Here is a 48936-nt window from a genome sequence, read left to right on the forward strand (position 1 = left end):
AAAACACAGCAGCAACTTGAATGATGAAAGATATAATCAGCTTTGTACTCAAGCCTTGAGATAGGTAAACTACCTCCCTTTTTTGTTCCATTGCCAATAAGCGAACCTAAACTGTGAGTAACATAAAATTAATCGTTGGCCTGGCAAACCCTGGGGCTGAATATGCACAGACCAGACATAATGCCGGAGCATGGTTTGTCGATTTGTTAGCACAACGCTATAACCAGTCCCTAAAAGAAGAAAGTAAATTTTTTGGTTATACCACCCGCATCAACATTAATGGGCAGGATATTCGCCTGCTGGTGCCAACCACTTTCATGAACCTCAGTGGCAAATCTGTCCTTGCCCTTGTCGGATTCTACCGCATCCAACCGGACGAAATTCTGGTAGCGCATGATGAGTTGGATCTACCGCCTGGTGTGGCAAAAATGAAATTGGGTGGCAGTAATGGCGGTCATAACGGCCTGAAAGACATTCAAAATAAGTTCGGCAATAACCCTAACTTTCATCGTTTGCGTATCGGTATCGGCCATCCGGGCGATAAAAACAAAGTCGTGGGTTTCGTACTTGGCAAGCCCCCTGCCAGTGAGCAAAAGCTGATTGATGATGCCATTGATGAAGCATTGCGCTGCACTGACATTCTTATTAAAGATGGTATGTCCAAAGCGATTAACCGCCTGCATGCATTTAAAACCAGCACCTAGCTGGGAGTGCGTGGCGCAGCGGGTTATTGCATGTATAATAGCGCCAATTTTGTATAACTCACCGACAAGCGTATTGCTCGTTGGTTTATAAGTGATTTAAGGTGATAAATATATGGGATTCAAATGCGGTATCGTTGGCCTGCCTAACGTTGGGAAATCTACATTATTCAATGCGCTGACCAAAGCAGGTATCGAAGCAGCAAACTTCCCGTTCTGCACTATCGAGCCAAACACAGGTGTAGTGCCGATGCCAGACCCACGTCTCGACCAATTGGCTGAGATTGTCAAACCACAGCGCATACTGCCAACTACTATGGAATTCGTGGATATTGCTGGTCTCGTAAAAGGTGCTTCAAAAGGTGAAGGTCTGGGCAACCAATTCCTGACCAACATCCGTGAAACAGAAGCGATCGGCCATGTTGTACGCTGCTTTGAAAACGACAACATCATCCACGTTTCCGGTCAGGTTGATCCCGCCGCCGATATTGACATTATCAATACTGAGCTGGCCCTGTCGGATCTGGACACCTGCGAACGCGCCATCCATCGTGTACAGAAGAAAGCCAAAGGCGGAGATAAAGATGCTAAGACCGAACTGGAAGCCTTGGAAAAGTGCCTTCCTAACCTTGAACAAGCAGGTATGCTACGCGCTTTAGACCTGAGCGAGGAAGAAAAAGCAGCGATTCGCTATCTGAGCTTCCTGACCTTGAAACCAACCATGTACATTGCCAACGTCAATGAAGATGGTTTCGAAAATAATCCACATCTTGATACCGTTCGCGCCATTGCAGAAAAAGAAGGCTCTGTCGTCGTTCCAGTTTGTGCGGCTATTGAAGCGGATATCGCAGAACTGGAAGATGCCGACCGCGAAGAATTTATGGCTGAATTGGGTCTGGAAGAACCGGGCCTGAACCGTGTTATTCGTGCGGGCTATGAACTGCTGAACCTGCAAACCTACTTCACCGCGGGCGTGAAAGAAGTGCGTGCTTGGACTATTCCAGTAGGCGCTACAGCTCCACAAGCAGCGGGCAAAATTCACACTGATTTTGAAAAAGGCTTTATCCGTGCCCAAACCATCGCGTTTGAAGATTTCATTGCTTACAAAGGTGAGCAAGGCGCGAAAGAAGTCGGCAAGATGCGTGCGGAAGGGAAAGATTATATCGTTAAAGATGGCGATGTGATGAACTTCTTATTTAACGTCTAAAATAATATTTTTTATCTTACGACATTTCAGAATGTCTTATTAAGACTGATAAAGCCTATAAAATCCACGCTGTTGCGTGGATTTTTGAGCTGACTTATCCCGTTTTCCTCACACTCCCCCACACCATTTCCCCGTTATGGAACGTCGCAGTTCGTGGCGAAATACGCGCCACCGCCTCGGCGGAACAGGAGGCATCCACCAGCACAAAGCTGGCATCATCCTGCACTTTAGGCCATACGCGCTCACCTTTATCGTTGAGCGGCAGCACGTCGCCGGTAGCAATCGCCAGCGCACGAGATAACGTTTGCTCGTTAGGACGAATGTATAGCTGTGCGTACAGGTTGGCTTTCTCCAGCATGTCACCCAAACCATACGGCGACCAGTGATCAATCACGCTATCGGTGCCAGTCATCACAAACACACCTTTATCGCGTAACTGTCTGAGCGGCATATGCAGCGTACCAATAGGCACAGTCGAAGCAATAGCCACCTGCTGTGCTGCCATTCGAGCAGCTATTTCATCCACCTGCTGTTCGTCAAGCGTCGCCAGCGCAAAGGCGTGGCTGATGGTCAGTTTGCCTTTCAGCTGTGGCGTTTTTTCTACGGTTTCTACCATGTAGTTAATCGCCGCCATACCTTCTGGGCTGGTTTCATGCAGATGAATATCCACCCCTTTGCCATAATCCAACGCAATCTGGAACATCGTATCGAGGGATTTTTCCATCGAGCCGTCTACATTGGTCGGATCGAGACCGCCCACGTAGTGCGCCCCCATCTGCATCGCTTCACGCATCAACGGTTCCGATTTCGAGAGCAGCAAACCGTGCTGCGGGAAAGCCACAATCTCACAGCTGAAACCAGACTGACGACGCGCCAGTACCGCTTGCAGATTTTCGAGATTTTTCAGGCCTGAGGTTGGCTCAACATTGCAGTGGCTGCGAGCGATAGTGGAGCCTTTCGACTGGATAAGATCAATCAGCTTTTCCGCGCGCTCTTGGGTGTACGATTGCAACTCTGGCAGTAGTTTCTGCTCAAATTTGATCATATCTTGAATGGTGGTCTCTGCCGGTCGATTGAGGGCACGCCACGGACCGCCATAAAATGTTTTATCCAGATGGATGTGCATATCCCGCATCGCCGGAAGCATCAGTTTGCCACCCGCATCGTAACGTGGCAACGTGCTGTCCGGGCGCTGCTTGTTCCCGTGCATGGCAACAATTTTTCCATTGTTGATTTCCAGAGTTCCCAATTCAGTCAGAGTGCTGACTGCCGTCTGCTCCTCAAACACAAACCCGGACTCCAGCAAAACGTTATCCAAATAGTAGTGCTTATCGGTTATTTTCATGGAATTATCCGCTTCACAGTTCGCTGTAGCTGACTGAGTAGCATACGCGACGGGGCTGATGGCACCAAACAGCGCGCAGGCAGTGACCATTTTGCCGCTCTGACTTAAGAACTCACGACGGTTTTTATTTTCGTTCATGTTTTCTCCCTTTCCAGACGTTAACAATATGCGTGCCCATCTCACTGCATTTCACTAAATGCCGTGGTCTAAATAGTTATATGGACACCAATTTTAATTGAGTTGGTGTCCATATAACTATTTAACCTGAATTCTGGTTAATACTCTATCCCATGAAAAGAAACTCAATTAATTTGATGAATAATATGAACTTAGAACCTATCCCATTAGGCTATTAATGATTAAAAATTCGATGTATGTATTGTAAATATACTAAAATTTCTCTCCATATCATTGACCTTGCCCTAAGGGGAAGCTTTATCTTCTTAAGAAGAACCTAAGGAGAACAGCATGAAAAAAACTTTAATTTTTGCATCAATAATTGCCAACACATTTGCTTTCAGTGCTATAGCGAATACCGATACGATGAAAGAAGAGCTTAATGCCTCAATGACAAAAATGAATGATGATATGCATAAAAGTATGATGGCTGATAATGCTGATCAAGCCTTTGCTAAAGGCATGTTAGCCCATCATATCGGAGCTGTTGAAATGGCAACAATAGAGCTTAAGTACGGCAAAGATCCAGAAATGAGGCAACTTGCAGAAAATATTGTCAAGGCACAGGATGCTGAGATTAAGCAAATGCAAAAATGGTTAGAGAAAAATAAAAAGTAATCTTTCATATCCTTGCATATTAATTTTATAAAGCCAATGGAAGCTCTTCTGTTTCTGCTGGCTTTTCTTATTTAACCTTATATCTTCTTGGCTTTGACTGTACTTTGGTTGGCTACAAGTTGGGCAACTATCAGATCAAATTTGAACTGCTACGTAGAAGGAGAAGGCAATAATATGAAGGCACAAATTCTCGCCGCATGGGACAACTTTATGTTATCAAAGCGTTTTATTATAGAAACTATCAATGATCAATTAAAAAATATTTCTCAGATAGAACACTCGCTTCACCGTAGCGTAAAGGGTTTCATATTAACTGTTTTGGGCGGACTGATTGCTTATTGCCTTAAAAAGGCTAAGCATTGTTACTGATACAAATTTCTACCTTCAGGCGATATGCTTAATAACGCACGAATAATTAGTCATTTTGTATGAGCAAGGGAGCAAGAAATGAGTGCATTGCATCATCCGTCCGATACAACAGAAACCGAAATCCAGTTACGGCAATTAGCTGGAAAAGTAGCTAAATTAACGCGCCCCAATACACACGCTGTAAAAACAGCGATTCCTCAATTGACACTTTGCCATTTGGAACAGCCGACAGATCCGATAGGCTGGCTATACGAGCCCAGTATTATGGTCATTGCCCAAGGGGCAAAACGAGTGACAATTGGTGATCGCTCTTATTGCTGTGATTCCCAGCAGCTTTTAGTAACTTCGACAAATATCCCCACCATTACCCAGATTTGTACCGCATCTAAGGAAAAACCCTTTTTTGCCCTGATGTTGCGGCTAGATATTCAGGAAGCGTCAAAGTTAATGGTTGAAGATAAGGTTATGATAAAGCATCAAACGCAGGATACATGCGCATTGGCAGTGACCTCGGCCACTGCGGATCTGCTGAGCTGTTTTAATCGTTTATTGGATATATTGAACACGCCGGAAGATATTCCCGTCCTCTCCCCCCTAATACATAAAGAGATCATTTATCGACTGCTAAAAAGTGAGTTGGGGGGACGTTTGCAGCAAATGGCCTCTCAAGAAAGCCCAAGCCATCAAATCAGTCAGGCGATTAAATGGTTAAAGGAAAATTTTTCCGATCCGGTTAAAGTCGAACAGCTTGCTCAAATCGCCAAAATGAGTCCCTCTTCTTTTCATCACCACTTTAAAGCTGTTACCTCAATGAGTCCGTTACAGTACCAAAAGTGGCTACGTTTGCACGAAGCAAGGCGAATATTGTTGACACAACACTACAACGTATCAACCACCGCATTTCAGGTTGGTTATGAAAGCACTTCCCAATTCAACCGTGAATATAATCGCCTTTTTGGTGAGCCTCCTTGCCGAGATATCAAACGATTACGTGTGTCACAAAAACAATGAATGCAGAAAATAGATATTACTGGAGAATCAGGCAATGATTGGCAATGAATAGGCACACTTTCAATCAAAATCAGTTCTAAGATAATCCGTGATTTATCAAAAAAATAAAACAGAGGATTATTATGGGCCGTATTTTAGTTATCAATTCAGCAAAAGATTTTGGTGAATCAAGAGGAGAATTAAATAATACCTTAACAGAAGTTATCAAGGAGCACCTGACAGAAATGGGGCATGCTGTTCAGGTGACGCATGTAGATAAAGACTATGACATTGCCGCAGAGGTTGATAAATTTTTTTGGGCAGATAGCATTATTTACCAAATGCCGGGCTGGTGGATGGAAGCGCCATGGATTTTGAAAAAATATGTCGATGAGGTTTTTAGTGCCGGTCACAGTACATTATTTAAGGATGATGGACGAACCCGCAACAATCCTGCCAAAAAATATGGCTCAGGCGGTCTAATACAAGGCAAGAATTATATGTTCTCAGTGACTTGGAATGCGCCACTGGAATCATTTGAAGATCCTAATCAATTTTTTGAAGGAAAAGGTATCGACAGTGTTTACTACCCTTTTCATAAAGCAAACCAATTTTTAGGTATGTCTCCATTACCGACATTTGCTTGCCATGATGTGATGAAAAATCCACAAATTTTGCAGGATATTAAGCGATTGAAAACTCATTTATCAGCCTTTTTCTAAGAGTTGATTTATTATCTATACTCAATAGATTTCAAACAGCAGCTTAGAAGATAAAGAGTATATATGTATATCCACTTGTTTATCAGGTGGATTTTTATCTCCCTCTACAATCGTTTCAATATACCAGCATTAAACACCGCACTAACAAAAAATAACGCCATTAATTATTACACAAGAAATAAAATATTCTATTAACGAACCTCCAATAAATAAACTTGCATTCACATAATTTATTATAAAAACACATAGTTATTACATAAAGTAGCTACAGCTAGACTTATCAAATAAATATTATGTAAACCAAATAAGAAAACCAGAACACAATATAAAAAATTAACTGTAAAATAAAGTTATCAGTGATAAGACCCACTGAACTTCAAATACATTCAATCACATTAACACCTGAGGTATCTAATCATGAAAAAAATAATTGCAATGTGTCTTGCTGCAACAATTATTGGCGGATTCTCTGTTAATGCAGCAAACGCAGAAAACACCACACCTGTTTCTACACATGTAAAATCTGATGCTAATTCTCAAAATGAGAATAACTTCCTTAAAAATATATGTCTTAAACTTCTATCACAAGAGTATAGATTTTTATGTGAATACTTTGAATAAATAAGTTTGGTTTTCATTAATAATAATGGTGGGTGGCTCTTTTTGATGATTTATTGAATAAACATGCAATAAAAGGCTCCCACGATTATTTATTATATTTATCTTGTAGTTATAACTCTTGGTGTAGTTATGACTCTGGGCTGTGTATTAAAATAATTAGATCACAAATATATCGGTGTTACCCATCGTCATGTTCACAAATCGGGATTTTAACTCATACCCTTTTATATCTCCTAATTTAGGGTGATGACGGCAGTAAACATCAACTTTACTCCATACTTCATCAATAAAAAATGAAAGTATATTGTAATAATCAATTATTTAATACATAACAAAATCATCAAATAAATATTATGTAAACCAAATACAAAAACCAGAACAAAAAATAAAAATTAACTGTAAAATAAAATTTCAGTGACAACATTCACTGAACAGTAAATACAATTACTCACATTAACATCACATCTGAGGTATCTAATCATGAAAAAAATAATTGCAATGTGTCTCGCTGCAACAATTATTGGTGGATTCTCTGTTAACACCGCAAACGCAGAAAACACCACACCAATGACGACCACAAATGTAAAATCTAATCCTACCAACGACTCAGGCTTCCTTCATGAGCTGTGTTTGAAACTTATTCCAGAAAAATACAAAATTCTCTGTGAACTAATTTAAATTTTCACAATGAATAAATAGGCTTGAGTTTCATTAATAATAATGAATTAGGATTTATTAATTCATAATGGTGGGAAGCTCTTTTTGATGATTTATTGAATAAACATGTAAGAAAAAGCTCCCACTATTATTTATCATATTTATCTTGTAATTACTCCTATTGTCCTTTCTGTCTCATTACATGATATTAGCATTCTCATACTCCTGCTATTAATCTATTTATTCAAAGTATTTCATTGAAAACTCTTAAGGAACTCAGCCAAGATTGGATTAAATAATTCGGGCGCTTCCCAGAAAGGCGCATGGTCAATGCCAGCTAAATTGACAACCTGTCCCTTCCAAAGACTTTGGTAGTTCAATCCATTAATGTAGTCAATGTTGATAAATGGATCACCAATACCATTAACAATCGCTAACGGTATTTCACTGTTTTCAGCCAATAATTTTTGATCAGCTGCGTGAGAAGAAAGAAAGGCTTCAAACATATACTGCCGTGACAATCCATCTGTTCTTGCTACCGCTTCAATGAGAAAAGACTCATGAGGAGCATTAATCCCACAAGTTTCAGAAGCAAAATTCTTGATATCTTCCTCAGTAAACTCCGCTTTACCAGCAAGCCCCATATGCTCGCTAGGAAGAAAACCACGAGCCACGTTATCTGCACCAACTGATACTGGCGGAGTACCACTAATCATTAACCCAATCATTTTAGGAAACAAAGCCAACATTTCCAACCCAATATGCCCCCCTAATGACCAGCCAAAAACGACTAATCGGTTAATACCTATTTTTTCCAATACCTCAATGACAGTGTGTGCATAACCAGACATGGAATACACTTGTCGTGGTTCGCTGGCGTTTGATGAAGCACCATGTCCAGGCAAATCTAACGCCAAAACCCGATACTTCCCTTTTAGGTAATTAATTTGGTGACGAAATATTTCTTTACAACTTGAATTGCCATGTATCAAAAGAACAGGTAACCCATTCCCACCAGTATCGATTACTGAAATACCAGCATAACGGGTTTGAATATCATAGTGATTAATATCATCGTGTGTAGTAGTCATTGTTCTACTCCTCATTAATAAAGGAAACCTATCGGTTTATTGGTATCACGAGCTGCCAGCATTGGATCATCATAAACGATAGAGACTTTTACTGAATTGAGATCCCCCGCACGTTGAGATGAAATTTATTGATAAAACCTAAAATGCTTATCCCTTGAAAGACTATTCCATGCTTTTCTTACTCAAAATCTATCAGTACTGCATATTTTTTGTTTACACTCTAACATTTACCGAATATTTATCACAAATTTACAACATTAAGCTCTGGGCTAGGTAGGTAATGTTGTATACAAGTTAATGCAAATCTTAAATATTTGTTACACAACATCCGGTAATTACGTTATGACAATAAAAAAAGTAAAACTCCTATTAGCAACGCTCGCCGCCATGACTCTGGTTATCATGGCCATTGCAGGAAAAGTAGAAAATGCCAATAAACGCTTTCTTTCCGTAGCTACAGCTTCCACAGGCGGAACTTATTATCCAATGGGCGTGGGGTTAGCTAATGTCTGGAGTAACCATCTGAAGCAGGAAAATATTCAAGTCACAGGGCAATCTTCAGCTGGTTCGATTGAGAATATTGACCTGCTCCAGAAAGATGAAGCACAGCTCGCTATTTTACAGAGTTTGATCGCCGTCGAAGCTTATCAAGGTGTCCGGAATTTCGAAAACCGTCCTTATCAAGATCTGCGTTCAATTTCGGTGCTTTGGCCAAATGTTGAGCACTTTGTTTTATTAGACGAGAAAGTCAAAGATGGTACGTTGAATGATATTGCAGGCACCCGTTTTTCTGTTGGGCCGCAAGCCAGCGGCACCGAACAATCCACACTGATTATTCTGAAAGGTGTCAATCTCAGCAAGCAAGATATTCATCCAGAATATCTTGGCTATGGTGATACGGTTTCTGCCATGCGGGATGGTCGTCTTGATGGTGGTGCTCTGCCCGCTGGTGTACCGGCATCAGCTGTCACAGATATGTATGCCAGTGGCGTTTCTGCCCGTATTCTAAATGTGACAGACGAACAACTGGAGAAGATTAATGCCATTGCCAACTCATGGTTTCGTTTTGTCATCAAACCAGAAACTTATCCACGCCAGAAACAGCCCGTTCAAACTATTGCGCAACCCAATATTCTAATGACAACTCGCGAAATAGATGAAAAAATAATCTATGAGTTAACAAAGACGATGTTTGAAAATCAGCAGGAAGTTCATCAAATCCACAGCTCCGCAAAATACATTTTGCCCGAAAACGCGCTCAAAGGTGTCTCCGTGCCATTACATCTCGGAGCATATCAATATTATCGCGAAATTGGTCTGGATATCCCTGATTCCCTTGCGCCACCAGAACTCAAAATTGACCATAATATTATGGAGACACCATGAACACTGACAATGTAACGTCATCTTCTGCTGTTGAGCTGGATAAAGAAGCGGGTTCAGGTAGCCGCCATTTGATTGGCTTCTCCCTGAAATTGACGACAATACTGGCCATCACCCTTTCCCTGTATGCTATTTATTCTAATGCGTTATCCAATACGCAGGAGTTTTACCGCAATGCAACATTCCTCGGTGGCATTCTGGTTTTAGGTTTTATTCTGTTTCCCATTTCCAAACGCTATTCAACGCCGACATTCAATTATTGGGATTATCTTTTCATTCTGCTCACATTGATCAGCTACGGGTATTTTTACTTTACTTATATTGAATTACATGTCGTGCGCAACAGTGTTCCGAATACCACGGATTACGTGATGTCCGTCATCGGCATGAGTGTCTTATTTGAGGCAGCAAGACGAACAACGGGCTATTTCATACCAGGTTTATCCATTTTTGCCATCATCTATGCCCTATTCGGCCAGTACTTTATGGGGATCTTTGGACATGCCGGATTTTCACTTGAGCGCCTGCTATTTCGCCTATTCATGACCAGCGAAGGCATTTTTGGCATTACTCTATCCACCGCATCAACGGCAATCATCATCTTTATCCTGTTTGGCTCATTTTTAAGTGTGAGCGGCGCGACTGCATTGTTCAATGACCTTGCTCTGTCAATTGCCGGGCGGCGGCGTGGTGGGCCAGCACAGGTTGCTGTTATTTCTTCCGCCCTGACGGGATCACTCAGTGGCAGTGCTGTTGCGAACGTTGCCACAACAGGCACCTTCACCATTCCCCTGATGAAAAATATCGGCCTGTCCTCGTGTTTTGCCGGTGCTGTCGAAGCGGCGGCATCAACAGGCGGCATGATCATGCCGCCTATCATGGGGGCTGCCGCATTTATCATGGCGGGTTTTCTCGGTATCTCCTACACCACTATTGTGATTGCGGCCATTATTCCAGCACTGCTCTATTACGCTGCCCTGATTATCGCCATTGATCTGGAAGCCAAAAAACAGGGGCTAAAAGGTATTAGCAAGGAAAATATCCCCCAAGTCAAAGTAGTACTGAAAGCCCGTGGTCTACTATTGCTACCGCTATTTATCGTGATCGGAACTCTATTGACAGGGAAAACACCGATTTATGCTGGTTTCCTCGGTATTATCACAATTATCATCGCAAGCTGGATCACCCCAGACACGTCCGTGCGCATGACACCAAAGAAAATTGCCGATGCACTGAATGAAGCGGCTCGTGGAGCCATTCAAGTCACTGTCGCCTGCGCCGCCATCGGGGTCATTATCTGTGTTGTTACCATGACTGGCATTGGTTCGACCCTCGCTTTCAATATTGTGTCCCTCACCGACAATACGCTGTGGATGATCCTGCTTGTCGTGATGGTCGTGTGCATCGTTCTCAGCATGGGATTGCCTTCAACTGCCTTGTATATCGTTGTTGCCGTGACAGTGTCACCCATATTAATCAAAGCAGGTGTCTTACCATTAGCTGCCCATTTCTTTGTTTTCTGGTTTGGCGCACTTTCCAATATTACGCCGCCTGTGGCACTTGCCAGTTACACAGCTGCCAGCATCGCCCGCGCTGATCCGATGCAGACTTCATGGAACGCAGTACGATTGGCTTTACCTGGTTTTATCATTCCATTTATTTTGGTGTACAACCCAGCACTATTGATGCAAGGCAATAATTTAAATGTCCTGTCCATCAGTTATATGATCCTGACCGCCCTGATTGGCATCTATTCGCTTTCCATCTCTAGCGCCAATTTCTGGATGTGCAAAACTCATTGGTTGGAAAGAATTCTCTTCGCTATCGCCGCCATTCTTTTAATTAAACCTGGAATGCTGACCGATCTCATGGGAATAGGATTAATTGTTGCCGCAGGAGCCATGCATTTCTTACGCTACAAGCAGCAACTTAAAAGATGAAAGATATAGAAGCCGATAAGGAACATGCTAAAAATGTATGATGTGATTATCATTGGTGCAGGATTGGTCGGGCTTGGTACTACCAATGCCCTGCAAGAGCATAATCCGCACTTGCGCTTGCTGGTGTTGGATAAAGAAAATGGCGCGGCTGCCCATCAAAGCGGCCATAACAGCAACGTTGTTCATTCCGGCATTTACTACACGCCCGGTAGTTTGAAAGCACAACTGGCAAAACAGGGAAACCGCACGATATATCAGTTTTGTCAGCAACACGGATTATATTACGACCGTTGCGGTAAGGTGATTGTTGCTACGCAACTAAAAGAGCTTTCCTTGCTAGAAAATATCTATCAGCGAGGATTGCAAAATGGCCTTGAAGTCAGCCGACTATCGCAAGCCCAATTGAAAGAGCGCGAGCCTTATGTCAACGGTCTCGAGGCAATTTTAGTACCAGATGCCGGGATCGTGAATTATCCAGAAATTGCTGTAAAATTGGCTGAGATAATTCAAGCCAGAGGTGGAGATATTCATTATCAGCAACAAGTTCAAGATATTCGTGAACACAGTGACTACGTTGAAATACAAACTCAGCAAGCCCTCTATCAGACAAAATGGCTGGTAAATTGTGCCGGATTGCACAGTGACAGAGTTGCCAAGCTGGCGGGCTATGAGACCGGTATGAAAATCGTCCCCTTCCGCGGTGAATATTATGTACTGGATAGCAGTAAAAACCATCTGGTTAATCATCTGATTTATCCCGTACCCAATCCCGATTTTCCTTTCCTCGGCGTCCATTTTACGCGAATGCACAATGGAAAGCGGGATGTTGGCCCGAATGCGGTACTGGCGTTTAAACGCGAGGGGTATCGCAAGACGGATTTCAATCCACGGGATTTAGCAGAAGTACTGACTTACAAAGGGTTTTGGAAGATTGCCACACGCTATTTTTGCGAAGGCGTGGCAGAAATGCGTCGTTCCTTTTCTCGCCAGCTTTTTACCGAAAATGCCCGCCAGCTTATTCCTGATTTGCAGCCGGAAGATATCACACCGGGGCCAGCCGGCGTTCGTGCCCAAGCGCTAACCGCCGATGGCAAATTGGTGGATGATTTTTACTTTGTCAAGGGCCGCCGTTCACTGCATGTTTGCAATGCACCTTCACCAGCGGCTACAGCTTCGATGGAGATTGGCAGGGAGATTGTAAAGCGGTATTTTATGGAACTTTGAGGATTTATACACTTTAAACTGACAGATACCGAAAAAATGGTCACTGTCAGTTTAGATTAATTAGAATAGCCTTAATTAGTTCGAATCAATTTATCTTCGTATTGAATATCATCTTCACTATTCAGTTATTGTCCAAGTGATTTATCGTCTTATGTTATAACTCAGTCTCTTTTATCAGTATCTAACGATTATTCAATTTCACCGATTGATACAATAAATCATTATAATGATTTAAGACTTATTAAGATAATTCTCAAAAAATATATACCAATAGATTTCTATTTTATTTTTATCGACACAGAATTACCTGAAGAATAGCAACTGAATGCCCCTCAGAAAATCCTCCCGTAACAAAATCTGTAATAGCGTAAATTAACAGCATGCTGATAGACTTGGTGGCAGAAATATCCCAAAAGACAGGCTTATCCATAGAAACAGCAATGTTCAGAGATTGCAAAAAAACTTTCAGCGTTATTTCCACCATCTGAAATGAAACTGTTTTAACCTTTACAGATTTCTATTAGTCATAGACCTTTATTATAAAGCGATAAATGCCAATCTTTGTATGGTGGAGTACGTGAAATAAAAAACTCTCGGCTGTATCTATTCTTAATAATTGAAAATAATCCTAACAAAAAGAGTTTACCATGAATAAGAACAGCAAAAATTATATAAAATGGTGGTTGGAGCAGGAAAGATTAAGAACGAATAATGTAACCCCTGTAAAAATAACACTGGCAGGAATTAAGTTATCTGTTACTCCTCAAGCATTCCTTCCATCCCCATTACAAACGCATTCTACACCATTACTTATAAAAAATATTAGACATCATAATTTTACGGGGAAAAAAGTTCTTGATATAGGAACTGGCAGTGGTGTTCTTGCTATTTATTCTGCCCTTAATGGCGCATCTTTGATAATAGCAACAGATATCGATGACCATATATTATACCATGCTAAAAGTAATGCTTATCTGAATAAGGTTACTGACATCCATTTTATGAATAGTAATCTCTTTGAGTCTGTCGAAGGTAAATATGATTACATATTTGCTAATGGGCCAATTTCTCCTGAATCTTGGTCAGAAAAAAGCCTTTCAGGACATACCATATCAAGTTACGGAGAAACTCTTTTTAGCCAGTATCGTAACTATCTGACAGATGAAGGGGTAATGTTTATGACATTCGCAGAATTTGGCCCAATAGAGGCATTCTACAAAACACTTAAAAAGTATTCCGTTATACACAAAGAAAAAAGAGAAAAAAAATTTGGGATATGGTGGAGTTTTCATGAAATAAAAAAATAAATTCGATAAACGGCAGAAATGGTATCAATCGATCCATTTGCTGTAAGACTCGTACTATCTATACCCAATAGATTTCAGGTTATATCCGGCAACAAAGGAGCAAATCCCCAGAACATAGATAACTATGTGACTGGGGGATGAGTGAACGCAACCAACAAAGGTGCTCTTAGAAGATAACCGGATATCCAATTTACCCAACAGGACGTAAATCAACCCACAATAACTGGCTATCCGCAACCAATGGCTTAATTACTCCTTCCCGTATATCCGGCAACCACCATGCTCCTTGGCCAAAAGCAAGCTGGGCACAGTTCGCCCCAGTCATTTCCCAACGGCCTTTTAAAACATAAAGCACACCACTGTGCGATGTCGGCAGTAAACGTTCATCAGAAACTACCGAGATCTCGGTAGCCCAACACGAACGACGAGTCATAATATTGAAACACTGAACGGGGCCATCAAGCAATTCAGCGTGTCCCCGAATATCACCTGAGAAATGAACTGGTGTCATCTTTTTCACCAGTTCGTGCTCCAAAAAACCCGGACTGGTCAAGCGGACTCCTTTTCCTTTCAATAAGACAATTGAGCGTTCAATATCAGGAAACTGACCCAATACCCCACTTTGATGAATGGTCGTAAAACAAGCTCGCCAGGCGAAATCATCAGAAACTGGCCAGCAAACAATGTCCCTTGTTTCGCCTTTCCCTTCAGACCATTGTTCTCTTGGTAACGTTGCATAATCGAAACATTTCATTTTCATGCCACTCCCTCACCACTTTTATATTCTGTATACAGCGCCAAAAGATGATTAATATCGAATTGTTAACGGAAACATTCGCAAATAATTCTTCCTACGACAATATCGAGATAGTTGAAGTGTGATTGATTACCCGCATTCCCTTAAAAGTGTGTGACATATATTTCCCAAATTTTTCATTGCCGAAGCCTGCGTTTCGTTCCATACAAACGAAGTATTCAGACGGAAAGCATGATCAAACTGGGAACTGGTGGAAAACATGCTACCCGGCGCAATGCTGATATTCTTGGCCAATGCCAGTTGATACAGCCGATTGGTATTGAAAGGTGGTTCAAACTCTAACCAGAGAAAATAACCACCACGGGCACTGTTCACTTTCACCGATTGAGGAAAATACTCACCAATTGCCCGTAACATCTGGCTTTGTCGTTGTTCTAACTGGCGTCGTAACCGCCGCAGGTGATTGTCATACCCCCCTAGGGCCAAATAATCCGCAATCGCCAGTTGTGTTGGTGTACTGGCAGACACCGTGCTCATCATCTGTAATTGTTGGATTTTCTTCGCATGTTTTCCCGCTGCCACCCAACCCACTCGATAGCCGGGTGCCAGACATTTTGAAAATGATGAGCAGTGCATGAAATTATTCTCTTTATCCCATGCTTTTATTGGCGCTGGAGGCTCTTGTTCGAAATACAATTCTCCATATACGTCATCTTCAATCAGGGCTATCTGGTTCTGATTCAAAATCTCCACCAACCGCTGTTTATTTTCAGGAGGCATTGTGCTGCACAGTGGGTTTTGGAAACGCGACATCAACCAACAGGCTTTTATCGGATATTTCTGCACAATCTCTTCCAGTGCATCCAAATCAATGCCTGTATGCGGATCTGTTTTAATGGCGATGGCTTTCAAGCGTAATCGCTCTATCGCCTGTAATGCCCCATAAAAAGCGGGGGACTCAATCACCACCCAATCACCCGGTGAAGTTACGGATTGCAGACTGAAACTTAATGATTCCATTGCCCCCGCAGTAATGACAATTTCATCTGGTGAAACGTGGATACCGTGTAAAGCATAGCGACGGGATATGTTACGCCGTAACTTTACATTACCTGGCGGCAAATTGGACAGAGAACTGTGTGGAACGAAGCGGCGGGCGACAGAAGCCAGTATTTTTGACAATTTGGGTTCTACCAGCAAAGAAAAATCAGGAAATGCCGAGCCGAAAGGAATAATCTGCGGATCTTTGCACGCCTGCAAAACATCGAAGATAGAAGCGCTAATCTCCACACTTTCACTTAAATTCAGCCCCTTTCCTCCTTTTGCCGCCGCAAAGGGTTTTAATCGGGTTGCAACATAATATCCTGATTGAGGACGAGCTACTATCCACCCCTGGCTTTCCAACAATTGGTAGGCTTGCAGCACAGTCATCAAGCTCAAACCCGACGATTTCACCGACTCCCGCAGTGATGGCAATCGGTCACCAACCTGCCAAATATCATCTTCTATCTGTTGGCGGATCATTCCAGCCAATTGTTCGTAACGCGTCATATGCCTGGCCTTCGCTCAAACTGTTATAGCCAATAAATAAAAAATTGTAACTATTATACCTTAAATCTCTATGTTTTACTTGTCAGCACCTTCTAGCTTCGTTTCCCCATATACCTAATAGATTTCAATAAGAGGTCACTATGTTCGGGTTAAATGCCCTTGAACTTGCAAGGATACAATTTGCATTTACGGTTTCTTTTCACATCATCTTCCCCGCTATCACGATAGGCTTAGCCAGCTTTCTAGCGGTATTGGAAGGCTTATGGCTTAAAACACGCAATACGGACTACAAAACGTTATACCACTTCTGGTCAAAAATTTTCGCAGTTAATTTCGGTATGGGAGTAGTTTCTGGCTTGGTGATGGCCTATCAGTTCGGCACCAACTGGAGCTTCTTCTCTGATTTTGCTGGTTCTATCACAGGTCCTCTGCTGGTTTATGAGGTACTGACGGCGTTTTTCCTTGAGGCTGGATTTCTTGGCGTCATGTTGTTTGGCTGGCATCGGGTTGGCGAAAGACTACACTTTTTTGCTACCTGCATGGTAGCTCTCGGAACGATTATTTCAACATTCTGGATATTGGCCTCCAATAGTTGGATGCAAACGCCACAAGGTCATGAAATTATTAATAATCAAGTTGTTCCCGTTGACTGGCTGGCGGTGATTTTCAATCCTTCCTTTCCTTATCGTCTACTGCATATGGGCACTGCGGCATTCCTCGCCTCGGCATTTTTTATTGCTGCTTCCGCCGCCTGGCATCTGCTAAAAGGCAATGATTCATCAGCCATACGGAAAATGCTGTCAATGGCAATGTGGATGATCCTGATCATTGCGCCGTTACAAGCCATGATTGGCGATATGCACGGGATAAATACGTTGAAATACCAGCCTGCTAAAGTTGCCGCAATGGAAGGTCATTGGGAAAATCATCTCGGTGAAGCCACGCCATTGATTCTGTTTGGCATTCCCAATCAAGAAGCTGAGGAAACGCGTTATACCGTCAAAATCCCATACCTTGCCAGCCTGATTCTGACACACAGTCTGGATAAACAAGTTCCGGCACTGAAAGAATTTGCGCCGGAAGATCGCCCAAATGTCTTTATGGTGTTCTGGTCATTTCGGGTCATGGTGGGGCTGGGGATTTTGATGATTGGGGCCGGAATCTGGGGGCTGTGGCTGCGTCATAAAAAACGCCTATATGAAAATCGGCTCTTTCTCCGCTTTATACTCTTGATGGCACCTTCTGGCCTTATTGCGATTCTGGCCGGTTGGTTCACCACAGAAATCGGCCGCCAGCCGTGGGTCGTTTATGGCCTGATGCGCACCAAAGATGCGGTATCAGCACATGGCGATATCCACATGAGTATCAGTCTGCTGATTTTCTTTGTCGTCTACGCAGCCGTTTTCGGCGTCGGTTACGCCTATATGATGAAACTTATCCGTAAAGGCCTCCATCAAGACCCAAATAAGGAGTTAGCAAATGGGCATTGATCTTCCCCTCATTTGGTTTCTGATCATCGTATTCAGCACCATGATGTATATCGTGATGGATGGTTTTGACCTCGGCATCGGCATTTTGTATCCGGTGGTTAAGGAACAATCCGATCGTGATTTAATGATGAATTCTGTCGCTCCCGTCTGGGATGGTAATGAAACTTGGCTGGTGCTGGGAGGAGCTGGGTTATTTGGTGCGTTTCCACTGGCTTATGCCGTGATTCTAGATGCACTGACAATCCCGCTAACTATCATGCTATTAGGCCTGATATTCCGTGGAGTCGCTTTTGAATTTCGTTTCAAAGCCGCACCAAAACATCAACATCTCTGGGATAAGGCTTTCATTGTTGGTTCAATACTTGCCACTTTTATGCAAGGTACGGTCGTTGGAGCAGTTATTGAAGGTTTTCCTGTCGAAAATCGTGTCTATACCGGTAGTTATTTTGATTGGCTGGCTCCTTTCCCTCTATTTTGTGGGCTTGGCCTCGTCATCGCTTACGCCTTATTGGGATGTGGCTGGCTGGTGATGAAGACCGAAGGTCATCTGCAACAACAGATGTATCGCGTTCTGCGACCCCTGGCGCTGCTGATGCTAACGATCATTGCCATTATCAGTATTTGGACACCACTCTCGCATTCAACGATTGCTGAACGCTGGTTCAGCCTGCCAAACCTGTTTTTCTTCATGCCCGTCCCATTACTGGTATTGTGGTCAAGCTGGCGTCTATTGAAAGCTAACCAAAACTCAAACCATTACACCCCATTTCTGACAGCACTGTTACTGATTTTCATGGGATTCAGTGGATTGGGGATCAGCATTTGGCCAAACATCATTCCCCCTTTTATTAGCTATGAAGAAGCCGCTTCCCCGCCTCAATCATTGGGCTTTATGCTGGTTGGCGCACTGTTCATCATCCCGATCATTTTGACTTATACCTTTTGGAGTTATTATGTCTTCCGAGGAAAAATTACCCATGAACAAGGCTATCACTGAAACAAATCCACAACCCCCTTCGCTATGGAAACGATTAGGCTGGATGGTAACAATTTGGCTTTGCAGTGTACTGGCGTTATACGCCGTATCCACGCTGTTTCGCGCCTTAATGACAACGGCTGGGATGAAAATTCAGTGATAACTAACCTTTTTTAATTAATTGAGCTAAGGTTTTGATCAGGACAACAAGAGGATTGTTTAACTGATGAAAACCTTCTCTGACAATCCAGTGACAGCAACAGGCTGGTTGTGTGGTACGGCTATCGCTATCAATTTGTTTGTGCTTCTGTTTCTGGGATTCAATACCCCACTCACATTGATTGATAAACTCTGGGCAACCTTTAACGTTTTAAATATTATCTGTTTATTTTTCTTACTTCATAGAGCGAGCATAATTTCGTTCCGCATAACATTGTTTTCTACAAAGGAGCAGAGAAAAGTAACGATTTTGAAACAAGAAAAACAGTACCTGCGTTTTCTCATATCCGTTCATTCTCAACTTAATCTTAATACCTCACTATCTGATAATTTTCATATGGTATTTTACCGACTTAATCAATTAGTTCCTTTTAATGAAGTCAGAATCATGCTTTATCATCCACAAAGGAAATACCATTTTGAGTATCCAGATAATACCTTAGTTCCTCATCTTCCACGGAAGCTGAAATGGGATTTATATGACAAGCATACTTTTCACGGTATGATTCAAATCCTCATTCATCAGGATCAAGTCCTGTCAGTTTATGAACGAAATATGATTCAATCCGTCGCCGATGCACTCGCAAAACATCTGTCAACCAAGAATACAGTGCGCCAGCAAATTAAACAGAGCATCAGTGATGATCGAAAAACCATTTCCAGAGAGCTGCACGATACAGTAGCGCAATCATTCCTATTCCTGAAAATTCAGATTAATAGTCTGCACTTCCGCACGGATAAATTCTCGCGACAAGGATTAATCTCCTTGAGAATGATCAAGGAAGAGCTCGATATCGCAGGTCAGCAATTTAGAGACATGCTGGTTTCACTGCGAACAGAGAAGAACCATCATGATTTACATGAGTCATTGAAAGCCCTGATCAAAGAGTTCAATCATCGGCTAGGATTCAATATTGAATTTCATTACCGGATAACCCATCAAATTATTCCTATTGGTCACGGTCGGCATTTGGTGCAGATTATTCGGGAGGCCTTAAATAATTGTTATAAACATGCCTCCGCAAGCTGGATCAGCATTCGCATTTACCCTGTTGGAAAAAAAATCATTACCGTTATTAGCGACAATGGTCGTGGTATGCCCCAGACATTAACGGAACAAGAACAATTCGGGCTGGCAATTATGCGGGAACGCGTCTCTTTGATTTCAGGCCAGATGAAAATTAAAAAACGCAGGAAAAGCGGTACAGAAATTGAAATTCAGTTTCCGCTACAAGCGGATAAACTTCATGGAATCAAAAAGTAAGAGTTACATTTATAAATTTTTAATATGACATAAATATAACTCTTATCTTCATAAATTTCATCATTAAAAAGTTCGACTCCAATAATTAGAAATTTGACTGGTGAGTTGCTTTTTGTCGTTATATTACAATCTGAAATTCATTGTTCACAAAATTTATTTTATTAATTTTTTCTCCACATTATTGTTTGATAATCACCTCTGGTAATACCAATCATTCTTGGTACTCTAACCTCTGGGCGGAATAATCCATTGATAATCCGGTTTATTTCATCATCACTACGCGCAGATAAAAGCACTTTTGCATCCCCTTCCAGCGATCTTGTTAAATTTCTTATTTCAAGAATAATTGAGTAAAGGAGACCTCGGAGACAATCATCAATACCTGAAAAACAAATGCTATATTCCATGAAAACCCTTAATTTCAAGCAGTCATGTGCCCTTTTACTAATATTTTTAATCATTCTACTATTCGGAGGCCCAGGTTGAAGTTGATCAACCAGCACCATTGAGGAATGACGAAGTGCCATATTCTCCTTCTTATAGGCGATGCGATAGAAATCTTTTCCGAATAGACTCCACGGTTTTTGCAAAGTATTACCGACTTCCAATGAAAAAAACACATAATCGTCATTACCGAGTCTTCCTATATCCAGCACCGAGGAATGATGAGATGGAAATTCAATACCTTTCTCCTGAAGACAAACTCTTGAATAAATAACCAAATTCCTTTCAGCGTTATCTGTCAGATGAGCATCACTTGCATGGACAATGAAAAAGTCTTTTTTCATAAAAACATCTGCAAATTGTTTCTCCTCATTTGAAAGTTGACCTACCTCCTCCACTAACTTACCTATATTTTTGCGCATGCGATCATGTATATTCACTTGAAATCCATACATCCGTGAGGCACTTCCTTGCTCCATCATTCTATCTACGGCTCTTTCGTTCCAACGTCTACGCACCTCTTCTCTGTATTTATCCCAATATTTTCTTTGCAATTCTAATGCTCTTTTTTCATTTTGGTTCATGTTTATACCCTCAATAAAAATTGAACTATTAAATAAACTTAAAACAAATAACATGGTAATTTTTATGGTGTAAAAATATCTTACTCAGAAATAAACCATATACCAGTAATCATTGAAGATGCTTAATTTTACCGTAAAGGACATTATGCGGATTGGCAGCATAGATGTAGCTTACTAATATATCTTTCATGAAGCGGCAAGTGCAGAACATCCCGACGTGCATCGAGTCATCAGTAAAAGCAAAATCATGTCCCCCCAGCCATATAGTTAACTGGGGGTTTGTTACTTTGCGACCGCGCTGCAATTTGAGATCTATTGAATATCAGCTATAAGCCAACAATTCTGCTTTCCCCATTATTTTTTACAGTTACCCGCCAAATGATATCCTGCTTTTTTGGCTTCTGCTTCTGAGCGAAAATAAATGGCATTTTTATCTGACACCGTCTTATAGCTAGAGCAGTGTGTAAAATGATAAATCTGACTATTTTTATTTCCTTTAATCATGCCATTTGGCGCCGTTTTTGATGTGGCTTTTTGACTCGGTGCCTGATTGTTTCCAGCATGCAGATTATTCTGTTTTGGCTTACTACCTTGCGCCACTAATCCTTGACCTGAATTTTTGTGCCCCAGCGCCCACTTCTGGCTGCCGGTCACAAATGGATTATGGTGTCCCATGATCCGGGCAATCCGATGATCTCTTTCACGCTCCCAAGCATCCACTGGATACTGGCGATCCCAAGACATCATCAGTTGTTGCTGTTGGCGTGACATAGCCAAATTATAACGGTCATGCATATAAAAGTAGACTCGGGCGACCATGCCTTTTACTCTATCGCGCGGCTCAAACAAACGTGATTTAAAATCCACCTTGCTGCTGCATGCTCCATACATATTAGGTGTGTTTCTGGCAACCATTCCGTAACCGAAATTACTGCGATCACCATTCACCTCACCAATCGCAGGAGCCAAGTTATGCATATCCGACTCCATCATGCGAAATACCGGATCAGTATCAACGCAGTTCTTTCGCCCACCATTTTGCCAACATTGACGTTGATGCCCAAATACCCAAGCCGGCACCATATGTTCCCATTCAGTGCGTTCTGCCCTTGTTTGCTGTGACCTTACATGATAGCCACAAGAAGCCAAATCAACACGCCCACCGCTTTTTCCAACCCACTGCCAATCACAGCCGCAATACAGTGTTCCTATGCCTGATTTGGTTTGCCCTTCATAGACATTTTTTCTTGACTCAACTTTAGCTTGCTCAAAACTGGTTGGAGCACTCCATGCATTAAAAGATATGGTTAGTCCGAAAACCAAAAGATAACGGGCCCACAGGCCAATTTTACTATTCAAAATAATACCTATTTACTTATTGTGCATAATGTCCATCTATTATCCTGCCTGATAACACCCTGCAATGACAAATATTATTCGTCGAGTTTTTTAACGATAGCGATGGAAACAATTCATTATTTGAATTAATTAATATTAATATGACTTAATGCACGAAATAGCTCATTTTATTGGGATGTTAAACACTAAAACATCACGCTTATTAAACTATTGAACACTATTTATTTGGGTAATATTAAATCAATTTTGAAATATTCAATTGAATTTATTAGGATAAATGACTATTAGCACTAAAATCGAACAACTTGAGCAAGAGTTGCTGGAAGTTGTAAAGAAATATTCAGGGAATGAAGACGTGACTGTCATTACTACTCACAGTTCAGAGAATAATTCACAGATTCAGGTTATTATTGCTGGTAAAAATCAGTTAGATATTACACTAAATTCGTTTTCTGATTAACCAAAATTCTCTCTGTACTCACTCAATGACCAAAATGGACGTTCCCCTCATGCAGAAAACAGAAAAATTTTAATAAAAACTTATAAATTATTCGAATAGATAGAAGTAAAACTTTCAAAAAATAACCGTGCCATTTTTTGCACGGTTTTTAGAAATGATGATCAAATTAAACCAAATAAAGTCAGTTATCGCACAACCAAAACAGAAATATTGGCATATCCTACAATACCCGACGCATTTGAACCCAGTAAATGAGTTGAAATATCAGGCCGACGTGAGCCGACAATAATCAAATCTGCACCAATCTCACGGGCTGTAGACAGTACTTTGTCTCGTGGAGAGCCAAAGGCAACAGAGAGCGATATTCTGTCTTTAGGTAAATCAATTCTTTCTACGACTTTCTTAAGTTCCTCTTCAGAATTCGCAATTGCTTTTTTAGCAAAAGCACTCAGTAAATCATAGTGATAGCTATAGCTCACTGAAAATCTTGATATATCTGGCACTGAGTGAAACAGGTGAATGTTTGCATTAGATATTTTTGCCAAATACTCTGCATGTTTAATTGCATTGTCAGTTAATTCGTCTTCTGAAATATCAATTGGAACTAAAATCGTGTTATACATACATACTCCCCTGTAATCGGATATAACCGCTAGCTATTGAGTATCAACCGTAATACCGTCACAAAAAACCTATCACTATCATTAATCCGTCATTCCCAACGGCAATCGTTATCGCACTACTAATACAGATGTTTTTGCGTATCTTACAACCCCAGAAGAGTTGGATCCCAATAAGTGTGTGGTAATGTTAGGCCGCCTTGAACCAATGACGATCAAATCAGCTTCAATTTCATCCGCCGTAGAAGTGATTTCGTCTCTTGGTGAACCAAACGCGATTGAATAGGAGAGGTGATCATTCGGTAAGTCAATGGAATCAACTAGCACTTTCAAGTCTTGCTCCGCCTTGATAGTCGCCTTGTCTTTAATTTCCATATAACCTAATGCATAAGCATTAATAATCGCCGATGAAATAGGTAATACATGTAGAAAATGTAATTTAGCCCCTGTTTCTCTGGCGATCTTAAGCGCGCAATCAATTGCCTTATTGGTTAGATCTTCTTCTGAAATATCTACTGGTACTAAAATAGTGTTGTACATATGCACGCTCCTATTACTGAAATACCCAGTTATCCTGATTTCTTTATTATATTGAAATTCGGGCAACTTACTGTGAGTTATCTAACACCTAAACATGTTAGCGCCTATCCAAGTTCATAGATAGGGACTAACCTGATAAACTCATAAACAACCCCGCAATCGTTGCACTCATCAGGTTGGACAAAGTCGCTGCCAACAATGCCCTAATGCCAAGCCGTGCAATGTCTGATGTTCGTTCAGGAACTACCGTTATGAATGCCCCGACTATAACCGCAATCGAGCCAAAGTTAGCAAAACCACAAAGAGCGAACGAGATGACCGCGATTGTTTTAGTATCTAAAATTACTGCGGGATCGTCTAAATAAGGAGAAAAATTCACATAAGCCACGAATTCGTTAATTGCCAACTTTTGCCCAATCAAACTTCCAGCCAAATCAGCATGTTCCCAGCTAACTCCCATAATGTAGGCTAAAGGTGAAAAAAGATAACCCAGCAGGCTTTCCAAACTGACTTCTTTCAGACCAAACAACCCACCGATTCCACCAATAAAACCATTGATTAACGCTATCAAAGCAACAAAAGTCATTACTACTGTTGCTACACCTACAGCGATTTTCAATCCCAGCATAGCGCCCCCCGCAGCAGCTTCAATAATGCTGGCAGGACGTTTTTCGCTGAATGAAATATACTCAAATTGAACTTGTGAAGGCTCCGTCGCCGGGCTTAACAAACGGGCAAACAAAATGCCTCCCGGAATTGCCATCAATGACGCAGCCAGAAGATACTCTACCGGAACACCTAATCCGGCATATCCGACCAGCATCGACCCTGCAATGGAGGCCATGCCACTGCACATCACGGTGAAAAGCTCATTGCGGTTCATCTTATTGACAAAAGGTTTTAAAACCGCAGGAAGTTCATTTTGTCCCAAAAAGATAGTTGTTACCGCTGCAAAGGCTTCTACTTTGCTAATTTTCATCGATTTCTGGAACGCGTATCCCAAGATATTGATGACCCATTTCATGATGCCAAGATAGTAAAGAATAGATATCAATGAAGTTATGAAAATAATGGCGGGCAATACCTGAAATGCGAAAATAAACCCAGCACCGTCAAACAATTCATTCATTTTGGGGCCAACCAAACTACCAAAGATAAATGAACTTCCTGATGAGCTGTAAGCAATAACGCTATTGACGCCACTGGCCATGTTATTAATCAGCCATTTTCCCGCAGGAATATAAAGCATAATCGCACCAAGGCTTATTTGAAGCAATAATGCAGCCCCCACAGTCCGTAAACGAATTCTTTTTTTATTAATAGAAAATAGATAGCCAATCAAAAGCAGTATTACCACACCCAGTAAGCTGCGTAAAATATCCATGATTATATTCCCATTATTTTTAACCGGCCGAAAATCCCCAAGGGGTATTCCCCTGTATTGTTTCAGGCCGGCATTATTATATTATGACTTTGGATAAAAAAGATTGGATTAAAATTACTGGGTTTTATTTATTTCTTTATAAGCAATGGCAATTTGCGCTGCCAATTTAGCATTATTGAAAACCAATTCAATATTCGCCTGCAAACTTTCACCTCCCGTCAGCTCTGTGACTCTAGATAGCAAGAATGGGGTACTTTCTTTGCCATAGATGCCCTGATCTTCTGCTTCGCAGATCGCCTGTTCAATAGCATCATTGATTTGATCTTCCGGCATAGCAAATGGCTCTGGAATAGGATTGGCGATCACAACGCCTCCTTTCAGCCCCGAATGCCATTTTACTTTCATGGCATGGGCAATTTGTTGAGGATCATCAAGCCTCACACTCACCGGAAATTGACTGGTACGGCAGAAAAATGCAGGCAGTTTTTCTGTCTGGTAACCCACCAGCGGCACGCCATGAGTTTCCAGATATTCTACCGTCAATCCCAAATCGAGGATGGATTTGGCACCAGCGCACACGACAGCTACATTAGTCATGGCTAATTCTTGCAAATCAGCTGAAATATCAAAGGTATGTTCAGCACCACGATGAACTCCACCAATCCCTCCCGTCGCAAATACGGCAATGCCCGCCATTGCTGCAATAATCATGGTTGAGGCGACGGTGGTTGCCCCATGTTTTCCCGCTGCGATGACAAAAGGTAAATCACGGCGGCTGACTTTTGTCACCAAATGCCTTTCTTTCGCCAATAACTCAATTTCATCATCGGATAACCCAACTTTTATTCGTCCTTCAATAATGGCAATAGTCGCGGGAACTGCCCCATTTTCCCGAATACACTGCTCAACCTCCAAGGCAGTTTCCCTATTTTTCGGGTAAGGCATACCATGGGAAATAATGGTAGATTCCAACGCGACGACCGGACGATTTTCTACCAATGCGAGTGCCACTTCTGGAGAAATATCCAAATACTCATTTAACGCTATATCTTTATTCATGATTTCAATTCCAACAGTTTTTTTACTCTATTACAGGATAAATTCGGATGATTGGTAAATTCTGAAGATAAAGTCAGTGCAGAACAGCCTTGTGCAAAACGAATACTCTCTGCCAATGTCATATTGTCTAGCCAACAATGAGCAAGACCAGCCATCATCGCATCACCAGCACCATTGGCATTGACAATATTGATGGGAATAGCTGGCGAACACCCCGCAACACCCCCTATTTCACTGTAATACACCCCTTCTGTTCCCATGCTCAAGGCCAGACGTTGAACGCCTTGCTGATGGAACCACGATGCCGCATCAGCCGCATCCGCCAAGGTTATTATTTTTATTCCGCTGAGTATTTCAGCTTCAAGCCGATTAGGTTTCAAAGTATGAATATGAGGCAACCAATGGCGGATTTTAGTCGCTTTAAATGTTGATACTGTATCAACAAAAATCGGAATATTTCCTGCATGGCTGAATAACCACTCTAATGCATCTTCTGTTAAATTACAGTCAACAATCAATATCCCCGAATTCTGGATTAGTGCCTTGGATTGAGACAATAAAGCAGGAGTGAGTTTTTCCAATATATTCATATCATTGACAGCAACCCGCATTTCACCTTGCTCATCAATTAATGAATTGTAAGTTGATGTATTTTCACCTGATAATTTATGGAAGTAATCCGTGGAAACACCGGCTAACTTTGTTTTCTCCAATAAGACTTTTCCATAAAAATCATCACCAACAACAGAAATCAGATAACTTTCATTACCTAATAAAGCAATATTATGAGCAATGTTTCGCCCCACTCCCCCTGCGGTGGATTTATTTTTTCCTGGATTAGAGTCTTCATAGATTATTTGAGAAAACACGTAGCTGGCCACATCCATATTGGCTGCACCTACCGTGACGGCATACCTGTTTTCTGAAAGAATATAGCCCTTACCTTTTATATATCCTTTCTTGCTCAGATTCATAATATGTCCCGCGACACATGAACGGCTAATTCCAAGAATATCGGCAATTTCCTGCTGCTGAATAAAAGGATCTCGCCTGAGGAGCTGTAATATCTGTTTTCCTCGATTTGCCATGTCATGTCCTTGCTGATGTTTTGAACATGAAAGCTTTCTATTTCATCACTGCTCAACAGTAAAGTTCATTTATGCAGTTTATTGTCATTGTGAGAAAGGGATCGTAGGCCGCATGAAAAAACTTTTACAGTTAAAAAATGTGATATTAATCACTATTTATAGTGCAAAAATTTTTATTATGTCAGTATTTTATGCAAGTTAACCGAATTGATAATGATTTAATTTGTAATAATCACAATAAAAACAATCAGATAAATAAAATACAGAATCAAACTAACATTTGTTTGTTTTTCTATAAGTGTGGTTTTTTTGAACGAATGGGATTTGTTTGTTACATTAAAAGATGAGTTATCTCACAATTCAATTTGCCCAGGGAAATGGACGGTGCATTTTACTGATATTACTAAAAATAAATCAATAGAAAGATGTTGTTTAAGATGATCTGCAAATGAAATTATACGCCCCCTTTATAAAATATTTTTACTATTGACTGAACAAGTTGCAGCATTTCATCAAGAGTAGAATCCCTTTAATATAAATCGAGCATTGTAAATTCCGATAGATGTGTATCATCCACTGCATCAGGTCGGAAACTGGGGCCTATCTCATAAATACGATCAGAACACTGGAGATTGAAGCGAAGCGAAAAAGCCGGGGACTCTCTTATCCAACCTCCATTTTTGAGAAAGAGCCGTGGGCGATAATCATCGCCGTTTTATACAAAGTGGGTGAATTCAATATTTGAACTCCATTATTATTAAGATTGAACATCGATCACCCACCAACGTGGGCTTGATGATTTGTATGAGTGTGAAACTGGGCGAAGATTTTTCTGGCCTTTACGATCAAAGCTTCCTAACAGTAGCCCGATAGTTGGACCATCATCTATTGTCCCTGAAGAACTACCACATTGTGGACAAAAAGCACGGCTAGAATAGTCTGAAGAGCGAAACAATGAAGGAACGCCACCAGGACCGTTCCACTGTACGGCTTCCTTCGGAAACGTTAGCCCTTTTCATCCAATGGGAAAGGTATAGGATGTTTAGTGTTGTAGTTAAAAGTATACATAGCCGTGATTATCATCATCACAACCAACGTCCATACCACTTCTTTTGCCCCCGTCCCCAGAACCGCCCAGATACAATAAGCAAAGGCAATAAAGGTGATGACGATATATCGTGTCTTCTCTTGTCCAAGATGACCATGACCAATGAGCAGCAAGGCCGCACAGGTATACAGATAAGGTATCAGGGTAAAAATAACCGAGACAGAAGAAACTAACCCAAATTCCTTCGCTGCATTCGGGGACATGCTGCTGAGTTGGAAAATCGTCATTAAGAGGCCGAGGATCAACAGACCAGCAACCGGCGTTCCCGCCTTATTCACTTTGGCAAAGATCGAAGGAAACAGCCCATCATCTGCGGCAGCTTTAGCCGTTTGTCCAGCAAGCAACGTCCAACCTCCCAGTGATCCCAAACAGCCCGCCGCTGCACAAAATGCTACCACCGCCCCTGCGGTATCTCCCAGCGCCAGTCTGGCCGCATCCCCAAAAGGCGAAGATGAGATTTTCAATGCCGCGTTGGGGATCATACCCATAATCACACTACTGGACAGAACATAACAGACAGCCGCGATAAGTACGCCACCAATGGTTGCAATCGGTACGTTACGCTTAGGATTTTTAACCACACCGGCAGCAACCGAAGCACTTTCAACACCAATAAAAGACCATAATGTGACGTTCAAAATACTTTGGATCGCACCAAAGGTATTCAATCCACTCACGTTCCACGCATCCATGTAAGTTTTACCGCTGAACCAGAACCAACCAAATACCGCAGTAGCCACAATCGGAACCAACGCCAGTGTGGTCGCTACAGCCTGCACACGGGTAATGACATGCGGCCCAATGATGTTCAAAAAGACGAATATCCACAGTATTGCCGTGCAAGTAATGGTTAATACAATCGGATCTTTCAGGATTGGGAAGAAATAACTCAGATAGCCAACCCCGATCACGACCATCGCGATATTTCCGATCCAACATGCCAGCCAATACAGGACGTTCGTCTGGTAGCCCAAAAAGGGCCCAAAGGCCCGTCGTGCGTAAGCATAAGAACCACCGGGACTGTCATCCAGTGAGGATATTTTGGCATAAACGATCGATAGTCCCACGGCCCCAATGATAGTCACCAGCCACCCAAGGATGGCAATGCCTCCGGTTGAAGCCAGACTGGCGGGCAGAAGAAAAACGCCTGATCCCATGATGTTACCCGCCACCATCAGTGTAACGGGGATCAATCCGACTTTTTTCATCTCTGAAATTGTAGCCATAATTTATTTTCCCGTTTTCACTTTTTTTATACACATGACGTGATAAATACCGTTGATAATCTCCGTGCCTTCCGTTTCGTGTTCAAAACCGGGGAATTCGTGATCCCATTTTTGCAGTGCCTGCAAATATCCAATCTGTGGGCAGGTTTTATCACCAAAACTTTCTCCTGAAAGTAGCATCGGAATACCGGGTGGATAAGGGATAATTGAGTTCGCTGCGATGCGATGTGGTAGATCTTTGAGTGCTACCCTTTCTACATTATTGGTCACAATCGCTTGATAAGCGGCTCGCGGAATCATCGCCATTTCAGGTAAGCCCGCATACGCCCGGTTCAATTTTTCGCCCGGATTATTCTGCCGTAAATAATCGAACATTTTATCGCCTAAATCTTTCAATCCTAAATCACCGTATATCTCTGGATACTGGTTCGCCAAATCCGGCAAGACCTTACTTAAAGGTGTATTAGCATCATAATGGTGTTTGAAAGACAATAAGGTGTTGAGCAATGTTCCCCATTTTCCTTTGGTAATTCCCATTGAAAACAGGAACATAATTTGGAAATCCGTGGTGCGGGTGGGTACGATGCCATGCTGACTTAACCATGCCGTTACCAATGCTGCCGGTACGCCTTGTTTCTGCAACTTGCCATTCTCTCCCATGCCCGGTGCCAATATGCTGACTTTAATCGGATCGAGCATACTCCACTCGTCAGGCAAATCTTCGAATCCATGCCAACTCTCTCCCGGACGCATCACCCAGCAACTTTGCTCTTTCGTCAGTAATTCCCTTGGGGCATCTTCAAAGGCAATTTTCTTGCCAGTTACAGGATCAGTCACTTTTTCCTGATTCCACGGTTTAAAAAACCAGCTTCCCTTTTTACTGAAATCCCGATTCAAACGCGCTAGTGCCTGACGAAAGTCTACCGCTTCTTCAATGACTTCCTGAGTCAAAGAATAGCCACTATTGCCATCCATCATGGAAACCGCGATATCGTTTGAGGCACAAATCGCATATAGGGGAGAAGTTGTCGCATGCATCATGTAGGCTTGATTGAATCTTGAAAAGTCCACGGAATTACGCCCATCCCGTACATGAATGAAAGAGGCTTGTGAAAGCGCATTCAGTAACTTGTGAGATGAATGCGTCGCAAAAACCGTCGGCCCCGAATGGTTTTTAGGTTCTCCACGCATTGCGTAATGATCATGATAAATCGGGTTAAAACGTGCATAGCCGTACCATGCTTCATCAAAATGTATCCTATCGACACTTTTATCCAGCAATTCCTGTACATATTTAGCGTTATAGCAGACACCATCATAGGTACAGTTTGTCACTACGCTATAGACTGGTTTATGGTTGGCCATGCTCTGAGTCAATGGATTTTGTTTCAGCTTTTTCTGTAGTGTTTTTGTTTGCATTTCTTGCGGGTAGATAGGGCCGATGATGCCATAGCGGTTACGGCTTGGCAGCATATAAACAGGTTTCGCGCCGGTCAGGATCAGCCCCTGCTCAATGGATTTATGGCAATTGCGGTCAATGATGACCACATCATCTTCGGTCATGCAAGCCTGCATAATCGTGCGGTTAGATCCAGATGTGCCTACCACGACCGAGTAAGAATGGTCGGCACCAAATACTCTGGCTGCATTTCTTTCACTTTCACCAAATGCACCGGAGTGATCCAGCAGCGAACCCAATGAAGCTCGTTCAATCCCCATATCGGTACGGAAGAGATTTTCCCCATAATAATCATGATAAAAACGACCAACGGGTGTTTTATTAAATCCCACTCCGCCCTGATGCCCCGGCGCAGCCCAAGAATATTCATAGGCTTGGCTGTATTTCATTAAAGCTGACATTAAAGGAGGTAACAATTGTTGGCGATAACGATGCATTGCTGCTATGGCCCGACCGGCTATAAAATCCGCAGAATCTTCCAGTATCCAAGCAAATTCAGCCAACTGCTCCAACAATTCATGATTCAGTAAAAATACCGTTTTTTCCCGATCGCTTAATAAAAAGACGGGAACATTTTCCTGACGCTCAAATAATTTATTCAATAATCGCTGTATACTAAGATATAAATCATCATCCATAAGCGCACAACTTACCATTAAACAATCGAACGGCTCATTGGATGAAATTATCGTATAGCTATCATCAAGAGAATCTGCAATAACAACTTCAACATCTTTCTCGATTAATTTATCTGCCAACCTTTGCACCGCATTTTCGATATAGCGACTATGATATCGTGTACCTACTTCGTTTTTTGCTATCAATACTTTCATGACATTTTTCCTTACACTATCTCTACTTGAACCGACAAGATAAATTCAAAGTTACTTGGCAATGACCATAGAATGGTGGACACAGTCAGGAGAATTGGACGGTTTTCATTTCGTTTATGCCGGATAAAAATATGTTTAACGATGCCGTATGAGTCATAGCACTAATATCTACGATATAATTATAATGGTTAACTATTTGTTAAAATATAATTTTTACATTTAAAATAACATTGATAAATATAGTATCTATTTTAATTTGTGCAATTCAGTTAACTGGCCGAAAATTGATGCTGCTACACAGAGACAATGTTATTCGTATTGAAATAGTAGGAAAAATAGTTAGAAAATGTTGTTTTAACACTCAACGGTAATTAGTTTTTTGATTACTTTTTTTGATTTTATTTGTTTTTTGTATAAAAAATCTGTCGTGTAAATTTTTTTTAACCCTTAGGTTTACTTTCCAAAGCAAGGCACAAAAAGAATAGACTCATTTATTAACTGTGTCTGGCCATTAGTTATAGGTTTTCTCTAATGAAACCTTCCTTCCGATTTCGGAAAATCAGTCTTCATCAAATAATTTGATATCGAAACCAATAATACCCTCAGATACAGGAACAAAATCACGCGATTATCACGTTGATTTAGTCAGAGTCAGGACACAATCGCATGACAATGTGGATTTTCTTTACTGACGTTACCATGGAAGAGTACGGGACATCATTAAGTAGGGGCTGGAAACCAATCCCGATTGAGCCGAGTTGAGAGCAATTTTGTCTTATGCCTCCGAGATTGAACTACCTGAAAGCTCCTGCTTCCGTGAAGCCCATCATTCAATTATGGAATTAATAATGAAAGAACATCCTGATTTATGGGCCGAAGTACTGAACGGTCTGAAAAACGCATGGCCGCAGATATCTGGCTCTATTTTGGCCATCATGATTTGTTATGGCCGACTGATTTATGACGGTGTGGAGCGGAAAAATCGCTGGGTCGAGCCGCTGCTGTGCGGAGCGCTGTCGTGGGGGTTTTCCAGCGGACTGGAACTATTTGGCATTCCAAGCAGTGTTTCACCTGCACTCGGCGGTGCCGTTGGCTTTATTGGCGTAGAAAAAATTCGAGAATTTGCTATCCGTGCCATCAATAAACGTTTAGGAGATAAATAATGACAAGAGGGATTCGTAACCACAACCCGGGCAATATTCGCCACCGTGATAAATGGCAGGGCTTACGCGATACACAGACAGACAAATCATTTTGTCAGTTTGTAGCACCGGAATATGGCATACGTGCAATGCTGAAAATCCTGCGCAATTACGAACGCAAATATGGAGATAACACTATTCGCCAGTTTATTTCCCGCTGGGCACCACCGAACGAAAATGATACTGAGGGTTACATTGCTTATGTTTGTAAATCAGTCGGAATACCCAGCAGTACCGTAGTAGATGTAGAAAATGCCGTCACAATGAGCCGACTGGTTAAAGCCATCATCCAGATGGAAAACGGCCAGCAGCCCTATTCCGATGCAATCATTACGCGGGCATTTGAATTGTTATAAAGTTCAGCCTGCTCATAATCATCGTCAGTTCACTGGCGGTGATTTTCAAACTCATACACTGTAGATCACGAGAAAATTCTATTTATGCATACTCTTCTTTTTCAGGAAAACTACCAAGCAAAATGGAACATCGATCACAGTTACCTCAAGTATAAATCACCAATTGTTAAATCTGCGATACAACTACTGGATCTGTTGTCAGCCGAGCAGACGGACGAACAAAATAAAAACATTATTTAGCACTCACTGTTTATATCGACGAAAAGAAGGGTTATATGAAATCACGTGCTGCCGTTGCCTTTGGGCCAAACAAACCACTCGAAATTATCGAAATTGACGTTGCTCCGCCGAAAGCGGGTGAAGTAATGATAAAAATCAGTCATACCGGTGTTTGCCATACAGATGCCTTTACCCTTTCAGGCAATGATCCTGAAGGTATATTCCCTGTTGTTCTGGGACATGAAGGTGCCGGTGTGGTCGTCGAGGTTGGCGAAGGCGTCACGAGTGTAAAACCGGGTGACCATGTCATTCCATTATATACGGCAGAATGTGGCAAATGTGAGTTCTGCCAGTCTGGTAAAACTAACCTTTGTATCTCAGTCCGTGACACTCAGGGTAAGGGCCTCATGCCGGATGGTACAACACGTTTTTCTTATAATGGACAACCTATCTATCATTACATGGGATGTTCCACATTCAGTGAATACACTGTCGTAGCTGAAGTCTCACTGGCGAAAATCAACCCTGCGGCAAATCATGAACATGTTTGTCTGTTAGGCTGTGGGGTCACTACCGGTATTGGTGCCGTACATAATACAGCCAAAGTGCAACCGGGAGATTCAGTGGCAGTTTTCGGTCTTGGCGGAATCGGGCTTGCCGTTATTCAGGGTGCTCGTCAAGCCAAGGCCGGCCGCATTATTGCCATTGATACAAATCCGGATAAATTCGAACTGGCCAGACAATTTGGCGCAACTGACTGCATCAATCCAAATGATCATGACAGACCTATTCAACAGATCATTCTGGATATGACAAAGTGGGGTGTTGATCATACTTTCGAATGTATCGGTAACGTCAACGTGATGCGTGCCGCTCTCGAAAGTGCGCATCGGGGCTGGGGACAATCAGTGATAATCGGCGTGGCTGGGGCTGGACAGGAGATTTCTACACGCCCGTTCCAGCTTGTTACGGGGCGTACATGGAAAGGCACGGCTTTCGGTGGGGTAAAAGGACGCAGTCAATTGCCGGGAATGGTGGAAGATGCCATGAAAGGTGACATTGAGCTTGCACCTTTCGTCACCCACACCATGCCTCTGGAAGAGATTAATGAGGCTTTCGACCTGATGCATGAAGGTAAGTCGATCCGAACAGTGATTCACTACTGATTCAATCTTTATCATAGACAGAAAACCGTGTTGCAAGCCAACGCGGTATCTGACAAGTAACCAGATAATTACCGCAACAGATGACCTTAGAGAGAAAGATAATGAAAAGAATCGAGCATCACGCCTGTTTTGGTGGATGGCAGGATGTCTATCAGCATGAATCAAAGGTTTTGGGCTGCCAGATGCGTTTTTCAGTTTTTCTGCCTCCCCAGATTAAAGAAAGAAGACTGCCTGTACTGTACTGGCTCTCTGGACTGACCTGCACCGAACAAAATTTCATCACAAAAGCGGGAGCTCAACGTTACGCGGCTGAACATGGTATCGTCGTTGTTGCTCCGGATACCAGTCCGCGAGGTGATGGTGTCGCTGATGAGCCGTCTTATGACCTTGGAAAAGGTGCAGGGTTTTATCTCAATGCTTCAAAACAACCTTGGTCTTCACATTACCGCATGTACGATTATGTTATTTCGGAACTACCCGAGCTGGTTGAAGCAAATTTTGAGGTGACTAATATACGAGCAATCAGCGGGCACTCTATGGGAGGTCATGGCGCAATGGTTATTGCACTGAAAAATCCGGGGCGTTATTGCAGCATATCGGCGTTTTCACCAATCGTGGCCCCCAGCCAAGTTCCGTGGGGAATAAAAGCATTTTCCGCTTATCTTGGCGAAGACATATCTGAATGGAAACAGTATGACACTGTAGAACTGATCAAGAGCGTAAAAGAGCGACTCCCAATTCTGATTGATCAAGGGCTCAATGATAATTTTCTGGATGAGCAGCTACGTCCTCATTTGTTACAACATATTTGTGATGAAATCAGTTATCCAGTGACCATAAACCTTCGTCCAGAGTATGATCATAGCTATTACTTTATCGCCAGTTTCATTGAAAACCATATTGTTCATCATGCTAAGGCAATGCAAAAGTGTGTTGAGAAAGGGGAAGTTTTAAATGAGTCAATCTAAGAGTCTCGGCTCTAATAACATTATTGAAGATATTCCCACTCTGATAACAAAACATCTTTTGTAACGTAACCAGACTGCTTGTTTAACCGTTTAGCTCATCAACTGCAGTCAACTTTATTGAAAGTGAAACAAGTTTATTTAGGCAAAGGCTTTGCTCATCTGGGACACGTCTTTATTAACCATGATTGACCAGCATATTCTGGCGCATTTATTAGCGTAAGCGACACACTCCTTATTAAATCCACGCCGGTTAACCAAAGACTGCATCCAATCACCAAGTGCATCATGCCGTAACGCTCTGCGTTGTATGGCTGCTCTGGCTCCATGAATTAAAATACAGCGCAAGTATCGATTACCATTTTTGGTGATTTTAATGCTGATGTTTTTCATGCATGGATGACACAAGATTTGCTGCCAAAGCGCCCAAGACGGGCAGTGATTGTCATGGATAGAAGCGTGGCGCGATAACCTCAAACTCTCTGCCAACCTTTACCAGCGCTTATCTGGCTGGAAAGCTTCCCGGCAAGTCACCGATTATGATGTACGACCCGCCAATGGCTGGGATGTCCGGGTGGAAGGTGGGTTATTAGCCTCCTATTTAGTCACCTACGCACTAAATGCGATATATAATCGGACACGCACCGATCGGTAGGAAAATTAGTCAATATCACCATAAAACACAGAGTCGGTTTATTAAATCTTGCTGAAACCTCAGGTAATATTTCCCACGTCTGTAAATTTATGGGCGTTTTAAGGGATGCGCTTAGACGACTGCAACAATCATCGGGCATATCAGGGATAAATGTGTTGTGGACATGCACCGATGAAAACACTCATTGATGGAAAAATCTCTTTAGAAATAAAAGGGACTTGTTTGAAAATACGAAGCAACGTGGATAACTGTCAGAGCAAGTTTGGACTACCACAGATTAACTCATCTCCGGCTCATTTCCGAGTGAACTATGGTGAGTTAAACATTACAAAAGCCGAGGAATACACATGCACGTCAAATATATCGGGGAAGATGACCCCCGGCACAATTTAGTTAAAAACAAAATTTATAAACTCATGAACCATGATGACGGTAAGTATCTAATTAATGGGGTCTTTGTTCACTCCGACACTGTAGTAGCTGCATACCCGCACCCACACGCAATTTTAATAGCGGAATACGCAAAACTTGCTGCTGAAAACGATGAACCGTGGCGTTGGTTCCAATACCGTAAAAACGTTTTCGTAAACTGGCAGGATTGCACTAAGCCCCTTGTCTTCAATCATGATTGGGAATATAGACTTAAACCCAGCCCCCAAATCATTCGTATTGGTGAATGGGATGTTCCCGTACCGGAAAGAAAACCACCACTAAAAGGCACGACATATTATGCCCCTGATATTCTGACTGATAATTATGTTGACCCGCTCATATGGGACAACAGCCATCTAGATTTACGTTTGCTAAATAGAGGCTTAGTACACCTTACTTCCGATGCTGCAAACACCCATGCACATGCACTACTTTCTCTCATCAAATAGCTCTAATTAAAAGGCACTTTACCCTACTTCCTCTAGCAAAAAGCACATCCATTTGCCAATGCTCTCGCCACCGATTATCGGCGGGAGTGCTTTTTGCTATGCAAAAGATGAGTCCAGATAGCGTTGGAGTGCACTACCACATACTGCTTACCATCACCTAACTGTGAAAACAGTACGATATCTCATTAACCACTGTTAATTGGCGTTAAGGTGATAGCCCCACTTCGATCACTCACTAGGGGGAGATCTACCGCCAGCCTTACTCATCCAGATTACACCCACCGATATACTAGACAGAGCCGTGTCCGTCGCCCTCTCCACTGTGTACTTGGTGCCCAAAAACTGTCTCTGGCAAAACATTACCATTTGCTGCGCTGGGATTCGAGGTCACCTTCTAATAAATTTTTACAACCCTGTGCGAAGGTGGATGCTGAGTCTTAATGAATGAAGCCATACGTCGGGAGCCTTCGCAGCTTCTCAGGCTTATTGGGCAACAACAAATTGACAGGGTGTCTTCCCGACTCATTGCCCTACAGCATGCCGGCTCATGCCAGACAATCACTACGGCCCGACCGTTGAGTGGAATAACAATTCCAGCCTCGCTGTAAGTCTATTAATCTAACCTGAAACTCTGGTGAAGCCGTCAGTCTCTATTCAAGAACAGGAGATATTCAGTGACGGTTTTTCGCTTTGAGGCAATAAGTAATTTTTTAATGTCATCACACTATTATTCCCATTACTGGATGGGGAAAACAAAAGTATCGACACAGTAGAATAGTTTCGATAGTTTACTATTAACACCTATTCGCTATGAGAGCGATTTTGGGTCGAATATTCTTATTTTGAACTAGGTGAGAAGTTCGATTTTCATCCAGGATTCCAGTTAATCAAAGCGGGTAACTTTCATCTTTTCAAGTTGATGTGTCAGATTGAGTTGTGACTAATACACTTTAGCTGTGGGTGAAAACGCCTTTCGTGAACGCAATCCCTCATCTGTTTCCGTTTTCGATGCCAACCCTGTGCCATTAAGTCTAACAGAAAATTTGTTGCTTCTGTTCTTCGTGCATGAACCTTCGGGCGATCCTTTGGTTTATTCACCTATAGCGACTTTACTTCCCCCTGAACTGCCTGTTTATGCCTTACCAGCGCTTGGAATTCATACATTACCCAATCTTCCGACATCCATTGAAGAACTCGCGGCTTGCCATATTCAAGCTATTCGTCGTGTTCAGCCCCATGGCCCTTATCATCTTACTGGATGGTCAATGGGAGGCGTTATCGCCTACGAAATAGCTCTGCAATTAACCAACTGCAACGAGGAAATAGCATTTATAGGTATGATCGATTCGCGGAATCCCAATAAGCAGAAAATTCCTCTTGATGATTCGGTGGACAAGACGCAACAACGCATCGATAGGATTATTAACCATCTGCAAGCGTCCATAAAAACAACTAATAAGAAAGAGTTAGAGGAGCTTCGCTGCCTTGATACTGTAGCTCAGGTCCTTGAACGTTGTGTTGAACGTCAGTGGCTACCCACAAATATCACTCGCGAAGATTTATTCCTCCGTCTTTATACCATTGAGGCTCTAATGCAGCTTGGGGAAAACTATGTTCCATCGGTTTCATGGTTACCGATCCACCTTTATCTAGCAGAGCAGTCTCTGAATGACGACGAATGGCTTGGCTGGCGAGATGTTATTGCCAGTGGCTCCTTCATGATCCATCACATCGGGGGAACACACCATACCATCATGCAACTCCCTTTACTGAATCAGGTAGCTGATTCCATCACCGGATTTCTGTTACCGAAATAACAATAATACTCAAGCCAGTGCAATTCAGTGGAAAACACACGTTGCCCAGTTAAGCACAATGCATATAGAGGAATGAGAGCGCTTTTCTTCAAGGTTAACATTCGGGTGTAGCTGACTCATTCGGGAAATCGGCAATAAGATAGTGTTTAGCCTGTTCAATATAAAACATTTTAAAATCCCGATAATGGCTCCTATGAAATAAAATGAGGATCGTCATGTCCTCACTGAAAGAAAAAGAAGCTTGGCAATAACGCTTGAGTGAGTCATCCGTCTTCGTGCCAGAGAGGAATAAATTTTTGGCAAGAAACATCGACGCCACAGTAAAGTTCTTCTAAATTATATATACTTGATGATCTCCACTATTTTGTTTTCTTTAGCAAAACTTCAGGTATTTAGTTCTCTTCTAAAATATGAAACTCAGGTTACTTATACGAGCAGCTTATGAACGACCTGATGCCTTGGGTGAATTTGCTAGGCAATTGATGAAACGATCAAGGGCTAAAATTTAAAATATTGGAGTAACGTTGTTTTTACTTTTATACAAAAGGTTCTGTTTTTATGATGAATACCAAAAGATTACTTTTATCAGCTTCTCTTTTAGGTGCTTTGCTTCTCAGTGGTTGTGCCAGCGTACCTCTTGCAACTGAACAAGAATCAGCAAAAGCTAAAAGCTTCCCTGCTCCAGATGAGAGCAAATCTGGCTTATATATCTACCGCGACAGCTTTGTCGGTAAGGCGCTAAAAAAAGACATTTATGTTGATGGGAAGTGTATTGGAGAAACAGCGGATAAAACGTTTTTCTACACACAAGTATCAGGCGGTCAAAACCACAAAATATCAACCGAATCAGAGTTCTCCCCTAATGACCTATCCATTTTCACCGAATCTGGAAAAAATTACTTCGTAAGGCAATACATAAAAATGGGTTTTTTTGTTGGCGGTGCCGGTCTGAGTGAGTCAACAGAGGGCGAAGGAAAAAACGTGATATCTAAGGCGGATGTTCATCTTGCAAAGGAAGGGCATTGCAATAACTAATTTTTGGCATAACATGGGTTTCCAAGGCTGAATAAATATGGTGGTCAGACTATTCCTACACGACACTAGGTTAACAGGAGCATCTGAGAATACCTTGTCAATATAACGCTAGCTTTACCGTACAAAAAAATCTCGCCTCACCAACGAGGTTTTTTTGTTTTACAGATTGAATTGGAGAACAGTCCGCCACACCCACTCTCACGCGTAGCGAACTGGCGTATCTCTTCGCGGACTATCTGGCTGAGGTGATCATCACTCATCATTTTGGCTGATTGCGCCGAGCCAATAACCCGTTCTATTCGGGGACATGGATTATTTTTGATTCTGACCTGTACGCTAGATGTGAAAGGAATCATGTCATGACTAATACAGGCAGACGGCGATAACCCGCCGCAAGGGAAACAAAAATGCCACCCGCCCGTGTGTTGCCGTTCTATGAGTCTCAGGGCCTGCCAATGCTGAGAATACTGACAGACCGGGGAACCGAGTTCTGTGATCGTGTAGACCAGCATGATTATCAGCTTTACCTGACTATCAACGATATCGACCATACGAAAACAAAGGCGATGTCACCGCAAACGAACGGTATCTTTGAACGCTTCCACAAAACCATTTTGCAGGAATTTTATCAGGTTACGTTCCGCAAAAAGTTGTATGGCGATCTGGAGAGCTTGCAAACGGATCTGGACAACTAGCTGTGGCACTACAATAATGAACGAACTCATCAGGGTAAAATATGTTGCGGACGTACTCCGATGGAGACATTACTCGATGGTAAACGGGTCTGGGCAGAAAAGAATCTGAACCAGGTTTAATCTGACAGACACCTGTATAAATAACCGGTAACTGTTAGATCAAGTTGCGACTAGTACACATAAACAACTCATCAATTGAACCTCTTTCTCGCCTTCTTATCGCTTTTGCTTCGGCCCATTTGTGTTCAATGGGATTCAAATCCGGACTGTAAGAAGGTAACCACTCCAATTGGCATCCGTACTCTGCTATCGCTTTTAGAGACTACGTTGTAATGATGTCCGTCGTATATAATCAACTAGGGATTTGTAGCGGTATAAGAATCCCAGACACCTCGAAAGCTTGCTAATCTTATTAACATGACAAAGCGTAGTCTTTATAGACTTAGTGACAGAGCTCCTTCTCTCCCAGCCCCTATCAACTTAAAATGCATATATCAAAACAGGGGAAAACTAATGACAAACCCGATTAAGGCAATGCCGAGACAAATAACAATGAGGCGATCGTTCAGCGTTGCCAATCTTTTCATTTTTTTTCTTTTTTTTGGTTTTTCTGGCTGTTTAGTGACAGCGTAAAAAGGAAAAAATAATGAATGGCGAGGAAAAAACAATACAGAACATTGACCAAGAGGATTCAACCCTGTCTTCCATCTTAAATGCCGCAATCAGATTACTGCCCACTAAATGTAGTGCTTTTTATGCACATGCACGGGGTCGTTGAAACCGCGCCAATACTGGCACTTAGTGGGGTGTGAGATCCTTGTTTGATCTTGCGGATTGTGGCAGAGAGTGGAACAATTTATGCAAGACTTATCCATATAATTTCGAGGTTTTTATGCGTAATAACGTATCCGTCCGCCAAACCCCACCTGGCTAAACGTCATCACGCCATTACACTGGCTCGACATCTTCTTATTATTGTGGAGTCCTCATGGGTCGATCCCGATTCAGCCAGTCAGAATGGTTAGCTCTATTTGAGCAACAAAAAAATTCATCCCTGTCGGTCAGTCTTTTTGCCAACAACAAGGAATTTCACCCAAACGCTTCTACTACCGCCGTAAGCACGCGCTGTCGGCATCGGAAAAATCCGCTTTACCGTGTCATCACGACCTTTGTTCAGGTCGAACCCCTGCCCTAGAAAAGGGCGGAAAGCAAGGTGATCATTCTCTGACGCTTACAAAATAACAAATAAAACACCCTGATAAAATAGGCTTTAATATAGACAGCATTGCACATATCCAAATGCTTTCAAGACACCACAAAGAAAAATAAGAAAAAACAGGACATTGGATGGATGCCTTGAAAAGATTAATTATTAAGATCCAATATATGATTATTGACTTACATTCCTGCAAAGTCACTGGTCGAACATTTTCCGTCTAATCTATTCTTGAACAAGGAAATATAAAAATTATCTAATTTGATGTCCGCGATTTTTAAAACACTACTGATGTTTTTTATACTCCGCAGGAGTCGCCGCAACCAACTTTTTAAAGTTCCGATGAAAGTGGCTTTGGTCATTAAAACCTAACTCAGTTGCTACAGATGCTATCTTCATTCCTTGTTTCAAAAGTACTTTTGCTTCATTTATGCGCATTGCGATTTGCATAGCATGTGGAGTAATACCATATGTCTTTCGAAATGCATGGATAATGTGGAATTCACTCAATTGAGAATGAATAGCAATATCCTTTACCGATATATTGCCTCGAAAATTTTCACAAATATATTCATACGCCTTAGATACATTATTCTTTGGCACAGATTTCTCTAAAGGTATGGAGTTGGACAGTGAAAATAGACGGGAAAAAAAAGAGATGCTCTCTTCTTCCGTTTTTATTTTATCTTTATCAAGGATGATTGTATTGGCTAATTCTTGGAACTGGACATAAAGTTCCGGAGCATCGGTATAATTAATTGAGAACGGGATAAAATTCGTTATTCTTCCACCGGTAACCATCGATTGCACATAGCCTAACCATTTAGGGCACACATACAACATTTTATAGCACCAGTTTGTGTCTGGTACTGGATTGCATGAATGAACCTCTAGAGGGTTAACTATGACAAGAGAACCCTTTTGGATTCTACGCTTAATATTACTATTGAAGTAATCACTATAACCACTATCTACAGCGCCAATGGAAAACTCTTCGTGAGTGTGTTTCCCGTAACAGGCTTTCGAGTTTTTAGAAGAGCGCAGCTCAATGGGTACTGCGCTCGAACGGTAGAATTGTTGCTTGGTCATCTGTGTACGTACTATTTTAACCTGACATGAAAAAAGTATATACGACCGTAATTGCTAACAATAGCCCCATAGTGAGATTGAAGAGCTTATAATGTTTAGGTGTATCCAAAACTGTTCTAATCGTTATTCCCAAAACAGCCCATACTGAAATTGATACATAACAGACAATAAAAAAAATCCCACAAAAAAGTAGTAGTGCAGTAATCTCTGCATCGCGACTACTAAAGAATACGGATATGCCTGCTAAAGACACAATCCATGCTTTCGGATTAAGCCATTGGCACAACATTCCTTGTATAAACGATGGAGCACTGGTTTCTAGTCCGCTATCATCAACGCTCATTGGGTTTTGCATGGCAACTTTGTATGCCAAGTATAACAAGAAACCACCTCCTATATAGGTAAGCACTTCGGTTAGATATGGCACCCCATTTATAAGTTGAGCCAATCCAAAACCTAGTAAAAATAGAATCGATACAAAACCAATTGTAGCACCGGTTATATGTGGGATAGTTCGAATATATCCACAATTGGCTCCGGTAACTGTCGCTATTATGTTTACAGGTCCTGGCGATATAGAAGTTACAAAGGCAAAAACTGCCATTGCAAATAATTGCGTCATAAGCTTATACCTCCTAGAAATCAGTTACTTCTCCAGAGCCATTAATAAAACGATGCTCTTGCAAATCAACAATGCGGTACCGTTTTGCCTTGATTTTTCCCTCTTTACAATAACCCGCTTTGCTTTCCCAAAATCCTTGTTCGAACTCATCAGTAAAGTGCAATTCAGACAAGCACTTAACCCCTTTGTACCGATATAGCGAAAAATCGACTAGACGGATAGGGTAACCTTCCTCCAAAGATAGGGGTTCACCGTCCACCGCCCAAACAATCATCGCTCTATTTTCTAATGCAGTATTAAGGGATATTGTAGAATCGTACCCCCCCTTACTCGTACCTAAACTTATCTGCTTCAAATTGCCTGAGCGATACTTGGCTGAATTTATCCCTAGATATTCCAATAGATCTTCTAGTAAAACTCCTGTCCAGTTTCTTCTGATACTCCAATTGCAAACACATACAACTCGGCGGCTTTCTGTTATTGGCGCTATGTTTTTAAGATCTTCGAATGCTACAAGAATTGGCGTTGACTCATGAGGCAAAAATATCTTGAGCGCCCATTCATTCATATCAATAGAATCATGTGATTCTGGTGGCCCTTCCTGGTAGTACCGTAAAGAAGAAGGTTTCTTGTCAATATACGGAGTTCTCATATTTTCCTTTCTTATGTATCTATTATAGAGTTTTGACACAGCGTAAACCTACGATGTTGTCTCGTACTGTTGGCGGGTAGTTATCTCTGCATGTACAGCGCATATAATCTTCATCATGTAGCCCTGAACCACCTCGAACTATATGATCGTCAGTGGGGATACTAAGATAAACGGGATCAATATGAGTTTTGTCCCAGCTGTAATCTTGGTAGTAATTGTCTAGACACCACTCAGCTAGATTACCAGCCATATCAATACAACCAAATGGGGAGCGATTCTGTGGATGTGCATCCCAATCCGTTGATTTTCGGTTTAATTCAGCTGGCTCACAGTCTGGGGCATAGTTTGCAATTGTAATAGATGGCTCGCTATTTCCCCATGGATAGAGTCGACTATCGTTCCCCTTCGCAGCAAACTCCCACTGCGCTTCAGTTGGTAATTCCTTACCTACAAATGTTGCGTATGCGACAGCTTCATACCAACTAATGCCTGTTACAGGCTGCTTTGGTTGGTTCCAATTAGAATCATGCCAGTATAAAGGTTCTGAAATCCCGTTATCTTGAATAAACTTGAAGCCTTCTTCTGACCAATATTTCTTACTTCTATAGCCTCCCTGCTCTATGAACACTGCAAACTCGGCGTTAGTTACAGGGTGGACATCAATGAAGAAATCACTAAGGGTAACTACGGTCACAGGCTGTTCATCAGGGCTCAATTCTGAACCGCGTAGATAAGGGGATCCTGTCACTAAAATCATATCAATTAGATTGTTCATCGTATTAATTTCATATTTCCAGTTTGCTTAATGATGATTTTTTTGTCGCCGTACATAGCTATGCCTAAATATTCGATGCTGTCTTCACTGGCAGCCTCTAACATATTTGAGTAATCCTCATAGCTCTTAGTACTTTTTGCCACGTTCGAGAAATCAATTATCGTAACGTGTGATTGTAATTGAGTTCGAATTTCTTTTATCTCTCTTGCAGTTCCCGCGAGGATTGGGATTGGTATACGAGTGATACCAAAATGCTCCCCTCCATCACGGTTCTTGATATTATCACCGACGAGCTCAGGATGAGCTTTGCCAAGGCTAAGAGTTAGCACTGCAACTGTGTTTGCAATTACTCCAAGAGGAAGGTCTTTATCGATCACTAGCACACATTTTTTGTCATTCATTATGCAACGTGCCTTTTATAAATTTGACTGTTAGAAAATACTACCCATGTCATTTCAATATGTAGCGGCTGAGATATTGCTGTAAGCCCATAATGCTTAATTGCATCAGCATTTGCTAAGCAACAATCAACATCGCCGTTTGCGACTAGTCTCGCTCCATTGCTTGTAGAGCTCGTAACCTCTATTTCTAAATGAGCGTCAGATATTCCAAGGATCTTGTCTTCAGTTGATTCAATTAGACCCCTTAAACGAGATAGCGGTGCATGATGCGTAGCTATTTTTATGGTTTGTTGCTCAGCTATCTTTTTCTCTAATGCCAGGAGAGTATTACAACCAAGGTAATAATTGGGAGGTGAATAGAAAAACGACCCAAGCAGAAGGGTATTTTCGTTCATATAAAAGTTATCTACTCGTTGATATGCATTGGCAACTAGAAGAATGCACGACTCGTTCTTTTCCACATACTCAAAAGCAAGTTCAAAAGTATCAAAAAGAAGTATATCTAAGGGCTTTCCTATTAAGTTGGACAGATGTTTCGCTGCAGATTGACTGCTTGTTCCTTCAGGTCCAAGAGTAGCGATTGAAGCAATTTCTGGTGGGTGTCTAATCCAAAAATTATCGTTGTTAAAAATCATTCCATTGTTCCTTATGTTAAATTTTAATTAACGATACCCCTACCCATATGTTAAATATTGTACAAAATTGTTATTTACAAAATGTTAGCTTATTACACGCAAAGCATTATTGACTGTGTTCTCACTCATTAGTTTACGAGGATCCCCCTCTGTCAGGATAGTTGTCACCCTCATTAAAAACATTCATGGGGCGGTGGAGATAAATCATCATGACACGTATTTCACCAGAACGTAAATCCGCAACGCTGGCTAAATTATTGCCACCTTACAACATGACTGTTGCGGCTGTCGCTCAAATTGTGTCGTGCAACAACCGATGCTGCATGCCAATGAAACACCCGTGAAAGTGGTGAGCTCGGATAAGGTGAAAATTACATGTGGGTGTATTGTTCCGGAGCCGATTCGCCCGCGCCGTACGCCGCGATACCCAATTGTAGCGGTATAAGAATCTCGGACACCTAAAAAGCTTGTTGATCTTATTAACATGACAAAACATAGTCTTTATAAACTTAGTGACAGAGTTCCTTCTCTTTCGCATACCGATTACATTTGAAGAGAATCAAGAAAGGCGTTGGAAATATATCCATCCTGAATTATTTTTTTCCCCCTCAGGAACTGGACAGCATGGATATTCACGCCTTGGTCTTCGATTTAATCATAATGGACTAACTGAACTACGTTGTTTATTTTATCGCGATAATGCGTTTTATTTATATGCTAATAATAACCGGCTTAATCATAATATGGATAGACTTGCTCTTCTTAATCGCCCGGAGCTAATAGCAGCCACTGAAAGCATCAGACAATTTTGGTAGAAAGGCTCCTAACATGTGTAATCTTAACGCGTTACAAATATCCCGCCTATCTACAAGGCGGGATTAATCAAACTTCGTGACATGTCACACCATCACAATTGCAATTTTACTTCATGCCAGCCCAACGTATTCCAACAGGCAGCCTCACCAGAGAAGCTGCATTCCGTCACCGGAACATTTTCCACATTGCTGCGCTGCCAAAGCCCGCATTTTCTGCCGTAACTCAGCATCACAAAAAAGGAAGTCTTTCTTTTTCATCAGGCCTTGTCTCCCTTAAGTATTTGCTTGGTTAGCTTAATCCAGTTTTGCGAATTCTCACAGTCAACATGCGTCGTCGCCGCTGTTTTCACGGTCTTGTAGGCTTCCGTGCCAGTAATAGTATGAACCGCCAACATGAATGCATACATCGAGTTATTTTTCATAGTCTCAATCATCATCGGGAACGATGTATCCTTGAACTGGCAATTCTGAACTCGTAGCTACAACAAATCATGGGCCACCAGCGTACATTCAGGACAAGCTTCTTCCAGGTTCTTGAGTTTCACTTCGTCATTGAGAGCCTCAGAAGCGGCTACAACAGAGCCAGCCATCAGCCCCCAACAACAAACAGTTGAATTTTGTTGCATATGTCCATTATTCCTCTCTTATATTGATGTTTTATTAAATAAATACGGCATGATTTTTTGTCTTCTATACCCGTTTCTGGAGGTTAGTCGACAATACAGCGTCTTTAACAAAAATCAAATCCATATGGTCATGGATCGCAGGAGACTTACCACCTCAAAAGCCTGCTAATCTTATTAAGATGATGATGAGGTATGATGATGAAATTGAAACCCGCCAAACGCCAATATTCCGCTGAATTTAAGCTGGAAGCCGTTCAACAGGTTGTTCTCCATCAGCAACGGGTTGTCAATGTTGCCCGTTCACTGGGGGTCGATACCCGCACCCCGGGAAAATGGGTTCG

General features: G+C 41.9%; 49 protein-coding genes and 4 pseudogenes. 30 read left to right on the forward strand and 23 right to left on the reverse strand.

The window, feature by feature from the left end; translation table 11 throughout:
• Positions 1–113: 113 nt before the first annotated feature.
• Both pth and ychF read left to right on the forward strand, forming a co-directional pair.
• On the forward strand, positions 114–704 hold the full coding sequence (gene pth, locus H8A87_RS05970; protein WP_198689074.1) for an aminoacyl-tRNA hydrolase: 591 nt from the start codon (positions 114–116) through the stop codon (positions 702–704).
• A 112-nt stretch (positions 705–816) separates the two neighbouring features.
• The gene (gene ychF / locus H8A87_RS05975; RefSeq protein WP_198689075.1) at positions 817–1908 is read left to right on the forward strand and encodes a redox-regulated ATPase YchF; all 1092 of its coding nucleotides are present in this window, start codon (positions 817–819) and stop codon (positions 1906–1908) included.
• Between the two features lie 94 nt (positions 1909–2002).
• Here ychF and H8A87_RS05980 read toward each other — a convergent pair whose 3' ends face one another.
• Positions 2003–3391, reverse strand: coding sequence for an amidohydrolase family protein (locus tag H8A87_RS05980; protein WP_198689124.1), 1389 nt, complete (start codon positions 3389–3391; stop codon positions 2003–2005).
• A gap of 330 nt (positions 3392–3721) precedes the next feature.
• On the opposite strand from H8A87_RS05980, the gene copM reads away from it, so the two are divergent.
• The 6 genes and pseudogenes from copM (at position 3722) to H8A87_RS06010 (ending at position 7428) form a co-directional block, all read left to right on the forward strand.
• The gene (gene copM, locus H8A87_RS05985) at positions 3722–4048 is read left to right on the forward strand and encodes a CopM family metallochaperone (RefSeq protein ID WP_198689076.1); all 327 of its coding nucleotides are present in this window, start codon (positions 3722–3724) and stop codon (positions 4046–4048) included.
• 171 nt (positions 4049–4219) lie between these two features.
• Positions 4220–4417: pseudogene (locus H8A87_RS05990) on the forward strand (transposase); the annotation flags it as partial.
• Positions 4418–4495: 78 nt separating this feature from the next.
• On the forward strand, positions 4496–5428 hold the full coding sequence (locus H8A87_RS05995; protein ID WP_198689077.1) for an AraC family transcriptional regulator: 933 nt from the start codon (positions 4496–4498) through the stop codon (positions 5426–5428).
• A gap of 122 nt (positions 5429–5550) precedes the next feature.
• Positions 5551–6129: an NAD(P)H-dependent oxidoreductase gene (locus H8A87_RS06000; RefSeq protein ID WP_198689078.1), complete on the forward strand. Its 579-nt coding sequence runs from the start codon at positions 5551–5553 to the stop codon at positions 6127–6129.
• Positions 6130–6546: 417 nt separating this feature from the next.
• The gene (locus tag H8A87_RS06005) at positions 6547–6750 is read left to right on the forward strand and encodes a hypothetical protein (RefSeq protein WP_198689079.1); all 204 of its coding nucleotides are present in this window, start codon (positions 6547–6549) and stop codon (positions 6748–6750) included.
• Between the two features lie 480 nt (positions 6751–7230).
• Entirely contained in the window at positions 7231–7428 is a 198-nt protein-coding gene (locus tag H8A87_RS06010) for a hypothetical protein (protein WP_198689080.1), read from the forward strand.
• Positions 7429–7661: 233 nt separating this feature from the next.
• Here H8A87_RS06010 and H8A87_RS06015 read toward each other — a convergent pair whose 3' ends face one another.
• On the reverse strand, positions 7662–8498 hold the full coding sequence (locus H8A87_RS06015; protein WP_198689081.1) for an alpha/beta fold hydrolase: 837 nt from the start codon (positions 8496–8498) through the stop codon (positions 7662–7664).
• 342 nt (positions 8499–8840) lie between these two features.
• Here H8A87_RS06015 and H8A87_RS06020 point away from each other — a divergent pair, with 342 nt between their 5' ends.
• The 4 genes from H8A87_RS06020 (at position 8841) to H8A87_RS06035 (ending at position 14352) form a co-directional block, all read left to right on the forward strand.
• Positions 8841–9884, forward strand: coding sequence for a TAXI family TRAP transporter solute-binding subunit (locus H8A87_RS06020; protein ID WP_198689082.1), 1044 nt, complete (start codon positions 8841–8843; stop codon positions 9882–9884).
• Positions 9881–11821, forward strand: coding sequence for a TRAP transporter permease (locus H8A87_RS06025; protein ID WP_198689083.1), 1941 nt, complete (start codon positions 9881–9883; stop codon positions 11819–11821). Before H8A87_RS06020 ends, H8A87_RS06025 begins: the two co-directional genes overlap by 4 nt.
• 33 nt (positions 11822–11854) lie before the next feature.
• Complete coding sequence (gene lhgO / locus H8A87_RS06030) at positions 11855–13045, forward strand: L-2-hydroxyglutarate oxidase (protein ID WP_198689084.1); 1191 nt, start codon at positions 11855–11857, stop codon at positions 13043–13045.
• Positions 13046–13692: 647 nt separating this feature from the next.
• Positions 13693–14352, forward strand: a complete 660-nt coding sequence (locus H8A87_RS06035) for a 50S ribosomal protein L11 methyltransferase (RefSeq protein ID WP_198689085.1) — start codon at positions 13693–13695, stop codon at positions 14350–14352.
• Between the two features lie 190 nt (positions 14353–14542).
• On the opposite strand, the gene H8A87_RS06040 is transcribed toward H8A87_RS06035, so the two are convergent.
• Together H8A87_RS06040 and H8A87_RS06045 are read right to left on the reverse strand one after the other, a co-directional pair.
• Positions 14543–15112 carry a HutD/Ves family protein gene (locus H8A87_RS06040; protein ID WP_198689086.1) on the reverse strand — a complete coding sequence of 190 codons (570 nt, stop codon included), beginning with the start codon at positions 15110–15112 and terminating at the stop codon, positions 14543–14545.
• Between the two features lie 126 nt (positions 15113–15238).
• On the reverse strand, positions 15239–16660 hold the full coding sequence (locus tag H8A87_RS06045; RefSeq protein WP_198689087.1) for an aminotransferase-like domain-containing protein: 1422 nt from the start codon (positions 16658–16660) through the stop codon (positions 15239–15241).
• Positions 16661–16800: 140 nt separating this feature from the next.
• Here H8A87_RS06045 and H8A87_RS06050 point away from each other — a divergent pair, with 140 nt between their 5' ends.
• The 4 genes from H8A87_RS06050 to H8A87_RS06065 all read left to right on the forward strand — a co-directional run bounded on the left by H8A87_RS06050 (position 16801) and on the right by H8A87_RS06065 (position 20609).
• Positions 16801–18150 (forward strand): cytochrome ubiquinol oxidase subunit I, encoded by a 1350-nt coding sequence (locus H8A87_RS06050; RefSeq protein ID WP_198689088.1) that lies wholly within the window; start codon positions 16801–16803, stop codon positions 18148–18150.
• Positions 18140–19147, forward strand: coding sequence for a cytochrome d ubiquinol oxidase subunit II (cydB, locus tag H8A87_RS06055; protein ID WP_198689089.1), 1008 nt, complete (start codon positions 18140–18142; stop codon positions 19145–19147). Before H8A87_RS06050 ends, cydB begins: the two co-directional genes overlap by 11 nt.
• Positions 19128–19286, forward strand: a complete 159-nt coding sequence (locus H8A87_RS06060; RefSeq protein ID WP_198689090.1) for a DUF2474 domain-containing protein — start codon at positions 19128–19130, stop codon at positions 19284–19286. Before cydB ends, H8A87_RS06060 begins: the two co-directional genes overlap by 20 nt.
• A gap of 66 nt (positions 19287–19352) precedes the next feature.
• Positions 19353–20609, forward strand: a complete 1257-nt coding sequence (locus H8A87_RS06065) for an ATP-binding protein (protein ID WP_198689091.1) — start codon at positions 19353–19355, stop codon at positions 20607–20609.
• Positions 20610–20770: 161 nt separating this feature from the next.
• On the opposite strand, the gene H8A87_RS06070 is transcribed toward H8A87_RS06065, so the two are convergent.
• Positions 20771–21637 carry a hypothetical protein gene (locus H8A87_RS06070; protein ID WP_198689092.1) on the reverse strand — a complete coding sequence of 289 codons (867 nt, stop codon included), beginning with the start codon at positions 21635–21637 and terminating at the stop codon, positions 20771–20773.
• A gap of 354 nt (positions 21638–21991) precedes the next feature.
• Positions 21992–22996 (reverse strand): endonuclease, encoded by a 1005-nt coding sequence (locus H8A87_RS06075; protein ID WP_198689093.1) that lies wholly within the window; start codon positions 22994–22996, stop codon positions 21992–21994.
• 277 nt (positions 22997–23273) lie between these two features.
• Here H8A87_RS06075 and H8A87_RS06080 point away from each other — a divergent pair, with 277 nt between their 5' ends.
• On the forward strand, positions 23274–23456 hold the full coding sequence (locus tag H8A87_RS06080; protein WP_198689094.1) for a hypothetical protein: 183 nt from the start codon (positions 23274–23276) through the stop codon (positions 23454–23456).
• A 185-nt stretch (positions 23457–23641) separates the two neighbouring features.
• Here the strand turns inward: H8A87_RS06080 and H8A87_RS06085 are convergent, their stop codons facing one another.
• The 7 genes from H8A87_RS06085 to adiA form a co-directional block, all read right to left on the reverse strand.
• On the reverse strand, positions 23642–24079 hold the full coding sequence (locus H8A87_RS06085) for a universal stress protein (protein ID WP_198689095.1): 438 nt from the start codon (positions 24077–24079) through the stop codon (positions 23642–23644).
• A gap of 108 nt (positions 24080–24187) precedes the next feature.
• Positions 24188–24616 (reverse strand): universal stress protein, encoded by a 429-nt coding sequence (locus tag H8A87_RS06090; RefSeq protein ID WP_198689096.1) that lies wholly within the window; start codon positions 24614–24616, stop codon positions 24188–24190.
• A 127-nt stretch (positions 24617–24743) separates the two neighbouring features.
• Positions 24744–26000 carry a NupC/NupG family nucleoside CNT transporter gene (locus H8A87_RS06095; RefSeq protein WP_198689097.1) on the reverse strand — a complete coding sequence of 419 codons (1257 nt, stop codon included), beginning with the start codon at positions 25998–26000 and terminating at the stop codon, positions 24744–24746.
• Between the two features lie 114 nt (positions 26001–26114).
• Positions 26115–27059 carry a pseudouridine-5'-phosphate glycosidase gene (locus H8A87_RS06100; RefSeq protein ID WP_198689098.1) on the reverse strand — a complete coding sequence of 315 codons (945 nt, stop codon included), beginning with the start codon at positions 27057–27059 and terminating at the stop codon, positions 26115–26117.
• Positions 27056–28147, reverse strand: coding sequence for a PfkB family carbohydrate kinase (locus H8A87_RS06105; protein ID WP_198689099.1), 1092 nt, complete (start codon positions 28145–28147; stop codon positions 27056–27058). The genes H8A87_RS06100 and H8A87_RS06105 overlap by 4 nt, the downstream gene beginning before the upstream one ends.
• Before the next feature lie 1005 nt (positions 28148–29152).
• Entirely contained in the window at positions 29153–30481 is a 1329-nt protein-coding gene (gene adiC, locus H8A87_RS06115; protein ID WP_198689100.1) for an arginine/agmatine antiporter, read from the reverse strand.
• Between the two features lie 3 nt (positions 30482–30484).
• Entirely contained in the window at positions 30485–32773 is a 2289-nt protein-coding gene (adiA, locus tag H8A87_RS06120; RefSeq protein WP_198689101.1) for an arginine decarboxylase, read from the reverse strand.
• Between the two features lie 848 nt (positions 32774–33621).
• Here adiA and H8A87_RS06125 point away from each other — a divergent pair.
• The 4 genes from H8A87_RS06125 (at position 33622) to fghA (ending at position 36684) form a co-directional block, all read left to right on the forward strand.
• On the forward strand, positions 33622–33936 hold the full coding sequence (locus H8A87_RS06125; protein WP_198689102.1) for a phage holin, lambda family: 315 nt from the start codon (positions 33622–33624) through the stop codon (positions 33934–33936).
• Positions 33936–34331, forward strand: coding sequence for a structural protein (locus H8A87_RS06130; protein ID WP_198689103.1), 396 nt, complete (start codon positions 33936–33938; stop codon positions 34329–34331). The genes H8A87_RS06125 and H8A87_RS06130 overlap by 1 nt, the downstream gene beginning before the upstream one ends.
• Before the next feature lie 275 nt (positions 34332–34606).
• A complete protein-coding gene (locus H8A87_RS06135) occupies positions 34607–35716 on the forward strand; it encodes an S-(hydroxymethyl)glutathione dehydrogenase/class III alcohol dehydrogenase (RefSeq protein WP_198689104.1) in 1110 nt (369 codons plus the stop codon).
• A gap of 101 nt (positions 35717–35817) precedes the next feature.
• On the forward strand, positions 35818–36684 hold the full coding sequence (gene fghA / locus H8A87_RS06140) for an S-formylglutathione hydrolase (protein WP_198689105.1): 867 nt from the start codon (positions 35818–35820) through the stop codon (positions 36682–36684).
• A 138-nt stretch (positions 36685–36822) separates the two neighbouring features.
• On the opposite strand, the gene H8A87_RS06145 is transcribed toward fghA, so the two are convergent.
• Complete coding sequence (locus tag H8A87_RS06145) at positions 36823–37074, reverse strand: hypothetical protein (RefSeq protein ID WP_198689106.1); 252 nt, start codon at positions 37072–37074, stop codon at positions 36823–36825.
• 61 nt (positions 37075–37135) lie between these two features.
• On the opposite strand from H8A87_RS06145, the pseudogene H8A87_RS06150 reads away from it, so the two are divergent.
• The 4 genes and pseudogenes from H8A87_RS06150 to H8A87_RS06160 form a co-directional block, all read left to right on the forward strand.
• Positions 37136–37276, forward strand: a pseudogene (locus H8A87_RS06150) (inverse autotransporter beta domain-containing protein); the annotation flags it as partial.
• 407 nt (positions 37277–37683) lie between these two features.
• A complete protein-coding gene (locus tag H8A87_RS06155) occupies positions 37684–38217 on the forward strand; it encodes a hypothetical protein (protein ID WP_198689108.1) in 534 nt (177 codons plus the stop codon).
• Positions 38218–38657: 440 nt separating this feature from the next.
• Positions 38658–38825 (forward strand): hypothetical protein, encoded by a 168-nt coding sequence (locus H8A87_RS19805; RefSeq protein WP_232370104.1) that lies wholly within the window; start codon positions 38658–38660, stop codon positions 38823–38825.
• Between the two features lie 348 nt (positions 38826–39173).
• Positions 39174–40034 (forward strand): thioesterase domain-containing protein, encoded by an 861-nt coding sequence (locus H8A87_RS06160; RefSeq protein WP_198689109.1) that lies wholly within the window; start codon positions 39174–39176, stop codon positions 40032–40034.
• A 59-nt stretch (positions 40035–40093) separates the two neighbouring features.
• On the opposite strand, the pseudogene H8A87_RS20620 reads toward H8A87_RS06160, so the two are convergent.
• A pseudogene (locus H8A87_RS20620) lies at positions 40094–40378 on the reverse strand (IS982 family transposase); the annotation flags it as partial.
• 214 nt (positions 40379–40592) lie between these two features.
• On the opposite strand from H8A87_RS20620, the gene H8A87_RS06165 reads away from it, so the two are divergent.
• The gene (locus tag H8A87_RS06165; RefSeq protein ID WP_198689110.1) at positions 40593–41069 is read left to right on the forward strand and encodes a DUF2846 domain-containing protein; all 477 of its coding nucleotides are present in this window, start codon (positions 40593–40595) and stop codon (positions 41067–41069) included.
• Positions 41070–41488: 419 nt separating this feature from the next.
• Positions 41489–41884: pseudogene (locus H8A87_RS06170) on the forward strand (integrase core domain-containing protein); the annotation flags it as partial.
• A 34-nt stretch (positions 41885–41918) separates the two neighbouring features.
• Here the strand turns inward: H8A87_RS06170 and H8A87_RS20410 are convergent.
• The gene (locus H8A87_RS20410; protein WP_408646867.1) at positions 41919–42074 is read right to left on the reverse strand and encodes a transposase; all 156 of its coding nucleotides are present in this window, start codon (positions 42072–42074) and stop codon (positions 41919–41921) included.
• Positions 42075–42752: 678 nt separating this feature from the next.
• Between H8A87_RS20410 and H8A87_RS06180 the strand changes: the two genes are divergently transcribed.
• Positions 42753–42959, forward strand: a complete 207-nt coding sequence (locus H8A87_RS06180) for a hypothetical protein (protein WP_198689111.1) — start codon at positions 42753–42755, stop codon at positions 42957–42959.
• Positions 42960–43265: 306 nt separating this feature from the next.
• Here H8A87_RS06180 and H8A87_RS06185 read toward each other — a convergent pair whose 3' ends face one another.
• From H8A87_RS06185 to H8A87_RS06210, 6 genes are read right to left on the reverse strand one after another with little or no spacing between them, the layout of a single operon-like run.
• Positions 43266–44069, reverse strand: coding sequence for an AraC family transcriptional regulator (locus H8A87_RS06185; RefSeq protein ID WP_198689112.1), 804 nt, complete (start codon positions 44067–44069; stop codon positions 43266–43268).
• Positions 44070–44085: 16 nt separating this feature from the next.
• Positions 44086–44691, reverse strand: a complete 606-nt coding sequence (locus tag H8A87_RS06190; protein ID WP_198689113.1) for a LysE family translocator — start codon at positions 44689–44691, stop codon at positions 44086–44088.
• 13 nt (positions 44692–44704) lie between these two features.
• Positions 44705–45343, reverse strand: a complete 639-nt coding sequence (locus H8A87_RS06195; RefSeq protein ID WP_198689114.1) for a molybdopterin-dependent oxidoreductase — start codon at positions 45341–45343, stop codon at positions 44705–44707.
• Between the two features lie 22 nt (positions 45344–45365).
• Positions 45366–46118, reverse strand: a complete 753-nt coding sequence (locus H8A87_RS06200; protein WP_198689115.1) for a formylglycine-generating enzyme family protein — start codon at positions 46116–46118, stop codon at positions 45366–45368.
• Positions 46115–46519 carry a DUF2000 domain-containing protein gene (locus H8A87_RS06205; RefSeq protein WP_198689116.1) on the reverse strand — a complete coding sequence of 135 codons (405 nt, stop codon included), beginning with the start codon at positions 46517–46519 and terminating at the stop codon, positions 46115–46117. Before H8A87_RS06205 ends, H8A87_RS06200 begins: the two co-directional genes overlap by 4 nt.
• Positions 46519–47154, reverse strand: a complete 636-nt coding sequence (locus H8A87_RS06210; protein WP_198689117.1) for a prephenate dehydratase domain-containing protein — start codon at positions 47152–47154, stop codon at positions 46519–46521. The genes H8A87_RS06205 and H8A87_RS06210 overlap by 1 nt, the downstream gene beginning before the upstream one ends.
• Before the next feature lie 209 nt (positions 47155–47363).
• Between H8A87_RS06210 and H8A87_RS20185 the strand changes: the two genes are divergently transcribed.
• Positions 47364–47498 (forward strand): hypothetical protein, encoded by a 135-nt coding sequence (locus H8A87_RS20185; RefSeq protein ID WP_269749526.1) that lies wholly within the window; start codon positions 47364–47366, stop codon positions 47496–47498.
• A gap of 950 nt (positions 47499–48448) precedes the next feature.
• Here H8A87_RS20185 and H8A87_RS19815 read toward each other — a convergent pair.
• Entirely contained in the window at positions 48449–48595 is a 147-nt protein-coding gene (locus H8A87_RS19815) for a hypothetical protein (protein WP_232370105.1), read from the reverse strand.
• Positions 48596–48793: 198 nt separating this feature from the next.
• Between H8A87_RS19815 and H8A87_RS20415 the strand changes: the two genes are divergently transcribed.
• Positions 48794–48936 (forward strand): transposase (locus tag H8A87_RS20415; protein WP_408646868.1); only part of this gene is annotated, 143 nt, incomplete at its 3' end.

It is taken from the genome of Xenorhabdus lircayensis (assembly GCF_016306625.1).
GTDB classification, from domain to species: Bacteria; Pseudomonadota; Gammaproteobacteria; order Enterobacterales; family Enterobacteriaceae; genus Xenorhabdus; species Xenorhabdus lircayensis.

Excerpts from the sequence above, each read along its gene's own strand:
- ychF (WP_198689075.1), top strand. The coding sequence starts at position 817 with ATGGGATTCAAATGCGGTATCGTTGGCCTGCCTAACGTTGGGAAATCT.
- H8A87_RS05980 (WP_198689124.1), bottom strand. The coding sequence starts at position 3,391 with ATGAACGAAAATAAAAACCGTCGTGAGTTCTTAAGTCAGAGCGGCAAA.
- copM (WP_198689076.1), top strand. The coding sequence starts at position 3,722 with ATGAAAAAAACTTTAATTTTTGCATCAATAATTGCCAACACATTTGCT.
- H8A87_RS05995 (WP_198689077.1), top strand. The coding sequence starts at position 4,496 with ATGAGTGCATTGCATCATCCGTCCGATACAACAGAAACCGAAATCCAG.
- H8A87_RS06000 (WP_198689078.1), top strand. The coding sequence starts at position 5,551 with ATGGGCCGTATTTTAGTTATCAATTCAGCAAAAGATTTTGGTGAATCA.
- H8A87_RS06005 (WP_198689079.1), top strand. The coding sequence starts at position 6,547 with ATGAAAAAAATAATTGCAATGTGTCTTGCTGCAACAATTATTGGCGGA.
- H8A87_RS06010 (WP_198689080.1), top strand. The coding sequence starts at position 7,231 with ATGAAAAAAATAATTGCAATGTGTCTCGCTGCAACAATTATTGGTGGA.
- H8A87_RS06015 (WP_198689081.1), bottom strand. The coding sequence starts at position 8,498 with ATGACTACTACACACGATGATATTAATCACTATGATATTCAAACCCGT.
- H8A87_RS06020 (WP_198689082.1), top strand. The coding sequence starts at position 8,841 with ATGACAATAAAAAAAGTAAAACTCCTATTAGCAACGCTCGCCGCCATG.
- H8A87_RS06025 (WP_198689083.1), top strand. The coding sequence starts at position 9,881 with ATGAACACTGACAATGTAACGTCATCTTCTGCTGTTGAGCTGGATAAA.
- lhgO (WP_198689084.1), top strand. The coding sequence starts at position 11,855 with ATGTATGATGTGATTATCATTGGTGCAGGATTGGTCGGGCTTGGTACT.
- H8A87_RS06035 (WP_198689085.1), top strand. The coding sequence starts at position 13,693 with ATGAATAAGAACAGCAAAAATTATATAAAATGGTGGTTGGAGCAGGAA.
- H8A87_RS06040 (WP_198689086.1), bottom strand. The coding sequence starts at position 15,112 with ATGAAAATGAAATGTTTCGATTATGCAACGTTACCAAGAGAACAATGG.
- H8A87_RS06045 (WP_198689087.1), bottom strand. The coding sequence starts at position 16,660 with ATGACGCGTTACGAACAATTGGCTGGAATGATCCGCCAACAGATAGAA.
- H8A87_RS06050 (WP_198689088.1), top strand. The coding sequence starts at position 16,801 with ATGTTCGGGTTAAATGCCCTTGAACTTGCAAGGATACAATTTGCATTT.
- cydB (WP_198689089.1), top strand. The coding sequence starts at position 18,140 with ATGGGCATTGATCTTCCCCTCATTTGGTTTCTGATCATCGTATTCAGC.
- H8A87_RS06060 (WP_198689090.1), top strand. The coding sequence starts at position 19,128 with ATGAACAAGGCTATCACTGAAACAAATCCACAACCCCCTTCGCTATGG.
- H8A87_RS06065 (WP_198689091.1), top strand. The coding sequence starts at position 19,353 with ATGAAAACCTTCTCTGACAATCCAGTGACAGCAACAGGCTGGTTGTGT.
- H8A87_RS06070 (WP_198689092.1), bottom strand. The coding sequence starts at position 21,637 with ATGAACCAAAATGAAAAAAGAGCATTAGAATTGCAAAGAAAATATTGG.
- H8A87_RS06080 (WP_198689094.1), top strand. The coding sequence starts at position 23,274 with ATGACTATTAGCACTAAAATCGAACAACTTGAGCAAGAGTTGCTGGAA.
- H8A87_RS06085 (WP_198689095.1), bottom strand. The coding sequence starts at position 24,079 with ATGTATAACACGATTTTAGTTCCAATTGATATTTCAGAAGACGAATTA.
- H8A87_RS06090 (WP_198689096.1), bottom strand. The coding sequence starts at position 24,616 with ATGTACAACACTATTTTAGTACCAGTAGATATTTCAGAAGAAGATCTA.
- H8A87_RS06095 (WP_198689097.1), bottom strand. The coding sequence starts at position 26,000 with ATGGATATTTTACGCAGCTTACTGGGTGTGGTAATACTGCTTTTGATT.
- H8A87_RS06100 (WP_198689098.1), bottom strand. The coding sequence starts at position 27,059 with ATGAATAAAGATATAGCGTTAAATGAGTATTTGGATATTTCTCCAGAA.
- H8A87_RS06105 (WP_198689099.1), bottom strand. The coding sequence starts at position 28,147 with ATGGCAAATCGAGGAAAACAGATATTACAGCTCCTCAGGCGAGATCCT.
- adiC (WP_198689100.1), bottom strand. The coding sequence starts at position 30,481 with ATGGCTACAATTTCAGAGATGAAAAAAGTCGGATTGATCCCCGTTACA.
- adiA (WP_198689101.1), bottom strand. The coding sequence starts at position 32,773 with ATGAAAGTATTGATAGCAAAAAACGAAGTAGGTACACGATATCATAGT.
- H8A87_RS06125 (WP_198689102.1), top strand. The coding sequence starts at position 33,622 with ATGAAAGAACATCCTGATTTATGGGCCGAAGTACTGAACGGTCTGAAA.
- H8A87_RS06130 (WP_198689103.1), top strand. The coding sequence starts at position 33,936 with ATGACAAGAGGGATTCGTAACCACAACCCGGGCAATATTCGCCACCGT.
- H8A87_RS06135 (WP_198689104.1), top strand. The coding sequence starts at position 34,607 with ATGAAATCACGTGCTGCCGTTGCCTTTGGGCCAAACAAACCACTCGAA.
- fghA (WP_198689105.1), top strand. The coding sequence starts at position 35,818 with ATGAAAAGAATCGAGCATCACGCCTGTTTTGGTGGATGGCAGGATGTC.
- H8A87_RS06145 (WP_198689106.1), bottom strand. The coding sequence starts at position 37,074 with ATGAAAAACATCAGCATTAAAATCACCAAAAATGGTAATCGATACTTG.
- H8A87_RS06155 (WP_198689108.1), top strand. The coding sequence starts at position 37,684 with ATGCACGTCAAATATATCGGGGAAGATGACCCCCGGCACAATTTAGTT.
- H8A87_RS19805 (WP_232370104.1), top strand. The coding sequence starts at position 38,658 with ATGAATGAAGCCATACGTCGGGAGCCTTCGCAGCTTCTCAGGCTTATT.
- H8A87_RS06165 (WP_198689110.1), top strand. The coding sequence starts at position 40,593 with ATGATGAATACCAAAAGATTACTTTTATCAGCTTCTCTTTTAGGTGCT.
- H8A87_RS06180 (WP_198689111.1), top strand. The coding sequence starts at position 42,753 with ATGGGTCGATCCCGATTCAGCCAGTCAGAATGGTTAGCTCTATTTGAG.
- H8A87_RS06185 (WP_198689112.1), bottom strand. The coding sequence starts at position 44,069 with ATGACCAAGCAACAATTCTACCGTTCGAGCGCAGTACCCATTGAGCTG.
- H8A87_RS06190 (WP_198689113.1), bottom strand. The coding sequence starts at position 44,691 with ATGACGCAATTATTTGCAATGGCAGTTTTTGCCTTTGTAACTTCTATA.
- H8A87_RS06195 (WP_198689114.1), bottom strand. The coding sequence starts at position 45,343 with ATGAGAACTCCGTATATTGACAAGAAACCTTCTTCTTTACGGTACTAC.
- H8A87_RS06200 (WP_198689115.1), bottom strand. The coding sequence starts at position 46,118 with ATGAACAATCTAATTGATATGATTTTAGTGACAGGATCCCCTTATCTA.
- H8A87_RS06205 (WP_198689116.1), bottom strand. The coding sequence starts at position 46,519 with ATGAATGACAAAAAATGTGTGCTAGTGATCGATAAAGACCTTCCTCTT.
- H8A87_RS06210 (WP_198689117.1), bottom strand. The coding sequence starts at position 47,154 with ATGATTTTTAACAACGATAATTTTTGGATTAGACACCCACCAGAAATT.
- H8A87_RS20185 (WP_269749526.1), top strand. The coding sequence starts at position 47,364 with ATGACACGTATTTCACCAGAACGTAAATCCGCAACGCTGGCTAAATTA.
- H8A87_RS19815 (WP_232370105.1), bottom strand. The coding sequence starts at position 48,595 with ATGCAACAAAATTCAACTGTTTGTTGTTGGGGGCTGATGGCTGGCTCT.